General features: G+C 44.3%; 54 protein-coding genes, 1 riboswitch and 1 other annotated feature (1 of these 56 only partly in view). Of the genes, 46 read left to right on the forward strand and 8 right to left on the reverse strand.

Annotation, left to right across the window (positions count from 1 at the left end):
• Positions 1–116 precede the first annotated feature (116 nt).
• On the reverse strand, positions 117–332 hold the full coding sequence (locus ABLT31_RS18540) for a hypothetical protein (RefSeq protein ID WP_367754316.1): 216 nt from the start codon (positions 330–332) through the stop codon (positions 117–119).
• A gap of 265 nt (positions 333–597) precedes the next feature.
• Here ABLT31_RS18540 and ABLT31_RS18545 point away from each other — a divergent pair, with 265 nt between their 5' ends.
• The 14 genes from ABLT31_RS18545 (at position 598) to yihA (ending at position 16,869) form a co-directional block, all read left to right on the forward strand.
• Positions 598–858, forward strand: a complete 261-nt coding sequence (locus ABLT31_RS18545; protein ID WP_367754318.1) for a metal-sensitive transcriptional regulator — start codon at positions 598–600, stop codon at positions 856–858.
• Between the two features lie 57 nt (positions 859–915).
• Positions 916–1,863: a thioredoxin-disulfide reductase gene (trxB, locus tag ABLT31_RS18550; protein WP_367754320.1), complete on the forward strand. Its 948-nt coding sequence runs from the start codon at positions 916–918 to the stop codon at positions 1,861–1,863.
• Between the two features lie 444 nt (positions 1,864–2,307).
• Entirely contained in the window at positions 2,308–3,951 is a 1,644-nt protein-coding gene (locus ABLT31_RS18555) for a putative polysaccharide biosynthesis protein (RefSeq protein ID WP_367754323.1), read from the forward strand.
• Complete coding sequence (racE, locus tag ABLT31_RS18560) at positions 3,920–4,777, forward strand: glutamate racemase (protein WP_367754325.1); 858 nt, start codon at positions 3,920–3,922, stop codon at positions 4,775–4,777. The genes ABLT31_RS18555 and racE overlap by 32 nt, the downstream gene beginning before the upstream one ends.
• 57 nt (positions 4,778–4,834) lie before the next feature.
• On the forward strand, positions 4,835–5,914 hold the full coding sequence (locus ABLT31_RS18565) for a GerMN domain-containing protein (RefSeq protein WP_367754327.1): 1,080 nt from the start codon (positions 4,835–4,837) through the stop codon (positions 5,912–5,914).
• Between the two features lie 142 nt (positions 5,915–6,056).
• Complete coding sequence (gene rph, locus ABLT31_RS18570) at positions 6,057–6,800, forward strand: ribonuclease PH (RefSeq protein ID WP_367754329.1); 744 nt, start codon at positions 6,057–6,059, stop codon at positions 6,798–6,800.
• Between the two features lie 2 nt (positions 6,801–6,802).
• The gene (locus ABLT31_RS18575; protein WP_367754331.1) at positions 6,803–7,405 is read left to right on the forward strand and encodes an XTP/dITP diphosphatase; all 603 of its coding nucleotides are present in this window, start codon (positions 6,803–6,805) and stop codon (positions 7,403–7,405) included.
• A gap of 123 nt (positions 7,406–7,528) precedes the next feature.
• Positions 7,529–8,617, forward strand: a complete 1,089-nt coding sequence (locus tag ABLT31_RS18580) for a tetratricopeptide repeat protein (protein ID WP_367754333.1) — start codon at positions 7,529–7,531, stop codon at positions 8,615–8,617.
• Positions 8,618–8,779: 162 nt separating this feature from the next.
• Positions 8,780–10,072 carry a trigger factor gene (gene tig, locus ABLT31_RS18585; protein WP_367754335.1) on the forward strand — a complete coding sequence of 431 codons (1,293 nt, stop codon included), beginning with the start codon at positions 8,780–8,782 and terminating at the stop codon, positions 10,070–10,072.
• A gap of 92 nt (positions 10,073–10,164) precedes the next feature.
• Entirely contained in the window at positions 10,165–10,755 is a 591-nt protein-coding gene (gene clpP / locus ABLT31_RS18590) for an ATP-dependent Clp endopeptidase proteolytic subunit ClpP (protein ID WP_367754337.1), read from the forward strand.
• An 11-nt stretch (positions 10,756–10,766) separates the two neighbouring features.
• Positions 10,767–12,032 carry an ATP-dependent protease ATP-binding subunit ClpX gene (gene clpX, locus ABLT31_RS18595; protein ID WP_367754339.1) on the forward strand — a complete coding sequence of 422 codons (1,266 nt, stop codon included), beginning with the start codon at positions 10,767–10,769 and terminating at the stop codon, positions 12,030–12,032.
• 139 nt (positions 12,033–12,171) lie between these two features.
• Positions 12,172–13,857, forward strand: a complete 1,686-nt coding sequence (lonB, locus tag ABLT31_RS18600) for an ATP-dependent protease LonB (RefSeq protein ID WP_367754341.1) — start codon at positions 12,172–12,174, stop codon at positions 13,855–13,857.
• A 76-nt stretch (positions 13,858–13,933) separates the two neighbouring features.
• A complete protein-coding gene (lon, locus tag ABLT31_RS18605) occupies positions 13,934–16,267 on the forward strand; it encodes an endopeptidase La (protein WP_367754343.1) in 2,334 nt (777 codons plus the stop codon).
• Positions 16,264–16,869: a ribosome biogenesis GTP-binding protein YihA/YsxC gene (gene yihA, locus ABLT31_RS18610; RefSeq protein WP_367754345.1), complete on the forward strand. Its 606-nt coding sequence runs from the start codon at positions 16,264–16,266 to the stop codon at positions 16,867–16,869. The genes lon and yihA overlap by 4 nt, the downstream gene beginning before the upstream one ends.
• Positions 16,870–16,925: 56 nt before the next feature.
• On the opposite strand, the gene ABLT31_RS18615 is transcribed toward yihA, so the two are convergent.
• Both ABLT31_RS18615 and ABLT31_RS18620 read right to left on the reverse strand, forming a co-directional pair.
• Positions 16,926–17,720: a Cof-type HAD-IIB family hydrolase gene (locus tag ABLT31_RS18615; protein ID WP_367754347.1), complete on the reverse strand. Its 795-nt coding sequence runs from the start codon at positions 17,718–17,720 to the stop codon at positions 16,926–16,928.
• A gap of 16 nt (positions 17,721–17,736) precedes the next feature.
• On the reverse strand, positions 17,737–18,660 hold the full coding sequence (locus ABLT31_RS18620; RefSeq protein ID WP_367754349.1) for a DMT family transporter: 924 nt from the start codon (positions 18,658–18,660) through the stop codon (positions 17,737–17,739).
• Between the two features lie 187 nt (positions 18,661–18,847).
• Here ABLT31_RS18620 and ABLT31_RS18625 point away from each other — a divergent pair, with 187 nt between their 5' ends.
• A complete protein-coding gene (locus ABLT31_RS18625) occupies positions 18,848–20,467 on the forward strand; it encodes a methyl-accepting chemotaxis protein (RefSeq protein ID WP_367754351.1) in 1,620 nt (539 codons plus the stop codon).
• Positions 20,468–20,690: 223 nt separating this feature from the next.
• On the opposite strand, the gene ABLT31_RS18630 is transcribed toward ABLT31_RS18625, so the two are convergent.
• The 4 genes from ABLT31_RS18630 to ABLT31_RS18645 form a co-directional block, all read right to left on the reverse strand.
• Positions 20,691–21,524, reverse strand: a complete 834-nt coding sequence (locus tag ABLT31_RS18630) for an ABC transporter permease (protein WP_367754353.1) — start codon at positions 21,522–21,524, stop codon at positions 20,691–20,693.
• Entirely contained in the window at positions 21,521–22,291 is a 771-nt protein-coding gene (locus ABLT31_RS18635) for an ABC transporter ATP-binding protein (RefSeq protein ID WP_367754355.1), read from the reverse strand. Before ABLT31_RS18635 ends, ABLT31_RS18630 begins: the two co-directional genes overlap by 4 nt.
• Positions 22,292–22,350: 59 nt before the next feature.
• Positions 22,351–23,616, reverse strand: coding sequence for an MFS transporter (locus ABLT31_RS18640; RefSeq protein ID WP_367754357.1), 1,266 nt, complete (start codon positions 23,614–23,616; stop codon positions 22,351–22,353).
• Between the two features lie 173 nt (positions 23,617–23,789).
• Entirely contained in the window at positions 23,790–24,788 is a 999-nt protein-coding gene (locus ABLT31_RS18645) for an ABC transporter substrate-binding protein (protein WP_367754359.1), read from the reverse strand.
• A gap of 295 nt (positions 24,789–25,083) precedes the next feature.
• Here ABLT31_RS18645 and hemA point away from each other — a divergent pair, with 295 nt between their 5' ends.
• The 8 genes from hemA (at position 25,084) to ABLT31_RS18685 (ending at position 33,765) form a co-directional block, all read left to right on the forward strand.
• On the forward strand, positions 25,084–26,451 hold the full coding sequence (hemA, locus tag ABLT31_RS18650) for a glutamyl-tRNA reductase (RefSeq protein ID WP_367754361.1): 1,368 nt from the start codon (positions 25,084–25,086) through the stop codon (positions 26,449–26,451).
• Positions 26,452–26,488: 37 nt separating this feature from the next.
• Complete coding sequence (locus ABLT31_RS18655) at positions 26,489–27,292, forward strand: cytochrome C assembly family protein (protein ID WP_367754477.1); 804 nt, start codon at positions 26,489–26,491, stop codon at positions 27,290–27,292.
• 28 nt (positions 27,293–27,320) lie between these two features.
• A complete protein-coding gene (hemC, locus tag ABLT31_RS18660) occupies positions 27,321–28,250 on the forward strand; it encodes a hydroxymethylbilane synthase (RefSeq protein ID WP_367754363.1) in 930 nt (309 codons plus the stop codon).
• The gene (locus ABLT31_RS18665; protein WP_367754365.1) at positions 28,247–29,029 is read left to right on the forward strand and encodes a uroporphyrinogen-III synthase; all 783 of its coding nucleotides are present in this window, start codon (positions 28,247–28,249) and stop codon (positions 29,027–29,029) included. Before hemC ends, ABLT31_RS18665 begins: the two co-directional genes overlap by 4 nt.
• Before the next feature lie 13 nt (positions 29,030–29,042).
• Complete coding sequence (hemB, locus tag ABLT31_RS18670) at positions 29,043–30,014, forward strand: porphobilinogen synthase (RefSeq protein ID WP_367754367.1); 972 nt, start codon at positions 29,043–29,045, stop codon at positions 30,012–30,014.
• A gap of 52 nt (positions 30,015–30,066) precedes the next feature.
• Positions 30,067–31,356, forward strand: a complete 1,290-nt coding sequence (hemL, locus tag ABLT31_RS18675) for a glutamate-1-semialdehyde 2,1-aminomutase (RefSeq protein ID WP_367754369.1) — start codon at positions 30,067–30,069, stop codon at positions 31,354–31,356.
• A 146-nt stretch (positions 31,357–31,502) separates the two neighbouring features.
• Positions 31,503–32,765 (forward strand): LysM peptidoglycan-binding domain-containing protein, encoded by a 1,263-nt coding sequence (locus ABLT31_RS18680; protein ID WP_367754479.1) that lies wholly within the window; start codon positions 31,503–31,505, stop codon positions 32,763–32,765.
• A 7-nt stretch (positions 32,766–32,772) separates the two neighbouring features.
• Complete coding sequence (locus tag ABLT31_RS18685) at positions 32,773–33,765, forward strand: hypothetical protein (RefSeq protein WP_367754371.1); 993 nt, start codon at positions 32,773–32,775, stop codon at positions 33,763–33,765.
• Between the two features lie 63 nt (positions 33,766–33,828).
• Here the strand turns inward: ABLT31_RS18685 and ABLT31_RS18690 are convergent, their stop codons facing one another.
• Positions 33,829–34,380: a hypothetical protein gene (locus ABLT31_RS18690; protein WP_367754373.1), complete on the reverse strand. Its 552-nt coding sequence runs from the start codon at positions 34,378–34,380 to the stop codon at positions 33,829–33,831.
• 285 nt (positions 34,381–34,665) lie between these two features.
• On the opposite strand from ABLT31_RS18690, the gene wrbA (ABLT31_RS18695) reads away from it, so the two are divergent.
• From wrbA (ABLT31_RS18695) to ABLT31_RS18805, 23 genes are all read left to right on the forward strand, one after another.
• Positions 34,666–35,337, forward strand: coding sequence for an NAD(P)H:quinone oxidoreductase type IV (gene wrbA, locus ABLT31_RS18695; RefSeq protein WP_367754375.1), 672 nt, complete (start codon positions 34,666–34,668; stop codon positions 35,335–35,337).
• 183 nt (positions 35,338–35,520) lie between these two features.
• Positions 35,521–36,129, forward strand: a complete 609-nt coding sequence (gene wrbA, locus ABLT31_RS18700; RefSeq protein WP_367754377.1) for an NAD(P)H:quinone oxidoreductase type IV — start codon at positions 35,521–35,523, stop codon at positions 36,127–36,129.
• A 789-nt stretch (positions 36,130–36,918) separates the two neighbouring features.
• On the forward strand, positions 36,919–38,292 hold the full coding sequence (locus ABLT31_RS18705) for a cbb3-type cytochrome c oxidase subunit I (RefSeq protein ID WP_367754379.1): 1,374 nt from the start codon (positions 36,919–36,921) through the stop codon (positions 38,290–38,292).
• 27 nt (positions 38,293–38,319) lie between these two features.
• Complete coding sequence (locus tag ABLT31_RS18710) at positions 38,320–38,706, forward strand: cbb3-type cytochrome c oxidase subunit II (RefSeq protein ID WP_367754482.1); 387 nt, start codon at positions 38,320–38,322, stop codon at positions 38,704–38,706.
• Between the two features lie 18 nt (positions 38,707–38,724).
• Positions 38,725–38,805, forward strand: coding sequence for a hypothetical protein (locus ABLT31_RS18715; protein ID WP_367754484.1), 81 nt, complete (start codon positions 38,725–38,727; stop codon positions 38,803–38,805).
• 37 nt (positions 38,806–38,842) lie between these two features.
• Positions 38,843–38,983, forward strand: a complete 141-nt coding sequence (locus ABLT31_RS18720) for a cbb3-type cytochrome oxidase assembly protein (protein WP_367754381.1) — start codon at positions 38,843–38,845, stop codon at positions 38,981–38,983.
• 17 nt (positions 38,984–39,000) lie between these two features.
• Positions 39,001–39,408 carry a c-type cytochrome gene (locus ABLT31_RS18725; protein ID WP_367754383.1) on the forward strand — a complete coding sequence of 136 codons (408 nt, stop codon included), beginning with the start codon at positions 39,001–39,003 and terminating at the stop codon, positions 39,406–39,408.
• Positions 39,409–39,720: 312 nt separating this feature from the next.
• Positions 39,721–40,920 (forward strand): ABC transporter permease, encoded by a 1,200-nt coding sequence (locus ABLT31_RS18730; protein ID WP_367754486.1) that lies wholly within the window; start codon positions 39,721–39,723, stop codon positions 40,918–40,920.
• Positions 40,921–40,925: 5 nt separating this feature from the next.
• A complete protein-coding gene (locus tag ABLT31_RS18735; protein ID WP_367754385.1) occupies positions 40,926–41,588 on the forward strand; it encodes an ABC transporter ATP-binding protein in 663 nt (220 codons plus the stop codon).
• A 58-nt stretch (positions 41,589–41,646) separates the two neighbouring features.
• Positions 41,647–41,888 (forward strand) — a binding site (T-box leader).
• 50 nt (positions 41,889–41,938) lie between these two features.
• A complete protein-coding gene (locus tag ABLT31_RS18740) occupies positions 41,939–44,596 on the forward strand; it encodes a valine--tRNA ligase (protein ID WP_367754387.1) in 2,658 nt (885 codons plus the stop codon).
• Positions 44,597–44,699: 103 nt separating this feature from the next.
• On the forward strand, positions 44,700–46,046 hold the full coding sequence (locus ABLT31_RS18745; RefSeq protein WP_367754389.1) for a bifunctional folylpolyglutamate synthase/dihydrofolate synthase: 1,347 nt from the start codon (positions 44,700–44,702) through the stop codon (positions 46,044–46,046).
• A 1-nt stretch (position 46,047) separates the two neighbouring features.
• Positions 46,048–47,421: a UDP-N-acetylmuramate--L-alanine ligase gene (gene murC, locus ABLT31_RS18750; protein WP_367754391.1), complete on the forward strand. Its 1,374-nt coding sequence runs from the start codon at positions 46,048–46,050 to the stop codon at positions 47,419–47,421.
• 384 nt (positions 47,422–47,805) lie between these two features.
• Positions 47,806–48,771 carry a hypothetical protein gene (locus tag ABLT31_RS18755; protein WP_367754393.1) on the forward strand — a complete coding sequence of 322 codons (966 nt, stop codon included), beginning with the start codon at positions 47,806–47,808 and terminating at the stop codon, positions 48,769–48,771.
• An 8-nt stretch (positions 48,772–48,779) separates the two neighbouring features.
• Complete coding sequence (locus ABLT31_RS18760) at positions 48,780–49,220, forward strand: type IV pilus modification PilV family protein (RefSeq protein ID WP_367754395.1); 441 nt, start codon at positions 48,780–48,782, stop codon at positions 49,218–49,220.
• A 14-nt stretch (positions 49,221–49,234) separates the two neighbouring features.
• Positions 49,235–49,669 (forward strand): hypothetical protein, encoded by a 435-nt coding sequence (locus ABLT31_RS18765; protein ID WP_367754397.1) that lies wholly within the window; start codon positions 49,235–49,237, stop codon positions 49,667–49,669.
• Positions 49,670–49,700: 31 nt separating this feature from the next.
• Positions 49,701–51,353 (forward strand): GspE/PulE family protein, encoded by a 1,653-nt coding sequence (locus tag ABLT31_RS18770; RefSeq protein ID WP_367754399.1) that lies wholly within the window; start codon positions 49,701–49,703, stop codon positions 51,351–51,353.
• A 25-nt stretch (positions 51,354–51,378) separates the two neighbouring features.
• Entirely contained in the window at positions 51,379–52,425 is a 1,047-nt protein-coding gene (locus tag ABLT31_RS18775; protein ID WP_367754401.1) for a type IV pilus twitching motility protein PilT, read from the forward strand.
• Between the two features lie 24 nt (positions 52,426–52,449).
• The gene (locus ABLT31_RS18780) at positions 52,450–53,661 is read left to right on the forward strand and encodes a type II secretion system F family protein (protein WP_367754403.1); all 1,212 of its coding nucleotides are present in this window, start codon (positions 52,450–52,452) and stop codon (positions 53,659–53,661) included.
• A gap of 90 nt (positions 53,662–53,751) precedes the next feature.
• A riboswitch (cyclic di-GMP riboswitch) is annotated at positions 53,752–53,836 on the forward strand.
• A gap of 65 nt (positions 53,837–53,901) precedes the next feature.
• On the forward strand, positions 53,902–54,285 hold the full coding sequence (locus tag ABLT31_RS18785) for a type II secretion system protein (RefSeq protein ID WP_367754405.1): 384 nt from the start codon (positions 53,902–53,904) through the stop codon (positions 54,283–54,285).
• A 189-nt stretch (positions 54,286–54,474) separates the two neighbouring features.
• Positions 54,475–55,236, forward strand: a complete 762-nt coding sequence (locus ABLT31_RS18790; RefSeq protein ID WP_367754407.1) for a prepilin peptidase — start codon at positions 54,475–54,477, stop codon at positions 55,234–55,236.
• Between the two features lie 21 nt (positions 55,237–55,257).
• Positions 55,258–56,271, forward strand: a complete 1,014-nt coding sequence (pilM, locus tag ABLT31_RS18795; protein WP_367754409.1) for a type IV pilus biogenesis protein PilM — start codon at positions 55,258–55,260, stop codon at positions 56,269–56,271.
• A 7-nt stretch (positions 56,272–56,278) separates the two neighbouring features.
• Positions 56,279–56,878: a hypothetical protein gene (locus ABLT31_RS18800; protein ID WP_367754411.1), complete on the forward strand. Its 600-nt coding sequence runs from the start codon at positions 56,279–56,281 to the stop codon at positions 56,876–56,878.
• Positions 56,865–57,671, forward strand: the 5' portion of a protein-coding gene (locus tag ABLT31_RS18805; RefSeq protein ID WP_367754413.1) for a hypothetical protein. 294 nt of this gene lie beyond the right edge of the window; only the first 807 of its 1,101 coding nucleotides appear in the window; it begins with the start codon at positions 56,865–56,867; its stop codon lies beyond the right edge, outside the window. The genes ABLT31_RS18800 and ABLT31_RS18805 overlap by 14 nt, the downstream gene beginning before the upstream one ends.

Raw genomic sequence — 57,671 nt, forward strand, 5'->3', positions numbered from 1 at the left:
ATTATTTCCTAAATAGCTGTTCTTTATGAACGAACCAAATAAAAAAGCTTGAACAATCTGTCTTATTACAGAAAAAGGATCTTCCTCATTTATTAGGAGATCCTTTAATTTAAATTCTATGATAGGAAGAAGTCCTGATATTCCATCTCCATCTCATCCCAAATAGGCGAATTGCAGGCGACATCAATATCCAACTCTTCAAATATCTCTATTAGGTTGGTACACAGTAAGTATTTTTGCGATTGATCCTTCTCCATCTTAATCTGATGAAGAAGGAGATCTGCTTCTTCTTTCATTTTCTCTCGGAAAAGGATCTCTCCATTTACATTCACTGAATATTCACTCCTAGCCCCCAATTTGTTTTCATTATATCAGGGATATAGAGCTTCGTCTCTCTGTTATATAACAAATTTCCCGGAAGAAAAGCGATTACAAAGGATGTTTTCTCTTGATCTCATTGTTTTTCTTATTATTTTAAATCATATGTGCAATTTGACGGTATATGGTAATTTTAAATACCTGTAATTTAATTGTTTAAGTTTGATTTATTCGTATATAATGAATACATGTATATGTATAACTTAAGGGGGTTTTAGGGTGGATTACTCAGATGAAATAAAAAACCGATTGAAAAGAATGGAAGGGCAAGTAAGAGGAATCCTTCGCATGATGGAAGAGGAAAAGCATTGCAAAGAGGTTGTAAGCCAACTGTCGGCTGTACGCAATGCTGCAGATAAAGCGATCGCAACCATTGTTGCGGCAAACCTGGAGAAATGTATTCTTGAGGAGCAAGCCAACGGCAGAGAAACGAGCAAGGTCGTTCAAGAAGCCATAGAGCTATTGGTTAAAAGTCGCTAGTCAACAGATAATAACTTTGTCGTACGTTATCCTACAGTGGAAAAAGGAGTGTACAGTATGAACAAAGTTGTGATTATCGGGACGGGCCCTGCAGGACTTACGGCCGCTATCTATTTGGCAAGGGCCAATATGAATCCGCTGGTTATTGAAGGACCCCAACCGGGCGGTCAGTTAACGTTGACCACGGAGGTAGAGAATTTCCCAGGATTCCCCGATGGAATCATGGGTCCTGAGCTGATGGATAATATGAGAAAGCAGGCGGAGCGATTTGGAGCAGAGTTCCGCACGGGTTGGATCAAGGAAGTGGACTTCTCTGGTAAGCCTTTTAAGCTTACAATGGAAGGAATGGGAGAGTTGGAAGCGCAAGCCTTGATCATCTCTACGGGAGCTTCCGCAAAGCTGTTAAATATCCCTGGGGAGAAGGAAAACATGGGCCGAGGGGTAAGTACCTGTGCAACCTGTGATGGATTTTTCTTCCGCGGCAAGAAAATTATCGTAGTCGGCGGCGGTGATTCTGCTATGGAAGAAGCCAATTTTTTAACCAAGTTTGCTAGTGAGGTTCGAATTGTTCATCGTCGTGAAGAGCTGCGGGCTTCGAAGATTATGCAAGATCGGGCAAGAAACAATCCTAAGGTCAGTTGGAGCCTGAATTGTACACCCATTGAAGTGATACCGGGGGAAGCAGGCTTAGCCGGACTAAAGGTCAGGAACAACGAGACAGGGAAAGAGGAAATGATCGAGGCTGAAGGATTATTTGTCGCGATTGGGCATACGCCGAATACAGGGTTTCTGCAAGGTGCTATAGAAGTCGATGAGCTAGGCTATATACAAGTCAAACCGGGGACGACCTTGACGAATATACCCGGGGTCTTCGCTTGCGGTGACGTTCAGGATCACAAATACCGCCAAGCGATTACTGCAGCGGGATCTGGGTGTATGGCAGCCTTAGATTGTGAAAGGTTTTTAGAAGAAAATGCTGTTCATGACTGGAGCCAAAGTTTGTAATAGTAATTAAAAATGGCATTTTTAGGATCCAAGTGATAACGGGAAAATCTCCGCTTATTTAACATCTTTAAATAAAAAAAGTAAAATAAGAGGACTTTTTCCTGTTATGTCTTGGATACCAAGCATATTTTGTGGTTTTGAGAGAACGAACAGGACTTTCTCCTGTTCAGCAAAGCTAACCTCCAGTTAATACCCCCACTTAATCTCCTCTCGCAGCCCGAGTGTTTTTTTTCCTACCATGGCACTAGCACTATCCTTACGCTGGTTGTGCTATAATTGGCGTAGTTTTTTTTAGAAAACTTGGCTGGCGCCAAGCATTAGCGAAGAAACCAAATTGACATGTATTGTCAAGAGGTTGAGCGGCAGCCATAGTTGCACTTATGCAGACGATGAATTCATATATAATATAGGAGTTCCAGTCTGCGAGAGAGAGGATAAACCTGTGTGTCCAATTCATCATTTTTAAAGGGAGCCCTCGCACTCAGTGCGGCTGCTTTCATTTCTAAACTTCTAGGCCTTTTTTATGTGATTCCGTTAAAACACTTTGCAGGCGACGAAGGGCTTGCTTTATATCAGGCTGTTTTTCCTATTTATAATACTCTCTTGATTCTAGCTGTTTCCGGCATCCCCATTGCTTTGTCTAAATTGATTTCAGAAGAGCTTCGACAAGGAAGAATGGCTGAAGTCCACAACATTACACGCAGTGCCATCAGGATGATGATGGTTGTGGCGATCTCTGGTTTTTTCGTCTTCTACCAGGGAGCAGCGCCTATCGCCCGGTGGATTGGCAACGAAGATACTAGGTTGTCTATTCAAGCCTTGGCTTTTGCGATGCTGCTTGTTCCGTTTGTAGCGATTTTAAGAGGATATTTTTATGGATACCAAAGAATGAGGATAGCCGCTGTCTCGCAAGTGGTTGAACAATTAGTCAGAGTAAGCCTAATGATCGGTCTTGTTTATTGGTTTGTCAGGGAAGGCAGAGATATGGCTGCTGTTGCTTCAGGGGCGGCATGGGGAAGCTTTTTTGGACTAATCGTGTCGCTTTTTTTGCTGGTTATTGCCTTTCTTTCCACGAGAAAAAAACTTCAGGCGGTAACTCACAGAAAAGAGGCTATCCAAAGAGGATATGGGTGGAGGATCGTCAAGATCGCAATCCCGGTAAGCTTTAGCACGCTTATGCTTCCTGTTTTGGGGATGGTAGACTCTGTCACGATTATTAATCTCTTGAAATCCTCTGGTATATCTGAAGCTGTGTCTACTATTGAGTTTGGGCTTTATAGCCGAGGGGTCCCAATTGTACAATTTTCGGCTTTTTATGCCACCGGGCTAGCTGTTGCGGTCGTTCCGGCACTGGCTTCGGCCTCATCTTCTGAGGAACGGGGAAAACAAATTTACCAGACGATTAAAATCACCTTCCTTATCGGAGTGCCGGCGAGCATAGGAATGATGGTGATAGCGGAGCCTTTAAATATGCTGTTCTATGGGAATAGTCAGGGAAGCCAAGCCTTGATCGTTCTTTCCGCCTCAACGTTCTTTTTATCTCTGGCTATCACCGCTTCTGGTCTGCTGCAAGGATTAAATAGATCCATATGGCCAGCTGTATTTCTACTAATTGGAGTGCTTGTAAAGCTGGTCGGCAATAGCCTGCTGGTTCCTCGCTATGGAATCATAGGGGCTGCGTATTCTACCTTGTTTACTTATGGGTGTATTTCGCTCCTTTGTTTGCAGGCGGTTGTGCGATTCCATGACCGACCGCTTATACCAGGGAGACAGGTAGGCAGGTGGCTTGCCCCTTCGATTTGTATGGGCTTGGTATTAGCTTGCGCGATGGCAGAATTTTTGAAGGTTGTTCCTGTTTTGGAGAGCAGCCGTCTTTTCTCCTTTTATGAAGTATTTACGTTAATTGTCGTTGGACTTATTAGCTATGGTTTGGCTTTGTTATTTTTTCATGTGGTTACGTGGAGAGAAGTTCTAAGGCTGTTGGAAAAGAGACTTAGGGGAAGAAGAGAACAGAGTGGAGTTTCTTTTCCAAATGAATATGATGTAGCACATGTTCATGAAAAAAAGGATGGGACCAAAGGTGAATAATGGTATCGGAGTGATAGATTCAGGGGTAGGCGGATTAACGGTTGTCAAAGAAATCATGAGGCAGCTGCCGCAAGAGACTGTGTATTATTTTGGGGATACGGCCCGTTGTCCGTATGGTCCTCGTCCTTCAGAAGAGGTGCGAACCTTTACCTTGCAGATGATTGCGTATCTGGCCAGGTTTCAAATCAAAGCCTTGGTAATTGCGTGCAATACAGCGACTGCTGTGGTTCTGCCAGAGGTGATGAAGCTTGCGCCAATTCCTGTCATTGGAGTTATTGATCCTGGTGCAAGAACGGCGATTAAAGAAACGAAGACAGGAATTATAGGCGTAATCGGAACAGTGGGAACCATTCAAAGCGGGGCTTATGAAAAAGCATTAAAACGGATTAATCCTCATGTGGAAGTATATAGCTACGCTTGTCCCAAGCTGGTTCCATTGGTTGAATCAGGAATTAAGGATCGCCAGCTTGCATTGGAAATTGTCCGCGAGTCCTTGGAATCTTTTAAGGGAAAGCCTATCGATACACTTATTTTAGGGTGTACTCATTATCCTCTTTTAGCTGATCTTATTGCAGAAGTTATGGGAGAGGAAGTCAAACTGATCAACTCGGCTGAAGAAACGGCCAGGGAGCTCAGCGTCGTATTGGATTACCGTAAGCAGCTGGCTGAACAAAGAGAAGACAAAAGTTTGCATAAGTTTTTTGTCAGCGGCAGATCTTCGGTTATGAAGGATATTGCGGGGAGCATCCTGCAGATCCCATTTGAAATGCAGCAGGCAGATGTCAGCCAAGAAAAAGTTTGTACCATTTCTTGGACAAAAACTTAGTCTAAAACTTCTCAAGGCTCGTATACATATACTACAAAAGCCTTGAGGAGGGAAACGATGAAGTCACGGAAATGGATTGCCATGCTGTCTTTAACATCGACCGCCATATTATTGTCTGGATGCGGACTGTTCGGACCTGAACAAACGAGTGGGCCACAGCCGATAGACCCGCCCAATATGAGCCAAAATGGTCCAGTCGGAGAAAGTAAAGAAGTAACGCTTAATGTTAATCCTGAACAAGGCCAGTCGGCTGAAAACACCAACGCTGAAGCGGCGCAAAGCATTGCGGCCCCTGTTTATCTGATGGACCCAGACGGTTTAGTAGTGCCGATTACACTTCAGCTTCCCAAATCGGAGGGAGCAGCGAAGCAAGTCTTGAACCATATGATCAAGGGCGGACCGGTAGAGCTGATGAAGCCGGAGGGTTTTACCGCGCTGATTCCAGAAGGAACCAAAATTTTAGGGATGACCATTAAAGATGGGGTCGCCACCATTGATTTTTCACCGGAATTCAAGAATTATGAGGCTAAAGAGGAGCAAAAAATCATTGACGCGATCACCTATGCCCTTACGTCCTTTAATAACATTAAAGAAGTAAACATCTGGATTAACGGTTATCCGCAAGAAGTCATGCCTGTCAATGGCACACCCATTTCCTCGTTGACCCGTGAAAACGGGATCAACCTGGAGTTGGCTGCCAACGCGCAAGTAGGCAATACGACACGGATAACCTTATATTTCCAAGCGGTGACAGCGGACAACTCCCCTTATTTTGTTCCCGTTACCCGCCTGATTCCTCGTACGGATGATATAGCGCTGGCTACAGTTGAACAACTCATCCAGGGGCCAAAAGATGGGACAAATCTATTTTCATCCATATTACCTACTACCAAAGTGCTTGATGTGAAGATTGAAAAAGGTGTGGCTATCGTTAATTTTGATGAAAAATTGTTAAGCTATAGTGATGGAAAAGCGAGTCCAGAAGCCTTAGAATCTATCTTGCTTGCTTTAACTGAAAATGCCGAGGTTGGACAGGTTCAATTTATGGTGGATGGCCAAATGAATGTGATGGCTGGAGATAAGGATTTCAGTAAGCCGGTATCAAGACCTTCTGAATTGAATCCGCGAAAATTGTAAGAGGTGATGAGAACACCTCTTTTCTTTTTTTCGTTCCGTGCGAAGGAGGCAAGGCGGATTTCCGGCAAGCTTTTTGGGGATGCTAAACCACATGACAGATATGCTATAATTAACCAATATTTAGTTAGGAGGGATTCCATTCATGCGCAAGGATGAACGCAGAACCGATCAATTGAGAACAATCAAGATCACCAAGGATTACATAAAGCATGCAGAAGGTTCCGTATTGATTGAAGTGGGAGACACTAAGGTGATCTGTACAGCCACAATTGAGGATAAGGTCCCTCCCTTTATGAGGGGACAAGGCAAGGGATGGATTACAGCGGAATATTCCATGCTGCCGAGGGCGACTGAAACGAGAAATATTAGGGAGTCCAGCAAAGGAAAGCTAAGCGGACGGACTATGGAGATTCAAAGACTTATCGGGAGAGCGCTTCGATCTGTTGTTGATCTGGAGAAGCTAGGGGAGAAAACCGTTTGGCTTGACTGTGACGTCATTCAGGCTGATGGCGGAACGAGAACGGCTTCCATTACAGGAGCATTCGTAGCGATGGCCGATGCTTTAGGTAAACTAAAGGACAAAAACGGCTGGAACCGTCTTCCTGTACGTGATTTTCTCGCAGCCACAAGTGTGGGAATTATGAACGATGAATTAATCCTTGACTTGAACTATGTGGAGGATTCGAGCGCTGAGGTCGATATGAACATTGTCATGACCGGAAAAGGGCAGTTTGTAGAGGTTCAGGGAACAGGAGAAGAAAATCCTTTCTCTTATGAGCAGCTGCAAGGTTTGCTGGAGCTTGGAAAAAAAGGCGTGGATGATTTAATCCGATATCAAAAAGAGGCTTTGGGGGAAATTGCGGCTTATATTGGGACGGAGGAGTAAGCGTGCGCAGATTAATACTGGCTACGCGCAATCAAGGAAAAGTTCAGGAATTGAAAAAGATGCTTGCAGACTATAATGTTGAAGTGGTTGGATTGGACCAATACCCAGATTGTCCAGAGGTGGAGGAAGATCGAGAAACCTTTGAGGGAAATGCCATAAAAAAGGCCCAAACGATCTGTGATTTTCTGCAAATCCCGGCCTTAGCAGATGATTCCGGACTTGAGGTTGACGCGATGGGAGGGCAGCCTGGTGTTTATTCCGCTAGATTTGCCGGCCCTAATGCGACGGATAAAGAGAATAATGACAAGCTTTTAAAAATGCTGGAAGATATCCCTACAGGTAATCGGAAAGCCCGCTTTCGATGTGTGCTGGCTTTAGCTGTTCCGCATCGACCTGTCTTAACATGGGAAGGGTCTTGTGAAGGAGAAATCGGCTCGAACCCAAAGGGTACAGGTGGCTTTGGGTATGATCCGCTGTTTGTTCTTCCCGATCAAGGCAAGACAATGGCGGAGTTAACGAAAGAGGAAAAAAGCCAGATCAGCCATCGGGGCAACGCGATGAAAAAAATGTTAGCTGATATGAAGGAACTCATTTTGGAATCATAAAAAAATTTACTGGAGAGGCCGGATATTATTGGCCTTTTCTTTTTTGTTTTATCTCAACTTTTTGTTATAATGATCGGAAATACACAATGAGGAGCTTAGGAAGCTCCACGAAGAGGAGATGCTATGACCAACAAGAAACAGGGAAGCATCGTCCTGTTTCCCCGTCTTTTTGAAAGGCATCTGGAATTAGCGATGGAAGCGAGGGACCAGGGCAACTTGCAGAAAGCCCGGGAGCATCTGGAGCAAGCTGTACAGCTGGAGAAGGATGATCCATCCGTAACGTTTGGGCTGATGGTGACCTACTTTGAGCTAGGCATGTTTGGGGAATCCCAGCAACTAGCTGAAAAGATGCTGCACTCCCGAACAGGTGAGATGCATGAAGTGATGCATCTGTATCTCATCACTTTAATTCAGCAGGAGAAGTATGATCAGGTGTGCGAATTCCTTCTGCCTATCTTGGATGATCCGGAGCTGCCAGACCCAATTAGGACAGAATTTGCCGAGATTTTGCACTCATGTCAACTTCTCAGTCAATCGGAATACGATCAGGATGGTCGGTCTAATCCCCTATTGAGAAAAGTCGTCCATGAAAAGCTGCAGGCTGATCCCGGCTACTTGGCCCTTCTTCTTGGTCACCTTCGAACAGGTGAGGCAGAAAAGCAATGGCAAGCGATCCAACAGCTGAAGTATACGTATCAGCCTGAAGCTTCAGAAGCTATCCATCAGCTGATCTCTCAAACGGAAACAGACTCGGCTATTAAGACATTTGGTTTATATGCCCTGAAGGAATTAGGATGGTCTGATAAAGTAGACATATGCAAGTTCGGAAAAACATGGACGGTGGACTTGGAGCTGTTGCCTGATGAAGACTTCTTTGTCAGCGGTGACCATAAGATCGTGCTTTTATTGGCCGAGAAGATGGGGTACAAGGATCCGAGCTTCATTTCTTTTGCCTTTCATTTATGGGGTGCGTTTTTATATGCCTGTTACCCGGAAACCCCGGTTACACGAAAGGAAGAAGCATGGTCCGCCTCCTTACACTTTGCTACCAAGGTTCTGTTGGCCCAGCCTGCGAAAAAGCAGGAAATAGCAAATTTGTATCACTTATCTGTCGCTACCCTCTCCAAAAATTATAAAATATTGAAAGACGTCTTGAAATTAGAAAGCGGAAAGGATAGCGTATTACATTATTTACCTCCAGGCAGGCAGTAAATGAGCGGTTGAACTGCTGTAAGTTTATGATATATAATGTAGTGGTTATAATCATAATGATTGCGGTCCAACAAATAATTCTTTAGGAAATTATTTTGGAAGTACATAAGATCTATCCATGAGCGAGGATCCGTACCAAAAATCAGGAGGAGAAAGCATAAAATGAAAGCTAATTGGGAAAAACTTGAAAATAACCAAGGTGTTTTAACCATCGAGGTAGAGCAAGCACAAGTAGATGAAGCAGTAGATCAAGCTTTTAAGAAAGTGGTAAAGCAGGTTAACCTGCCAGGATTCCGTAAGGGGAAAGTCCCTCGCAAGATTTTCGAATCCCGTTTTGGTGTTGAATCCTTATACCAAGATGCTCTTGAAATCCTTTTCCCTACCGTTTACGGACAAGCTGTACTTGAGACAGGAATTAGCCCTGTTGATCGTCCAGAAGTCGATGTAGACCAATTGGGAAAAGATCAAAACTGGATCATTAAGGCTACAGTAACTGTAAAGCCTGAAGTTCAGCTTGGCGATTACAAGGGAATTGCGATCGAAGCGAAAGAGTTCCCTGTAACGGACGAAGAAATTGATGCAGAATTAACGAAAATGCAAGAAAGAAGTGCGGAGTTGAATGTGGTCGAAGACGGAGAAGTCGTAAGCGGAGACTATGCAATTATCGATTTTGAAGGATTTGTAGATGGCGTTGCTTTCGAAGGCGGAAAAGGCGAGAACTACAACCTTGAAATTGGTTCCAACAGCTTTATTCCTGGCTTCGAAGACCAGATTATCGGCATGAAAAAAGATGAAGAAAAAGATGTTGTTGTAACTTTCCCAGAAGACTATCATTCTGCTGACCTTGCTGGAAAAGAAGCTACCTTCAAGGTAAAGGTGAATGAAGTGAAACGCAAATCTCTTCCTGCTCTTGATGATGAGTTTGCTAAAGATGTCAGCGAGTTTGAAACTTTGGACGAATTGAAAGCAGACATCAAGAATAAACTGGAAAAGAAAGCAGAAGAAGATAAAGAAAACCACGAGCGCCAAGCTGTAATTGAGAAGGTAGCAGAAAATGCAACCATCGAAATCCCAGAAATCATGATTGAGTCTGAAGTCGACCACATGATGAGAGATTTTGAGCAACGCTTGAGCTATCAAGGCATCAACCTTGACTTGTATTATCAGTTCTCTGGTTTGGATGAAGAGAAGCTTAGAGAGCAGATGAAGGAAGAGGCTTCGAAGCGTGTTCGCAATTCCCTTACTCTTGAAGCGATCTCCAAAGCGGAAAATGTGGAAGTAACAGATGAAGAAGTAGAAGAAGAAATCAACAGCCTGGCTGATATGTATAAGCGTCCTGTTGAAGAAATCCGTCAATTCTTCGCTGGTAGAGACCAATTGGAAGGCATCAAGAACGATATTCGCATTCGCAAGACAATCGATTTGCTCGTGGAAATGAATAAGCAGACAGCTTAGTCTTTTGGATAACAAACAAGGCACGAAGATTCTCGTGCCTTGTTTTTCCAAAAATGGTATAATAGAAAGAAAAGGGAAGGGGGAATATCCTTATGCCTTTTATACCTATGGTTATTGAGACGACGAACCGGGGAGAGCGAGCTTACGATATCTATTCCCGATTGCTGAAGGATCGAATCATCTTCTTGGGAAGCGAGATTGATGATGATGTGGCCAATGCCGTTGTCGCTCAGTTACTGTTTCTTGCAGCCGAAGATCCAGATAAAGATATCCACTTATACATAAACTCACCAGGCGGTTCTGTAACTGCCGGCATGGCGATCTATGATACCATGCAATTCATAAAGCCTAATGTGTCAACGATTTGCATAGGACTAGCGGCAAGCATGGGGGCCTTTCTTCTTGCAGCAGGCGAAAAGGGTAAGCGTTATTCCCTTCCTAATAGTGAAATCATGATTCATCAGCCATTAGGCGGTGTAAGGGGCCAAGCAAGTGATATCAAAATCCACGCCGAATGGATCTTAAAGACAAAGAAGCAGCTAAATGAGATTTTAGCTGAGAAAACTGGTCAGCCATTGGAAAAAGTGGAGCGAGATACCGATCGAGATAACTTTATGGGTGCACTGGAAGCGAAAGAGTATGGAATCATCGACGAAGTGATCACCCGTAAAGACCAAGCCTAAGGGGTGATTTCATGTTTAAATTTAACGATGAAAAAGGTCAACTGAAGTGCTCGTTTTGCGGGAAGTCCCAGGATCAAGTGCGAAAGCTGGTTGCAGGTCCGGGCGTATATATTTGCGATGAGTGTATTGAGCTATGTACGGAAATCGTTGAAGAGGAGCTCGGGACAGAAGAGGAAATTGACCTTAAAGAAATTCCGAAGCCAAATGAGATTAAGAAATTCCTTGACGATTACGTCATTGGTCAAGACGAGGCAAAAAAGACAATGGCTGTTGCTGTGTATAACCACTATAAGCGGATTAACACCGGAGCTAAAATTGATGATGTTGAGCTATCGAAGAGCAATATTCTCATGCTGGGTCCTACAGGTAGCGGGAAAACTCTTATTGCTCAGACGCTCGCTCGGATCTTGAATGTGCCGTTCGCGATTGCGGATGCCACTTCATTAACCGAAGCAGGGTATGTAGGTGAGGATGTAGAGAATATTCTCCTTAAGCTCATTCAAGCGGCAGATTATGATGTAGAAAAAGCTGAGCGCGGAATCATTTATATTGATGAAATCGATAAGGTAGCTCGCAAATCCGAGAATCCTTCGATTACGAGGGACGTATCGGGTGAAGGGGTTCAACAGGCTTTATTGAAGATCCTTGAGGGAACTGTAGCAAGCGTTCCGCCACAAGGGGGACGTAAGCATCCGCATCAGGAGTTCATTCAAATCGATACATCGAACATCCTGTTTATCTGCGGAGGAGCTTTTGACGGCATCGAACAGATCATCAAGCGCCGCGTCGGTAAGAAAGTCATCGGTTTTGGTGCGGAAGGAATTGACGGGAAGCGTGATCTGAAGCCAGGAGAATACTTGAAGATGGCTCTTCCAGAGGATTTGCTCAAGTTCGGATTGATTCCTGAATTTGTAGGCCGTCTGCCGGTTATGTCTTCTCTTGAACCTTTAGATGAAGCGGCACTCATTCAAATCCTGACTGAACCGAAGAATGCGCTTGTCAAGCAGTACCAAAAGCTGCTGGAAATGGATGGGGTGGAACTCGAGTTTACAGAAGGAGCCCTCAAGCAAATTTCCAAAGAAGCGATTAAGCGAAATACCGGTGCTCGCGGACTTCGTTCGATTATTGAAGGGATCATGCTAAATGTCATGTATGACCTTCCTTCCCGTGATGATATTGTTAAGTGTGTCATTACAGAAGAAACTGTTCGTGACAAGTCTGAGCCTAACATGTATTCGGAGCAGGGCTTAATTGAAAAACCGAAGGAAAGTGCATAACAAAATAGGTAAAAGGCATAAGGGAATTGTCCCTTATGCCTTTTTTCGTCTCATGATTCAAGCTGTGACTGCCCCATAGGACTATTTTTTTCTTCCAAAGGCAATAATAGACCATATATTGACTTACGGGAGGGATCGTATGAATTGGTCGATGTTGCTTATGGTAGTACAGGTGTTTTTTGCCGTTGTTATTGGTATCTATTTTTGGAACTTGCTGCGCAACCAACGTACAAGTAAAACGGCCGTGGATCGCGAATCGCGCAAGGAAATGGAGTCCTTGCGAAAACTGAGAGCCATTTCCTTGACAGAGCCTATAGCAGAAAAGACAAGACCAGCTCACTTAAGTGACATTATCGGTCAGCAGGATGGGATTAAGACGTTGAAAGCAGCCTTATGTGGTCCCAATCCGCAACACGTGATTATATATGGGCCACCAGGGGTGGGTAAGACCGCAGCAGCTAGAGTGGTACTGGAAGAGGCAAAGAAAAGCTCTCAATCGCCATTTAATGCGAATTCAAAATTTATTGAATTGGATGCAACAACCGCAAGATTTGATGAAAGAGGAATTGCAGATCCGCTCATCGGTTCGGTGCATGACCCGATCTATCAAGGAGCGGGTGCAATGGGCCAAGCAGGAATTCCCCAGCCTAAGCCCGGTGCTGTAACTAAAGCCCATGGGGGAATGTTATTTATTGATGAGATCGGTGAATTACATCCTATTCAAATGAACAAACTTCTAAAGGTACTGGAAGATCGCAAAGTGTTTTTGGAAAGTGCTTATTACAGTGAGGAAAACCCATCCATTCCTAGCCATATTCATGATATTTTCCAAAACGGTCTTCCTGCAGATTTTCGTTTAGTTGGCGCTACGACAAGAACGCCAGATGAAATTCCGCCAGCCATTCGGTCTCGCTGTCTGGAGATTTTCTTCCGCCCACTCTTGTACAGCGAGATCGAAAAGATCGCAGAAAATGCGGTAAAGAAGATTAATTTCGAAGCAGAGCCAGGAGCCATTGATGTGATTGCCAGATATGCGACCAACGGCAGGGAGGCAGTTAATACCGTTCAAATCGCAGCGGGTCTTGCGATTACGGAAGATCGCAAGACGATTACCCGTGCAGATGTAGAATGGGTGGTTCATAGCAGCCAAAAGTCTCCGCGAGCAGAAAGAAAGGTGCATGATAAGCCTCAGGTAGGCCTAGTAAATGGATTAGCGGTGTTTGGTCCCAATATGGGAATGATGCTGGAAATTGAAGTGACGGCAAGCAAAGCTGAGAATCCAGGTCACGGGAAGGTCACCATTACAGGTGTCGTAGAAGAAGAAGAAATGGGAAGTCGCCAAAGAACCATCCGCCGCAAATCCATGGCGAAAGGATCCGTAGATAATGTGCTGACGGTACTCAAGAACCAAGGGTTGAGAACAGAGGATTTCGATTTGCATATTAACTTCCCTGGAGGGACGCCGATTGATGGACCATCTGCAGGCGTGACGATGGCTACAGCCATCTATTCAGCGATCCGCGATCTTCCTATTGATAACTATACGGCAATGACCGGGGAAGTTAGTATACATGGAAGAGTTAAGCCCATTGGCGGCGTGGTAGCTAAGGTGGAAGCAGCGAAGCAAGCAGGATGCAAACAAGTGATTATCCCTAGGGATAATTGGCAAGCTATTTTTGAAACCATGGAAGATATTCGCGTTATTCCAGTGGACCGAGTCGAGGAAGTGTTCCGCCATGCGATTATCAAGGAAGAGACCGACACCGAATCGGTAATTGTTCCAGCTCCAGGGGAGGTCCTTTCCGCATCCTCGATTTCTATTTAAAGTCGGCGGAAGAATTAGACAACTGAAGGCAGTTACGTTACAATTATGTCCATAGTAGAGCCATGGAGGTGTCAAGATGGGAACAACAGATAGGGAAAGAGAGATACCTTTGCTTCCTCTCAGAGGTTTGCTGGTTTTCCCAAGTATGGTTCTTCACCTAGATGTAGGCCGGGAAAAGTCCGTAAAGGCACTTGAAAAGGCAATGGTAGAAGATAATTTGATCCTTCTTGCAACGCAAGAGGAAGTCCATTTGGAAGAACCGACAAAGGAGCAGATTTACAAAGTTGGTACATTAGCCCGCATTAAACAGATGCTTAAGCTTCCCAACGGCACTATCCGCGTACTGGTCGAAGGACTCAAGCGAGCTCAGGTGAATCAGTTTGTCAAGGAAGACGAGTTCTTTGAAGTACATATTACGATTCTTGATGAAATCGTTGATGATTTAACGGAAGTGGAAGCCCTGATGAGATCTGTGCTCAAAGCGTTTGAACAGTACATCAAGCTTTCTAAAAAGGTTACACCGGAAACGCTGGCTTCTGTCTCCGATATTGATGAGCCTGGACGTTTAGCTGACGTGATCACATCCCATTTAGTCCTGAAAATGAAGGATAAGCAAGAAATCTTGGAAATGGTGAACGTCAAAGAGCGTTTGGAAAGACTTCTTGATCTTCTGAACAATGAGCGGGAAGTTTTGGAACTGGAACGGAAAATCGGCCAACGCGTTAAGAAGCAAATGGAGAAGACCCAGAAGGAGTATTACCTCCGCGAGCAAATGAAGGCGATCCAAAAAGAGCTTGGCGATAAGGAAGGCCGTGCAGGTGAGGTTGATGAGCTTCGCAAGCAACTGAAGGAATCGGCTGCTCCAGAACGGGTAAAGGAAAAGATAGAGAAGGAAATCGAGCGTTTGGAAAAAACCCCTCCTACTTCAGCCGAGGGAAATGTCATTCGGACGTATATCGATTGGTTGCTCTCTCTTCCTTGGGATAGGAAAACTGAGGACAATCTGGACATCAAACATGCGGAAAAAGTGTTGGATGAGGATCATTATGGTTTAGAGAAGGCAAAGGAAAGGGTGCTGGAATACTTAGCGGTACAAAAGCTAGTTGACCGCCTGAAGGGTCCTATTCTCTGTCTTGTCGGGCCTCCCGGGGTGGGGAAAACCTCTCTGGCTAGATCTGTAGCACGCGCTTTAGGGCGTGAATTCGTCCGGATTTCCTTAGGCGGGGTTCGAGATGAAGCTGAAATTAGAGGACATAGAAGAACGTATGTAGGGGCTATGCCAGGACGTATCATTCAGGGCATGAAAACAGCCGGTACGGTGAATCCGGTTTTCCTGCTGGATGAAATCGATAAAATGGCCAATGATTTCCGCGGAGATCCTGCGGCTGCTTTATTAGAAGTTCTCGATCCGAATCAAAATGATACATTCAGCGACCATTATATTGAAGAGCCTTATAATCTTTCTTCTGTCATGTTTATTACAACGGCCAATGCCGTGCATACGATCCCTCGCCCTTTGCTGGATCGGATGGAAATGCTCTATATCCCAGGATATACGGAAATTGAGAAGCTCAAGATTTGTGAGCAATACTTGTTGCCGAAGCAACGGGAAGAGCATGGTCTTAGTGAAGAGCAGCTCATCGTCAGCGAAGAAGCGCTGTTGAAGGTTGTTCGGATGTATACGCGCGAAGCTGGGGTTCGTAACCTCAACCGTATGATGGAAACCATTTGCCGCAAAGCTGCGAAGCTGATTGTCGCTGGCGACAAGGAAAAGGTGGAAATGACGGTCGAAACGATGGAGGAACTGATCGGAAAGCCGAAGTACCGCTATGGCTTGGCGGAAACAGAAGATCAGGTTGGGGCATGTACTGGACTTGCGTGGACGGAGACGGGAGGAGATACGCTAACGATTGAAGTGGCTGTTCTTCCTGGAAAAGGCAAGCTGACCTTGACCGGAAAGCTTGGGGATGTCATGAAGGAATCCGCCCAAGCTGCCTTTAGCTATATTCGTTCACGGGCCACCGAGTGGAATATCGATCCTGAGTTCCACGAGAAAAATGATATTCATATCCATGTTCCGGAAGGAGCTATACCGAAGGACGGACCTTCGGCAGGGATTACAATGGCAACGGCCTTGATCTCGGCTCTGACAGGAATCCCCGTATCGAGGGAAGTGGGGATGACAGGAGAGATTACTTTGCGAGGCAGGGTGCTTCCGATCGGAGGACTAAAAGAGAAATCTCTTGCAGCCCACCGGGCTGGATTGAAGACCATCATCATGCCAAAGGATAATGAAAAGGATATTGATGATATTCCAGAAACCGTTCGCCAGGATCTCACCTTTATTCCAGTAGAACACCTGGATCAGGTGCTTGAGCGAGCTTTAGTGAAAAAGAGGGTTCCCGTATGAAAGTAACAAGCGCAGATTTTATTATTAGCGCTGTTGGACCTAAGCAATACCCGCAAGAGGCCCAGCCAGAGATTGCTCTGGCCGGGCGTTCTAATGTGGGCAAATCTTCGTTCATCAACAAAATGCTAAACCGGAAGAATTTAGCCCGAACCTCTTCTAAGCCGGGAAAAACCCAAACCTTGAATTTTTTTAAGATCAATGGCGAGTTTTATTTCGTGGATGTACCAGGGTACGGTTTTGCCAAGGTTTCCAAAACGGAAAAAGAAAAATGGGGAAAGATGATTGAAGAATATTTTATCGGGCGTCAGGAGCTGAAGGCAGTTGTTCAGCTCGTGGACCTGAGGCACCCGCCAACGCGCGATGATCAAGACATGTATACCTTTCTGAAGCATTATGATATACCTGTCATCATCGTAGCCACGAAGGCCGATAAGATATCGAAGGGACAATGGCAAAAACATATAAAAGTCGTTAAAGAAACCTTAGACGTTGAAAAAGGCGATACCATTATTCTGTTTTCATCCGAAACAGGCCAAGGGAAAGACGAGGCTTGGAAGGAAATATGGAATCGGATTAATGCGGAAGTCCCTGCGGAAGGATAAAGAATGGTCTCAGCTAGACCGCGAAAGCGGTTTGTCTGAGACCATTTTTTGGTTGCTTATGTCTGTAATATAAACTTATCAATGACGTGCTTAACACCGTCTTCATTATTCGTCTTCGTAACAAAGTCAGCAATTTGCTTGAGGGAATCGACGGCATTTCCCATGGCTACCCCAAGTCCGGCTACCTCCAGCATTTCATGGTCATTCCAGCTGTCCCCAATGGCGATGACCTCCGATAGATCACATCCGAAATGTTGGGCGAGAAAACGGACGGCATCTCCTTTTGTGCCTTCTTTATGCAGGACTTCTAGGAAGTAGGGCTTGGATCTCGTGATATGAACCTCTTGACCAATTAAGCCTTTCAGCTGCTCCTCGTGATAAACCAATACCTCCGGCTCTTCATAAAATAAAAGTTTGGTCAGTGGCTTGGACAATAGCTGCTCCACGGATTCAATGGAGTAGGGTACTTTAGCCATGTGAGAATATTTTTTGATTTTTTCATTATCCTCTAAGCTGACGAGCTTATCATTGTAGTATCCTTGTAAATGCAGCTTATGCTTGTCCGCGTACTCAAAAAGGAATTGAGCAATGGCAGGAGGAACGGATCTTTCATAGAGCACCTTTTCGTCGACTAGGTTCTTGATGAGCGAACCTTGATAGGTGATGAGGGGAACGTTCAAATTCGTCTGGGCTGCAATTTGCTTCGCAGAAGCATACATTCTTCCTGTGGCTAAGGTGACGGTCACACCCTGATCCATTGCTTGGGCCAGGGCGTTTTTCGTCGCTTCCGTTACCTTCCAATCATCATTGAGAAGGGTATCATCCACATCAATCGTCAGTAATTTATACATGCTATCACTCCTTGTATTATTGTGGGACAGATTTTTTCTTTCTAAAAGCACCAAGCAATTGCTCGGGTTGAAGCTCGGAAAGAATCATGCCAATAAAGATCAGCAAGCATCCGCTTAAGGCTTTTATGCCTAACACCTCTTCGGTCCAAATGAACGCCGCTAAGGCCGCGAACACAGGCTCCATGGCAAAGATTAAAGCCACGCGCGTGGGCGTTGTAAACCGCTGGCATATGGTCTGTGCCAAGAAGGCAAGGGCGGTAGCTGGACCTGCCGTAATGAAAAGGGCCCAAAGAACATGATTTTGGAATAGGACTTCCGCATTTAAAAATGTTTGCCCATTTTCAAATAATAATGAAGCTCCGGCACTCAAAACCGATACCGTAAAAATCTGAATCAGTGCCAGGGCCATGGCAGGATAGGATGGAGCGTATTTTCCAGTAAAAATAATCTGCAAGGCAAAACATATGGCACAGAAAAAAACAAGGACGTCCCCTTTGTTTAAGCTCAGCGAATCACTGAGAGTAAGAAGGTAAAGGCCGACCGTAGCGACAAGCACTCCCGTCACCGCAGGCCACTTCGGACGCTGCTTTAACAGCAAAAGGGAAAAAAGCGGCACTAAGACAATGGACAGTCCCGTAATGAAGCCGGCCTTAGAGGATGTGGTATAAAGCAGGCCGACGGTTTGAAAAGCATATCCGCCAAACAGCCAAACCCCTATAATGATTCCGCTTGCGAGCATCCTTTTGGATAAGGCCTGCAGCTGCTCTCGAAAAAACAACAGGAGCAACACAAATAATAGCCCGGAAGCCAAAAAGAAGCGGATCGCATTAAAGGCATGGGGGGGCAGCGTTGAAATCGCATTTTGAACAATAACAAAGGTTGTTCCCCAAACGAAAGCAACCACCAGCAGGCTAAGGTCAGCAAGGACGGATTTTTTCACGATAAGTTCCTCCGATAAATCATCAAATCGATATCATTATACAGCAATTGGAAGCAAAGAAAAATGAAACAATACTTATTCTTAATTTTCGCGCAGCAATTTAGTCGAAGAAGCAGGAAAAAAGGCGGATGAGAGGGAATAAAGTATCATTCAATATCTATTCCTACGTAGAAAAGAGGTAATAGAAGTGAGTGACACAGGAATGAAGTCTCGGCAAGCAAGAAGAGCTTTAGATAAGGTGACACAAACTGCAGCGAAAATCCAGCCGCTTGTAAGGAATATGACCTCTATAGAAGAGGCAGCTCCGCAAATCCGCCAGCTTCTGGATGAGGAATTGAAGCAAGATGAGTATTATGTATTGGTGGATCAGACGGGAAAAGCATGGGTGCATACCAATCGCATGAGAGAAGGCGGATTGTTTAATGATGCAGTTGGAGTCAAGGCAGCCAGAACAAGCAGTCCTCTCGCCCAATTATATCACCGCGACACGGGGGAGGTCCTTATTGATACTGCCGTTCCGGTGATCAGGGAAGGAGACAAGCATTTTAATTTACGGATGGGTCGCATCGCCTTAAAACCGATCCTTAAACCATTCATATTTGGATTAGGCATCACACCTAGCCTAGTTACTGCCTTGGTTGGCTATACACTCGGATTGCCTGCCATAGAAACGAGTTTCATCGCTGCGATCGGATTATTGGTGGGTTTAAGCGGCTCCTGGTATTTGCAAAGAAAACTCCAAATGCGCCTGCATGAATGGTTTTCTTTGACGCGAAGCATCTCCGCTGGGAATCTGACGAAGCTTACGAAACAGGAAGGCCGTGATGAACTGAGTCAAATGGGATTCGAGCTAAATAAGGTTGTACTAGGAATGAAGAGTATTGTGGAGGAATTAGCAGCGGCCGCCCATACAACGCAGAAGATCAGCAAATCACAAGCTGAAGAAGCTAGCTCCCAGGCTCAAGCCTTTGAAGAACTGACTCGGGTGATGCAATCGTTTCGCGAGGGTACGGAGCAGCAGTTGTCCGGATTACAGAACTCTCATGCAATGATCCAGGAGATGGTTTCGGCTTCTTCAGAAATGCTTAGGGGCATAGAGGAAACCGTAAAGTGGAGTGACAATGCTTTTGAAATCGCTTCTACTGGGATGCAAGCGGTCACACAGTCCGGCGAGCAGATGACTGCCATTGAGAATATCGTTGAAAAATCCTCAGGCATGATCCAGCAAGTAGCTGACGAATCCGATCAGATTGGGCAAAAGATATCTGCTATTACCCATATCGCACGACAAACCAATATGCTTGCGCTTAATGCTTCCATTGAAGCTGCACGAGCGGGGGAAAGCGGAAGAGGATTTGCTGTCGTAGCGAGCGAAGTGCGCAAACTAGCAGAGGAAACCTCCCGTTTCGCGGAAGACATCATGATGCATCTCTCTAAAAATCGCAAGGATGCCCTAGAGGCCGTGAAAAATGTAACGGAGGGAGTAACCGCCATCTCCGAAGGCGTACAAATCGTCCACCAGGCAGGTCTATCAATCAACCAATTAAACGATACGATTAAGAGGATGAGAGACCAAGTCTTAAGCAATAAGGAGCACTCGCATTTATTGCTCCAAGACAGCCGTGAAGTCCAAGACATCATGGATGGCGTAACCACCATCGCAGAACAGTTTACCGACTCCATGGTATCTGCAGCAGCCTCCATGGACCAGCAATCAAGCGGGGTTCAGCAGCTGGCAAACGAAGCGAATAGCCTGTCCGAGCAATCGGAGAAATTGGCCCAGATCGTGAAGCGGTTTAGGGTGTAGTGGAGATATTGTAGAAGGCGGATTTCAGATAACAGGAGAAAGTATTTTAAAATAAGGAACTATAAATGAAAATAAGCGGAGTCCGGCTATTCCTCTAAAACACTGAAAAAATCATGTTTTGGGAGGTTTATCCGGAAAAAGTCCGCTTATTTTTACGTTTTGAGTCTAAACAGTTGATTAGTCTTAAAAATTCCCGTTATTCTCAGACCTCGAAATTAAAATACTAATCCCGATTCCTGAGCAGCAGCTTCTCCGTAAATTGGACCAAGTGGTACATGATCGTCGCGCAGATCGCAATGATGAACAAGCTGACAAAGACAAGCGTCAGATTGAAAACTTGGAAACCGTAGATGATCAAATAACCGAGCCCGAGCTTGGAAACGAGAAACTCACCGACAATAACCCCAACCCACGCCAAACCTACGTTGACTTTTAGGGTTGAAATAATAGCAGGAAAGGATGCAGGAAGGATGATCTTGGAGAAGATTTGGGCTTTTTTCGCTCCAAAAGTTTGAACCAGTTTCACATAGTTGGCATCCACCTCTCGGAAGCTGCCGTAGACAACTATGGTCGTAACAATGACAGAGATTGCCACGGCCATAGCTACGATCGCAGTAAATCCTCCCCCAAAGGCTACAATGAAAAGAGGACCCAGAGCTACCTTCGGCATCCCATTTAAGACAACGAGATAGGGATCGAGGACTCGGGATAGAAATTTGGACCACCAGATCGCAATGGCAATTACGGTTCCAATTACCGTACCCGCAATAAATCCCACAACCGTTTCCCATACAGTCGCTAAGGTGTGATGATGTAGCTCCCCTCTTATAAGCATATCCCAAAAGGTATTCCAAATCCTTGACGGGCTGCTGAATAACAGAGGGTCAATCCATCCATACCGAGATGAAATTTCCCAAAGAGCCACAAATAGGAATAAGATGGCCAGCTGGGTCATGCCAACGATAAACGTATAGAATCTTTCTTTCTTTAGAAAATTTCCATGTTCCGGTGATTTTTCTCCACGTCTTAACCATTCATCAAGCCAATTCGTTTTCATTTCGTATTCAACTCCTTCCATACCATCTGGAAGTAGTTTTGGAACTCTGGTTTTTCTCTGGCTTCGAAGGGCAGTGGGATCCTTAGACTATCAGGAATATCAATGATTTTTTTGATCCTTCCTGGACGTGAAGCGAGGATGACAATCCGGTCAGACATAGCAATGGCTTCAGAGATGTCATGAGTTACCAGAATGGCTGTTTTTTTCTTTCTGCGCAATGTATCAATGACCAAGTCTTCCAGCTTCAACTTGGCTTGAAAGTCTAGAGCAGAGAACGGTTCATCCAATAGGAGAATGCCGGGATTCGTAGCGAGTGTCCGCACCAGGGCAACCCGTTGCCTCATCCCTCCGGACAGCTGATTAGGCAGGTGATCTTTAAACGAGATAAGCCCCATTTCTGCGAGGAGCTTGAGTGCCCGTTTCTCATTTTCTTCATTCAGGGCACCTTGGATTTCGAGGCCAAGCAAAATGTTTTGCTTTATCGTCCGCCAGCCGAGCAAGTAATCCTGCTGCAGCATATATCCAATTTCTTTGGAAGGCCCCTTAACCTCTTCTTCTTTAATGAAGATCTTGCCTTTTGAAGGAGGAAATAAGCCGGAGAGCATGGAAAGCAGCGTACTTTTCCCGCAGCCGCTGGGACCCAAGATGCTCAAAAACTCCCCATTGCCTACAGTAAAATCAATATCCTCAACCGCATGAGTTTCCCCGTCCCGCGTAATAAAAGTTTTGGTCACGTGGTCAAAGCGAATAACAGGACTGGACCACATACGCCCACCTCCTTGTTGTATCGTATGCAAGGAGGTGGGATGGGTGAGATGATTTTATATTAGATTTTTATCTTCCTCATATACCCCCAAGTAATCAACTGCGCTAAACTTACGCCCAGCAATAAGCTGCTCAAAACAAGAGGGTCTTCTCTCCATGTTACAAGGGCGATAAAGATGCCAAGCGAAATGATCCTGCCGATATTTAGCCCGGTTTCGCGGATAATGATATATTCCACTTTCCATTGAGCCGTTTCTTGGCTTTTTCCAATGGAGTCAAAGATGGTAGACACAGCAGGAATGTAGAATAAAGGACTAAACAAGCTGATTCCGATACCCATGATCAAAAGGGTGGTGTAGTTCACCTCATAAAAAAGAGGGAGAACGGATGCGGACATGAGCAGGGTTCCCCAGAATAAAGCTTTGCTGCGCCAGACTGGTTTAATGAGCCTGCCGACGATATAAAAGGAGACAAAAGCTACTCCTGAGGTGATAAAGGTGTAAACCCCGACTTTCCACTCGTTGCTGGTAGCAACAAACACCAGGATCCCGATTAGAAAATTAAATACCGATTCATTTATCCCTTGCCCGATCATGGCCCTAAGAATTCGTTTCCAGGTCCGGCTTTTCTTATACACACTATAGGTGGTTGCCAGCGAAAATTGACCACCTGATTTTCTTCTTTTGAAGAAAAAGCTGAGGATAACTCCACTGATATAGATGCCTAGGGAAACGGCAAAGATCGTGTAATAGCCCTTCATGCCAGTCATTTTAGCGATGAAGTAACCTGCTGCCAGCGGTGCGACCATCCCGACAAAGGACCCGAATACGCCAGCTAAGCCATTGAATTTATCACGATTTTCCTTGTTGGTAATCTCAAACAAGACGATATTGAAGGCGAACCAAAAAAAGCCATGTCCAATGCCTTGTACAAATCCCAACGGGAAAATGTAAGACACAGCTTTTTCTCCGAGTAATAACACACCTAAATAGAAGGCGGAGGCTACCGCAATCCCCATCCTCAAGCAAGACATTTTATTATACACTTTGACCCACTTGCCAGAGAGCATGAAGGTGATTTGCATGCCAATAAAGAAGGAAATGTTATACCAGCCGATCAGGCCGTAGTCATTTTTTTCCTTCCATAAATAAACGTTCACAAAGGTGCCGGATAAGGCTTCCGCTAATAAAAATAGAGTATAGACGAGGAGCAAAAGCCTTCCTTGGGAGCCAATTTCAGTATCGGTCAGCTTTTTTTCTTCTTCGGTCGCATCCTTCAGGTCTACTCCCCAGTGGTAGAACAGTCCGTGCTTTGATTTAACGGCCATACATTTCTCCCCTGTCCACCGTGTGTTTTGTATATAGGCGCAAGCCAAGTTTTCTTTTGAGGTTTTGAGTCTAGGTTGTCCAGGAAGAACGTAAAATATGAGGGAGATCGGGGAATCTAGGGCACCGCGCAACGCAAAACAGGCGGTCTCTTCAGAAACCGCCTTTCTTCCACTTATTCCATCGCTTTCTTTGCAAACTCTGTATTCACAATGTCGCTGTAGTTGACTTTTTGTTGGAGCTCACCGGCGTTTTCCATGACGGCTTCGAGGTTAGCGTACTCTTCTTCGTCTAGGATGGGGTCAGTAGCCCAAGAGCCTTGAGACTTATAGCGGTCTAAGACCTTGAGCAAGGTATCGCGGTTCATTTCGGCAAAGTGAGGGGAAATGGCATCGGCAATTTCTTCAATGGAATGTGTGGCTACCCATTGCTGGGCTTTGTAGACGGCATTCGTAAACTTCTGAACAATCTCGGGGTTTTCATTAATAAAGCTTTGTCTGGTGATATAAACGGTGTAGGGCAGCTTTCCGCTATCCGCACCAAAGGAGGCTACCACATGGCCCTTTCCTTCAAGCTCAAGAGTAGAAGCGATGGGTTCAAATAACTGAACGAAATCGCCTGTTCCAGAAGCAAAGGCACTTCCCAGATTAGCAAAGTCGATATTTTGAATAATCTCTACGTCCTTAAACGGAGTAATGCCATTCTTCACCTGAACATACTCGCTGACCATTTGCGGCATACCGCCCTTGCGCTGGCCAATGAGCGTTTTTCCTTTCAGCATATCCCAACTGAAATTCTCGATGGGTTCCCGGGAGACTAGGAATGAACCATCGGTTTGAGTCAATTGGGCAAAGTTGATGGCTGGGTCGGTTGCTCCTTGGTTTTTTACATAAATAGTAGCTTCGGTTCCCATCAAAATCATTTCGGCATTGCCGCTTAATAAAGCGGTCATGGCCTTGTCGCCGCCATTGGCATTGGTCAGTTCTACTTCCAGCCCTTCTTCTTCAAAAAATCCTTGTGTCAGGGCGACATATTGGGGGGCGTAAAAGATGGAGTGGGTCACTTCAAATAAACGAATTTTTTGCGGCTGCGAGGATCCGCTTCCGCATGCTGACAATACGGTCAATGAGAGAATGAGCGCCATGATCGCTAGGTAGCGAAGCCGGTGTTTCATTTCTTTCAACCTCCTCATTTGATTGGGCTTCAGTCTATCTTATGTGGGGAGGCACGAAGTGTGTAAGAATTTTTTGGGCTTATCCCTTGACACGAAAGGCTTGTCTTGGTAAGGTCACAAAGATATCACAAATTGTCAAACCATGTAGATTAAATTCATGTTATAATGATCAGCATGAAGGGATAGGACTATCTTAGTCTATCGTGTGATGCATTGTGATTTTTATCACGTCTAGTTATCCTGATATAGGTTAGACTATATCTTATAATTTATAGAGAGATGGGGGTGGATTGAAATGCACATCCTAGTAATCGGACTGAACTATAGAACAGCACCTGTGGAAATTCGTGAACGGTTCGCCTTTAGAGAGGAAGACAAAGAAAGAGCAATCAAAACGTTACGGGGAACCAAGGACATTCAGGAATGCGTAATTGTAGGAACCTGCAACCGTACGGAGATTTATGCCGTTGTGGACCAGCTGCACACAGGACGTCATTACGGGAAAGTATTTCTTTCCAATTGGTTCGGAATCGAAAAAGAAGAGTTCGTGGATTATTTATATATTAAAGAAGATGATGAGGCTATCCGCCACCTGTTCCGCGTCGTTTGCGGCCTGGATTCCATGGTGTTGGGAGAAACTCAAATATTGGGGCAAGTGCGTGCTGCTTTCTTGCAAAGCCAGGAAGTGAAGGCAACCGGAACGGTTTTCAATACCTTATTCAAGCAAGCTGTTACATTGGCGAAGCGCGCACACTCTGAGACGGATATCGGAAAAAATGCGGTCTCTGTTAGCTATGCCGCTGTGGAGCTAGGGAAAAAGATTTTCGGATACTTTGATAAGAAGACAGTCGTTATCCTAGGAGCAGGGAAGATGGGCGAGTTGACCGGAAAGCATCTTCTCTCAAATGGCGTAAACAAGGTGATCGTGGTTAACCGGACCTATGAGCGCGCTCAAGGTCTTGCGGATAAGTTTAACGGAGAGGCCTGTACTTTTGCTGACCTTTCTTCCGCTTTAACCCAAGCGGATATTGTCATCAGCTCTACTGGAGCAGATGGATATGTCGTGACGAAACAAGATATCCAAGCGATCTCCCGCAAGCGAAACCACCGCCCGCTTTTTATGATTGATATCGCTGTGCCAAGAGATTTGGATCCGGCTATCAATGAATTGGATAACGTATTTTTATATGATATTGATGATTTGGAAGGCATAGTAGAAGCTAATCGTCAGGAGCGTGTGCGGGAAGCGGAGAAAATCGGCTATATGATTGGGGAAGAGATTGCTTCTTTCAATGCATGGCTGAACACACTTGGAACCGTTCCTGTCATAACGGCCTTGCGCGAGAAGTCCCTGCAAATCCAAGCCGAGGCTATGCGTCAAATTGAAAATAAGCTTCCAGACCTTACGGAGAAGGAGCTGCGCATCATTCGAAAATATTCGAAGACGATTGTCAACCAGATGCTTCATGACCCGCTAGTCCGAATGAAAGAAATGGCGGCACAATCCAAAGGGGATGAGGCATTGGATCTTTTCATAAAGATCTTTGCTTTGGAAGAAGAATTGGAAAAGCAAAACCGAATAAAACAACTTAGACAAGAAACAGAGTCAGCAGATGCATGCTTACCGACTCTCAACGTCAGCGAGGCAGTAATCCGCCCCTAAAGAAGGGAGTCATGATCCATTGACCATTCAAAGCTGGATGTATGATGTAACCATTTATATCTATGCCCTCAGCGTGCTCATGTATTTTTCAGATTTTCTCCAAAGCAACCGGAAGGTCAACCAAAGAGCCTTCTGGTTGCTTGCGATTGTATGGATTTTGCAATCTATCTTTTTTATTTCTCAAATGATGACCAAGGAATATTTTCCTGTCCTTACCCTTTTTGAAACGTTATTTTTTTATTCGTGGATTATGGTAAGTCTTTCCTTAGCAATCAATTATTTTTTTAAAATGGATTTTTTGGTTTTCTTCACAAATATCATTGGATTTGCTGTAATGGCGGTGACGCTGTTCGCTAACCCAGCAGCGACTCCAGCGTTGTCGGAGCAATTGATTTCCGAGCTTTTATTTATACATATCAGTTTGGCTTTCCTCAGCTATGGCGCTTTTTCCGTCTCGTTCATTCTGTCCTTGATGTATTTGGTGCAGAATAAGATGCTGAAGCAAAAAAAATGGACACCCTTGTTTCGAAGATTACCAAGTCTCGGTCAGCTGGACGTGTATACCTACCGACTCACCATGATAGGGGTACCGACTTTGCTCCTAGCGGTTATTTTAGGTGTGATTTGGGCCCATGTGGTCGGCCAACGGGTATGGCTGGACCCGAAGGTGCTGATGTCCTTACTGGTTATCGTGGCTTATAGCATGTATTTGTATCGAAGAATTACTTTTGACTGGCAAGGGAAAAAACTTGCCATGCTAAATGTATTCGCATTTGCCATGGTATTACTCAATTATTTCGTATCGGGCTCACTCTCATCGTTTCATCAGTGGTTGAGATAGTTCATAGAAAGAAGATGGAGGTCTTTTAATGAGAAAAGTTATCGTCGGCTCAAGACAAAGTGCATTGGCTCTCACTCAAACCCAGTGGGTGATACGGCAACTGGAGGCTTTAGGGCTTCCTTTCGAGTTTGAAATCAAGAAGATTGTAACCAAAGGAGATCAAATTGTTGACGTAACCCTTTCCAAAGTTGGCGGAAAAGGGTTGTTTGTTAAGGAAATCGAACAGGCCTTAATGGATAAAGAAATCGATATGGCGGTACACAGCATGAAAGATATGCCTGCCCTTTTGCCTGAAGGGCTTATGATTGGTGCCGTACCGGCAAGGGTCGATGTGCGGGATGTTCTGATCAGCAAGGATGGAAAAACATTGGATGAGCTTGCCTCTGGGGCAACGGTAGGGACAAGCAGCCTTAGAAGAAGCGCGCAATTGCTAGCTCATCGCGGTGATTTGAATATCAAATGGATTCGCGGTAACATCGATACAAGAATGAGAAAACTGCAAGAAGAGGATTATGACGCCATCATTCTCGCTGCAGCTGGATTAGAGCGCATGGAATGGAAGGGGAAAGTGACCCAATATTTGCCTGTTGAGATTAGCCTTCCTGCTGTGGGACAAGGGGCTCTTGGAATCGAATGCCGGGAAGCAGACAAGGAGCTACGGGATTTATTAGCGAAATTTAATCATCCGGAAACCGATGAAGCGGTCAAGGCAGAGAGAGCCTTCCTAAATACCCTCGAAGGAGGATGCCAGGTTCCTATCGGTGCGTATGCCCAAATAATGGAGGGTGGACATTGTTTCTTGACTGGTCTCGTAGCTGACCCGGATGGAACCATCGTGCTGAAGGAATCGATGAAAGGAACGGATCCTGTTGAAATCGGCCGAAACCTGGGCAAACATCTCATAGAAAAGGGAGCATCCGAGATTTTAGATAAGGTACGCAAGGAAAATCATATATGATGGAGCAGCCTAAGCCGCTTCAGGGAAAAACCGTTCTGGTTACTCGATCACGAGCCCAGGCGAGCGACCTTTCCGCAAAGATTGAGCAGTATGGCGGAAAGGTTATAGAGCTTCCGGTCATAAAGTTTATTCAGCCGAAAGATCCGCAACCCTTGGAACAAGCTATTTCAAATATCCGGCAGTTTGATTGGATTCTCCTAACGAGTACAAATGGAGTGCAGTTTTTTGGAGAAAAGCTGAAGCAGTTCGATCTCACCTATAGCCAATTGCCATCTAAGATAGGGGTGGTTGGGCCGCGAACAGCGGAGGTGTTGAAGGAGTGGGGAAGGGAAGCCGATTTGGTTGCCCTAGATTTTAAAGCGGAGGGACTGCTTGCCGCATTAGAGGGGATCTTAAAGCCAGGGGAATCGTTCTTGCTTCCCCGCGCGAACATTGCCCGTGCTCTTCTTGCCGAGGAGTTGGCTGCGAGAGGGATGCGGGTAACCGATGTGACGGCGTACGAAACCGTAATTAGCACGGAAGGCGCAGAAGCGGTGATCAATGGTTTCAAGGCGAAGCAGATAGATATTGTGACGTTTACGAGTTCTTCTACTGTGAGGAATTTCTGTCAGGTGCTTCAACAGGAAGCAAAGGATAAGCTGCTTGCTAACGTAAAGATTGCCTGCATAGGGCCGATTACAGCTAAAACAGCCGTTGATTTGGGGTTGGAAGTCGATATTGTCGCTAAAGAGTATACCATTGAAGGTTTAGTTCAAGCTTTAACCCAATTGGTAAGCTAAAGGAGGAGAAATTATGTTATTCGATCGCCATCGTCGCTTGCGCTCCAGCGCAGCGATGCGCAATATGATTCGAGAAAATCATCTTCAAGCGAGTGATTTCATTTACCCCCTTTTCGTTGTTGAAGGGGAAGGGAAGAAAGAAGAAATTCCTTCCATGAAGGGAGTATACCATTTCAGCTTAGATACACTAAAAGATGAGATTGAAGAAGTAGTTTCTTTAGGCATTCAGTCTGTCATTTTATTCGGTGTGCCTCAGCATAAAGATGCCGTTGGAACGGAAGCGTACAACGATTGCGCCATTACCCAGCAAGCCATTAGAAAAGTCAAGGAATGGGCGCCAGGCCTGGTTGTGATTGCAGATACTTGTTTATGCCAATATACGGACCACGGACATTGCGGGGTAGTTCAAGATGGGGTCGTGGAAAATGACCTTAGCCTAGAGCTATTGGTGAAGACAGCCGTCTCTCAGGCCAAGGCAGGAGCAGATATCATTGCTCCATCGAATATGATGGATGGATTTGTCGCTGCGATTCGTGCAGGTTTAGATGAGGCTGGATTTGCCCATATTCCGATCATGTCTTATGCGGTGAAGTTTGCTTCATCTTTCTACGGTCCGTTTAGGGATGCAGCTCACTCAACGCCACAGTTTGGCGATCGCAAAACCTATCAGATGGATCCGGCAAACATGCGGGAAGCTCTAAGGGAAGCTGCTTCCGATGTACAGGAAGGTGCCGATTTCTTGATGGTGAAGCCAGCGATGGCCTACATGGACATCATTCGACTGGTGCGTGATAACTTTAATTTGCCTGTGGTGGCTTATAACGTAAGTGGTGAATATTCCATGATTAAAGCAGCGGCAGCCAATGGGTGGATCGATGAAAAAGCGATCACACTTGAATTGCTCACAGGATTTAAACGGGCTGGAGCCGATTTAATCTTAACCTATGCAGCAAAGGAGGCCATTCGTTGGCTTCAGGAGAAGTAAATGAAGGTGGGGGAGGGAACTCCCCCATTTCAGTATATTTGGAGGTGGTATGATGGCGAAGAAGCATGATCGTTCTCAGGTTTTATTTGAAGAAGCAAAGAAATACATACCTGGCGGTGTAAATAGCCCCGTACGAGCATTCCGGTCAGTAGGGATGTCTCCGCTTTACATGGAATATGGCAAAGGTTCGAAAGTTTATGATGTAGATGGCAGTGAATATGTGGACTATGTTGCCTCCTGGGGGCCGCTTATTCTAGGTCACGCCCATCCCGAAGTAGTGGAAGCCATCAAGAGCATTGCGGAAAAAGGAACGAGTTTTGGCGCCCCGACAAAGCTTGAGACGGAGATGGCCAAACTGGTTACTGAAATCGTTCCGTCCATCGAAGTTGTCAGGATGGTCAATTCGGGAACGGAAGCAACCATGAGTGCCCTTCGCTTGGCACGCGGGTATACCAAACGAAACAAGATTTTGAAATTCGAAGGCTGCTATCATGGCCATGCGGACAGCCTTTTAATTAAAGCTGGATCAGGAGTAGCTACGCTTGCCCTTCCCGACAGCCCCGGTGTGCCAAGTGAAGTAGCTGGACATACCATCACCGTGCCATATAATGATCTCGAAAGCGTAAAGCTCGCTTTTGAAAAGTATGGCGAAGAATTGGCAGCTGTAATTGTCGAACCGGTAGCTGGGAATATGGGCGTTGTACCCCCTCTGCCTGGCTTCTTAGAAGGGCTTCGGGAAATTACGGAGCGCTATGGCACGCTTCTTATCCTGGATGAGGTCATGACCGGTTTCCGTGTAGATTACCATTGTGCTCAAGGGAGATTTGGGATTAAGCCTGACTTGACCACTCTTGGCAAGGTCATCGGCGGAGGCCTTCCTGTAGGGGCTTATGGGGGAAGACGGGAGATTATGGAACAAATTGCTCCGGCAGGACCCATTTATCAGGCGGGTACCCTTTCGGGGAATCCACTGGCTATGACAGCAGGTTATACGACGCTGAAGGAGCTAGGGAAGCCTGGAGTCTATGAAGAACTCGAACGGAAATCGGCCCGACTTGAAGCAGGCATACGTGCCAATTGTGAACAAGCAGGCATTCCTCACTACATCTCTCGCGTAGGCTCCATGGTTTGCTTATTCTTTACTGATCAACAAGTGGTGAATTATGATGTGGCGAAGACGAGCGATTTAGACCGATTTGCAAAATACTTCCGCAATATGGTCGAAGAAGGGGTATCTCTGCCGCCTTCCCAATTTGAAGGAATGTTTGTTTCGGCGGTTCACTCAGATGAAGATATTGAATTTACAATCGAAGCGAATCGTAAGGCTTTAGAAAATTTATAGTGAAAGATAAAAGAAACCCTCTTTTTGGCTCATTAATCAAAGCTGAAAGGGGGTTTCTTTTGTTTTTCTCTAGTTCTATCCCTTGTCAAAGGACAATATATTATTTTAGGAGAAGGTGACATACGGGAAGGGGGAAATATGTGAACATGGAAAGACATGGACTGGGATCATATAAAATCGACATTAAGGAATTCGTTCATCTGTCACACGAGCAATTGCCCATCGAAGAAATCGAGGAAATGGAAATTGTTCCTCAGATCTCTATCGAAGAAAATGGGGACGAAATAGAGATAACCGGGGCGTTGGTTCTCTATGGGGAGTACAAGGGAAATCAAGAGGCAGGTAAGCTGGATCCGGCAGATGATTTGCCGGAATCCTATGAGGAATCGGTCCAATTTGAGCCGTTGTCAGCAGAAAGGGGACCTTTCTCCCCGTTAGCTAAACAGGATCGCTTTGAATATCGCATTCCAGTGAAAATTTCGATGCCTCGCAACAAGGTGGACGATGTGGAGGATGTGTATGCCTATATCAATTCTTTTGATTATGACCTGAAAACGCCCTATCAAGTGGAAGTTGCTGCGAGTCTTATGATCAGCGGATTTACCGAAAAGGAAGAAGATAAACCGGAAGCCGAAGAAGTGCAATGGGATGCTCCTTTTGAATTTGTCCATTCCGCAGGTGATCAATCAGGACAGGACTTTCAAGGGATCTCTAACTCTAATTCCTTTACGGAGCGACTTGAAGCCATCGAACAGAATTTTAAAGCCTTTGAGAAAGAAGAGGTAAAACCTGAACTCCCATTCTTAGAGGCGGAATCTGAAACTCTGAAACCAACAGCGGCTTCTCGGGAAGAGGAGGTTGAGCAGACCGAAAGGGAGACTGCTGCTCAGCCAGAGGAAAGCCCAAGAGTCGAAGTTGTACAAGAGGAAGAAGTAGTTGAGGAAATAGAGAAACCTGCAGAACAGGAAGAGTTGGATAACGTCGTTCCGTTGCCGGGTTTAAAAGATACCAACCAGCCTGAGGAAATGGAAGAAGATGTTCGTGTAGCGATTACGAATAAAGGCACAAAGAAAGATCAAGAACCGATCTCTTCTTTGTCATCCGTATTCTCTATGAAGTCTAGAATGGAACAGAAAAAGATGGAGGAAGCGGAAGCCCGCTCTTCAGAGGAAACAAAAGCAGCAACAGAGGAACAGGCCGATAACGATGCTCTATACTTAACGAACTTTATGGGCAGCCAGTCCGAGCAGTTTACCAAGCTGCGAATCTGCATTCTTCAAAAAAATGAAACCATTGAAGAGATTGCGGAGCGTTATCAATTGACGGTGGACTCTATTTTGCGTGCTAACGGTGCTGCACGAAATCAAGTGGCAGCAGGGCAATTGTTGTACATTCCCGTAAAGAGGTGATCCCAAGTTGAAAGTCACCTTGGAGCAACTGAAAAGAATGCTTGCCACCTATAAGCTCAGAGTATTGCGATCCCAGCCATTAGATGATGGTTATTTAATAGAAACCAGCAAAGGGAAAAAATTCGTTTCCGTGTGGCAGAACGCTGAACTTTTAAAATGGTCCAATGGCTGGCGAGAACAGCTTTTTAGGCAAGGAAATGAAGCAGTGGAACGATTTCTGCCGAACGGGAACAAGAAAAAATATATTCGTTTTCAGGGAAAGTATTTTGTTTTGACTGAAGCTCCGGATGGACGCATTCCGGATCCTTTGGTGGCAGATGACTGCATGAATATGGGGGAAGTTTATGCCGATTACCATCGAGCATTAGATCGCATTGATCTAGGTATCTCCTTAGCGAAATCATCGGCTTTTGAAGAGAATTTCTTTTCCGACGGAAGCACGACGATTAAGAAGGCCATGCAGAACATAGAACAAAAAAAAGATCCCTCATTGGTAGATGAGGTCATTTATTCCAACCTTCCTTTGCTATATAAGCGAATCCGCAGAGCGTCGCAGCTCTGGGAAGGGATAAAGGAAGCTGTAGCTTATTTTCCCTTGTCTGTAGAAACGTTCCGGCTGGATCAAGTGATTCAAACAGAAAATGGCTGGCAAATTCGCGGGGGGTATGACCTGGGCTTAGCCCCCTTACATCAAGATACAGTTTGTCTAATTAGGCAGATTTATGAACGGAGTGACTGGAGCGTATCATCGGTTTTGAATTTCCTAAGGGGGTATGAAGGAAAAAGAGAGCTTTCGGACAATGAGCTTGTTTATATTCTCGTTCAACTTGCCGTTCCATTAGAGGTGTGGAAGCACATTAGTCATTACCTAACGGTTCAAGAACTGAATGAAGAACAAATCAACGAACTTGCGGAAGCCCTCCGATTACAACGGTATTGGGATGAATTGGCTCTTCAAGTAGGCCGGTACATTGACCAGAGAAGAAAGGCTTCAGCATAATTGTTGCGTAAATAGACTTCATCTCATCTATTTTCCATAGACTAGGTGAAGTCTTTTTCTTTTTTAACAACTTAACGAAGGTTCCCCATTATTAGAGAAGAGGAATTTAGTTTTTTGGGCAATAAGGCAGCCGATTTTAGGAATGAGATCGTGGAAACGTCCAAATCCCTGACGGTGCACCAGATCTGTCCCTCTTTGTTTGCCAAGCCCGATGACCAAGCCGGGTTCAACTTCCCCGATCACCTCCACATCCATTGACGCATCAATAGGAACTCCCATCGTCTCTGGGGTGATTCCGTATGCCGCCAGGACATCTGCTTGTCCTTCTGGGGTTGCCCCTCCATGACTGCCCATGACCGGGATAATAAAAGGAATCGCACCGGCTTGCTTCAAATTGTCAATTACGCATTTGGCTATTTCCGCTATACGGTTGATCCCTCGACTTCCCAGGCCAAGTGCAATTCGTTTTCCAGCCACATTGTGCAGGTATGGGGCCATATTTTTTTGAATCTCTCCAGTGATGTCCTCTAAGCGTTCTCGGCTAAAATTTTGTTGGATCTTAAGAAACCTGGGCAAATGTATTTCAGGGTATAAGCTTAGGTCAAGCGATTCCATCGGGAATGCTCTCCTCCTTTATAATCGACCTCAAATAAGCCTTCTTTACTTAGGTTCTTCATTAGGATTACCATATCCCTCTAATTAGAATATCTTTGTATAATTTTTAAAAGTAACTTGACAATAGTAAGTTAAGGGAAGTATGATAATAACATAAAGTTAGTTACCTGTTAATAATATAGTTAATGAACACAGTTTAAGATGAAATAAGCTTCTTGATTGATTTATTTAAGGAAGAAAATTCCTATGCATACTTAAGGCATGTGATAGAGGGGAGTTATTATTATGGGTTTCTTTAAAAAACTGTTCGGTTTTGAGAAGGAAGAAGAATCGAAACCAGCTATTCCGAAGACTAAGCTTGCCATTGTGTTTTACAGCTCGACAGGTACGAACTATCAACTTGCCCAATGGGCTGCAGAAGCTGGAGTGGAAGACGGTGCTGAGGTGAGGCTCTTAAAGGTTCCTGAGCTTGCTCCGGCATCAGTAATTGATGGGAATCCCGCCTGGAAAACCCATGTAGAAGCTACAAAAAATATTCCTATTATTACACCTGAGGATATTGTTTGGGCAGATGCCATCATTTTTAGCGCCCCTACACGTTTCGGCAATATTGCTTCCCAAATGAAGCAGTTTTTAGATACCACAGGAGGAATCTGGTTTAATGGGGGTACCGTCAATAAGGTTGTGAGTGCGATGACTTCCGCTCAAAATGTCAATGGAGGCCAAGAAGCAACGATTCTATCGATATATACATCGATGCATCATTGGGGTGCCATTGTTGTCCCTCCAGGCTATACAGATCCATCAATCTTCGCTGCTGGCGGAAATCCTTACGGTACAAGCGTAAGTGTTGATCAGGATGGCAATATGAAAGAGGACGTTCGGAATGCTGTTATTCACCAAACCAAAAGAGTCCTGAACGTGGCTGAAAGTATTAAAGTTGGGATGCAAGCTTAATTCTAGCTTTGAAAAAGCGCGATTCCCTCGAATTGCTGCAGCTGCGACGCAAAATTTATGCTGTTTGACCTTCCATGATTTAAGGTTTCACTCCCTTGAGTTTCTATTCATAGTTTACTAGGCCACTAATAGGGAAACTATAGGGTTTATAAATATAACAAACAATTTAAGGAGGCATAAGCCATGTCCGTCAAACTTGCTATTGTTTATTACAGTTCAACAGGAACTAACTATCAGATGGCTCAATGGGCTGCTGAAGGGGCAAAGGAAGCAGGAGCAGAAGTAAAAATCTTTAAAGTGCAGGAGCTTGCTCCACAATCGGTTATTGAAGGGAATCCAGCTTGGAAGGCGCATGTTGAAGCCACAAAGGATATTCCCGTAGTTACACCTGACGATATCGTAGAAGCAGATGCCATTATTTTCAGTACGCCTACTCGCTTCGGGAATATGGCGGCCCAAATGAAGCAATTTTTAGATACAACGGGCGGAATTTGGTTCCAAGGGCAAACCGTCAATAAGGTGGTCAGTGCCATGACTTCCGCACAGAATGCAAATGGCGGTCAAGAAGCAACGATCTTGTCCCTTTACACCACCATGTATCATTGGGGAGCGATTGTAGTTGCTCCTGGATATACAGACCAGTCCATTTTCGCAGCTGGAGGAAATCCTTATGGAACCAGCGTCTCCGTTGACCAAGATGGAAAGATGAAAGAAGATGTTCAGGCAGCCGTTAAGCATCAGGCAAAACGTGTGGTAACCGTCGCGGATTGGGTGAAAAAAGGAAGTCAATAAACGATAGTGAATGAAGAGGCTGACTCGAAGGGTGGGTAAAACCAACCTTTTGAGACAGCCTCTTTTTCGGGTTCACCAGCCTGTTTTGACAAGTTTAAAACCAATCAAACTCAATTCCTACATACAAAAGGACAAGAAGAATGAGCAATATGACGTCGAAGGAAGTTGGCAAAAGAAGGGTACGGATAAGTTGAAAAATGCCCAAGGGCAAGGATATTTGTTGTATTCCCGCTCTAATTTTCAAATATGTGGGGTTATACCTCAAGCGATTCATTGTATTCTCCTTCCCGCGGTACTTTTACGAAATAAGAAAGGATAAACTTCTTCGATTTATCATCCTTATTTCGCATAAATTTTCCTAGCTTTACATCAAGGGGTAAACCCTCAAATTTGATAAAATTATTTTATCAAATTTACCCCGTAGGGTTGATGTAAAGCTAGGGAAAAGCTTCCTCTAAAGGTGGTCTGGCTTCCCTGAAATGCTTCAATGAAGCTCTTTTTATCAATATTTTATGTAGACGATGGTCTAGATGTTCAACGACGAGAGTGACTTCTGTCACAATTTAGTAGTATTGCCCTCACAACTTATTCACATTTCTCGAATTGACTGTTTCCCATTTTGTAATAAGATAAATATAGATAAAGTTTGTGAAAAAATGCACATTCTAATATTAACACCTTAACTATAGTGTTAATGGTTGGAGGGATGATTTCAGGAAGAAATATTCTAAGAGTGAGAATGGGTTGGTGCTGGTGGAGAGGTTTAACTGAAATTAGGGAGGTAATAAGATGTTTAGTAATGCGGAACATAGTGCAGCTAAAAATTTTTGGTACACTGCCATATTCTGGCTGCTCATTTCCATGTTGGCAGGTCTTGTCGTAGCAATTAAACAAATGTCGCCAAATTTCTTAGGGGGAACAAGTTGGCTGACATATGGGCGGGTTCGTCCGATCCATACCAACGGGGTATTATTGGCATGGCTGTCTATGGTGAACGTAGGCTGTATGTTTTATATCGTTCCTAAATTGCTTCGTACGAAGCTTTGGAGTGAAAAGCTTGGTAATATCACGTGTGTATTATGGAACATTGGAATTGTTGCAGCGGTTTTAGCTCTAGCCAGCGGTAATAGTACAGGGGTAGAGTATGCAGAATTGCCTTTATGGCTGGATCTTACGGTTGCGTTTGTAGTTGTGCTAGTTATGATTAACGTTTATATGACAATAAAAAATCGTAAAGAAAAGCAATTATATGTTAGTATTTGGTATTTCGTAGGGTCGTTGATTTGGCTTCCAGGGGTTTGGATCGTTGGGAATGTTCCTGCGCCTTTAGTAGGTGGAGCAATCCAGGCTAATATGAACTGGTTCTATGGACATAACGTTTTGGGTCTTTGGTTTACAACAGTGGGTATTGGTACGATGTATTATTTATTGCCGAAATTGACAGGAAAGCCGTTATACAGCCATAAGCTTTCTTTGATTGGATTCTGGACGATCGGTACGTTTTATGTTTGGAATGGACCGCATCACTTAGTCAACAGTCCGATTCCTCTTTGGTTAATGAAAGCCGGGATTATTCCTTCTATTCTATTGATTATTCCAGTATGGACCGTTTTGGCTAACGTAATCGGAACGATGAAAGGTCAATGGCATCAAGTACAGGATAACGTGAGTTTGAAGTTTTTAATTACAGCAATGATCTTCTATTTAATGGCTTGTTTGCAGGGTCCTTTCCAAGCGCTTATGTCCGTAAGTGCAGTAGTTAAATATACCCATTGGGTTCCGGGTCATGCCCATATGGCACCTTTCGGGGCGTTTTCTTTCATTGGATTTATCATGATTTACTATGCTATTCCTCGTATTACAGGGAGAGAAATTTACAGCAAAGCACTGATGAGCTGGCATTATTATTTGTCGGTTTTAGGCTTCCTGATTTTCGCTTTTAGCATGTGGATCGCCGGGGTAATGCAAGGCTTTGCTTGGATGGAGGCTACTCCATTTATTGAGACCGTCAGAATGGCTGCTCCGTTTGTTGCTGTTCGTGCCGTGGGCGGTACATTAATGATTCTTGCGCAGTTTTTCTTTGCTTACAACATTTATAAAACCGTTAGGGTCGGTAAGGCATTTAAGGCTGACCACTCTGACGAGGCAACAGCAATAGCTTAATGCGTAAAGGGGGAATTTGCAGTGGATATGGAAAAAAGCGCGCTAGGGATATTTATAGCAGCGGTCGTCTTATTCATGATGGGGACGTTTGCGACGATTATCCTTCCTTTCTATGATGATCAAATGATGGAAACGACTAAAAATGCAGAAGCAAGAGCTTATGCGGAAGGATCTGCAGAAGCATCCGGCCGCGAGATTTATATTCGTGAAGGATGTAACACTTGTCATACTCAGGTCGTTCGACCAGTTAAAGCGGACTTGGCAATGAATATCGGGCCAGTTACTGTACCAGGAGACTATCAAAATGATGAACCGCACTTATGGGGTTCCAACCGGGTAGGTCCGGATCTGATGTGGGTAGGGGCGCGTACAAGTGCTGAATGGAACTTGGCTCACTTGAAAAACCCTCAATAAATTGTTCCGGGCTCGATAATGCCCAAGTATGACTACTTAAGTGATGAAGATTTAAATGATCTCGTTTCCTATTTAATGAGTTTAAAGCCTGCACAATAAGAAATCGCAGGAATTTCAGCGAGAAGGAGGAAAAAATATGAGTTTGAGTTCGTTGCTGCTCATCACGGTTATGGCGACCTTTTCGTTTTCTGCCATTCTCATGTATTTTGGAGCCAAAAGAATGGGCCAGTTTGAGGATGTAGAAGGGATTAAATACAGAATGCTTGAAGACGAATAGTAAGGGGAGGAACTGTCATGGCTAACAACCATCATAAAGATGAACATGTAGATGTGGTTAACGGGATGAAGCAAGGGCACGGAAAAATCCCGAAAGTACTCATTTTTGTATATACGGCATTAGGTGTATGGGCGGTCATGTATGCTTTATTGGCCGGTCCGCTCGATGAGCGGGATACGATGGCAGCACCTGCCGGAGTTAGTGCCGAAGCTGGCAAAGCACAAGCCGGCCAATGCTTGGCCTGTCATGGTGCAGACTTGACTGGCGGTATCGGACCGTCTCTTGTAGGTGTTATTGATAGGCTTGGCGAAGATGAATTCAAAAATGTAATGAAGAATGGCCGGAATTCCATGCCAGCTCTTGGAGCGGCATGGACGGATGACCAGATGGGTTCTATGATCGAATACTTGAAAACTGTAAAGTAGGAAGAAGGGGACAGTTTTGTCCCCCCTTGCCTATCCATTAGTCATTTACACAGATGTCAAAATAAAATGTTGGGCATCTGTTTGAGGGGCTAAACACAAGGAATGGTGGCGAGATCATGCTAAGCAATGTTCAGATTATTTATCATATCCTATGGACTATTGTAGTCATCTGGATTATCTCCATCACCGTTTACACGATTAATAGAAGAGACCTGTAAGGGGCTTGGCAGAAATTACTTTGTCGAGTTTCCTCTATATTTATCTTTGTAATCCTAGAGATGGTGTTTAAGGGGTGAGGAAAAGTTGAATCGAATGCTGGTCATAGCTTGGAGGAATCTAAAGCGAAAAATATCGCGGACATTACTTTTGGCGGGAAGTGCAGGCTTAACAGCCTTTATTTTATTTGCAAGCTATTTTTTTGTGCATTCCATGGAACGAAGCATTGAAGCGAGCTCCAGTCGTTTAGGAGCGGACCTGCTGGTTGTACCGAAAGGCTTTGGAAATCAGGCGGGGGATTTGATTATTTCCGGAAACGCGACGCCATTTTATATGGATAAGCAAGTCTTAGATCGTATCGAATCCATACCTGAAGTCGAAAAAGCAACAGCCCAAATTTACTTGGAGACCGTTTCGACGGTTTGCTGCCGTACCCAAGGGGACTTTCCGATTGTTGCTTTTGATCCCATAACCGATTTTACGCTGAGACATTGGATGGCTAATAAAAAGGAATTAGGTAAATATGATATCCTGATTGGTTCTGCCGCAGGCGGTGAGAACTTTTTATTCCACTATGACAATGAATATGTGGAAGAGTGGGTAACCTTGTTTGGGAAAGATTTTTCTGTAAAAGGGGTCATGTTCCCAACGGGAATGGGAACAGATAATACGATTTTCATGCACATGGATGCCGCGCACGAGCTGAATGGAAAAGAGGGCTCCGGTCTGAAATTTCCCCAAGGCCAAATTTCCATTGTCTTAGTCAAAACGGACCCAGGGATGGAAAGCTTCGTCAAGAGAGAAATTGAAAAGTTAAATGCGGAAGTGGACGTGGCGCAAGGAAAAGGCCTGCAAGAATTAATCAGCACGCAAATCTTTCCTGTGAAATTATTAAGCTATTTGATGATTGTACTGGTTTTAGTGATGAGCTCGCTTCAGGTTGCCACGATGTTTACGGCATTAATCAGTGAAAGGCGCAAGGAAATTGGCATGCTGCGAGCGATGGGAGCAACAAGGGGCGCAACCTATCGGTTGCTGCTGCTGGAGGCAGGGATGGCCTCGTTGATGGGGGCCAGCATCGGTTCCCTGATGTCCGCGGCTGGTCTGTACGATAATCGAATCCTAATCATGCAGGTATTGCAGCTGCCTCTGTTGTTCCCTGACTGGGCTTCCGGTTTGGTGATTGGCTTAGGTACGACTGCGGTAACGGTTGGAATATCGGTATTGGCCGCGTTTTTTCCTATTCGAAGCACGATTAAAATGGAACCATATGAAGCGATACGGGAAGGGGAGTAGCCCTTATGATCCGACTGGAAAAAGTGAAAAAAAGCTATCGTTTAGACCGTGATAGATGGATTCATGCTTTAGAAGACATCACGGTAGAGATAGAAAAGGGAGAGTTCCTTTCCATTGTGGGGCCTTCCGGCAGCGGGAAATCAACTTTTTTAGCGATAGCTGGCTTGATTGACCGACCATCGGAAGGGAAGGTATGGTTTGATGGCCGGGACGTTACGACGTTATCTGATGCTCAAAGAGCAGGGATTCGTTCGCAAAAATGCGGCTTTGTTTTTCAGTTTCCCAGCTTGATTCCTACCTTAACTTCTTTGGAAAATGTGATGTTGCCTAAGACCATTGCGGGTCGCTATGAAGCAGCGGATGAGGGGCAAGCGTCAGCTCTATTAGAAAAGGTAGGTCTAGCGGACAAGGCTGAGCATTTACCTTTTCAATTGAGCGGCGGGGAACAGCGGAGAGTGGCTATGGCCAGAGCTTTAATGAACGATCCCGAAGTCGTGTTGGCCGATGAGCCCACGGGGGCACTGGATCAGGAAAATGCCATGATTATTTTAGACGTCTTTAAACAGCTAAACAAAGAAGGTAAAACCATCCTTATGGTGACTCATGATCGGGAGCTTGCTCTGCAGGGACAGCGAATGATTCGAATTGAAAAAGGCAAAGTGGTTTAATTCATCCTGCTCTTGTCTAAGCTGATAGTAATTTGGTAAAATAGGTTCAGTTTTATAGCAGATGACGCTGAGTGGGAAGATTAGGCAGTGAAGCCATCAAGAGAGAGGAGTCCTTGGCTGGGAGACTTCTTTGGATTGTAGCTGCTGAAGGTAGCCCAGGAGTTTTCCTTCTGAAAGTATGCACGATTAGGAAGGAACGGTTCCCAACCGTTAACAGGGTTAAGGGAGCATTGCTTCATGGCCTGGATGGCATGAGCATTGCTAACAAAGGTGGTACCGCGAGCTTCTTTCGTCCTTTGGATGGGAGAGGTTTTTTCATTTTTATACAGGTGTGCAGGAGGGATTTTAAGATGTCGGAGCATCAAACAAAGGAAATGCCAACCAAATACGACCCGAAGGAAACCGAGGGAAAATGGTATACTTATTGGCTTGAAGGAGATTACTTCAAAGCCGAGCGAAATGCGGAGAAAACACCTTTTACAATTGTGATTCCACCTCCGAACGTAACAGGGAACTTACATATCGGTCATGCTCTAAACAATACATTGCAGGATATTTTGATTCGTGCCAAACGCATGCAGGGATTCGATGCGCTGTGGCTGCCGGGGATGGACCATGCAGGGATTGCCACTCAAGCTCGCGTAGAAGCTATGCTTCGAGAAGAAGGAACATCCCGTTATGACCTTGGTCGGGAGAAGTTTGTTGAAAAGGTTTGGGAATGGAAAGAGAAGTATGCAGGAGTTATTCGTCAGCAATGGTCTAAGATGGGCTTGTCCCTGGATTACTCCCGCGAGCGTTTCACCCTCGACGAAGGCTTGTCCAATGCGGTCCGCGAGGTATTTGTTCGTCTCTATGAGAAGGGTCTGATTTACCGCGGGGCCTATATTATTAACTGGGATCCGCAAACGCGGACAGCCCTTTCGGATATCGAAGTGGAATATAAAGAGGTTAAAGGTGCTCTTTATCACCTTCGTTACCCTCTTAAAGATGGAACTGGACACATCGAAGTGGCTACTACCCGTCCGGAAACGATGCTCGGGGATACGGCTGTTGCTGTCCATCCTGAGGATGAGCGCTATCAGCATCTCATTGGGAAAACGGTCATTTTGCCGATCGTCGGTCGGGAAATTCCGATTGTAGCGGATGATTATGTAGATAAAGAATTCGGTAGCGGAGCCGTAAAAATTACACCTGCACATGACCCGAATGACTTTGAATTAGGGAACCGCCATCAGTTGGAGCAAATTCTAGTGATGGATGAAACGGGGACAATGAATGACAATGCAGGCCCATACCAAGGACTGGACCGATTCGCTTGCCGCAAGAAAATCGTTGCTGATCTTCAGGAGCAAGGGATTTGCTTCAAGATTGAAGAACATATTCACCAAGTGGGTCATAGCGAACGCAGCGGAGCGGTAGTTGAGCCGTATCTTTCGACTCAATGGTTTGTAAAAATGGGACCGTTGGCAGAAGAGGCGATCAAACGTCAAAAGGAGGAACAGAAGGTTCAATTTGTTCCGGATCGTTTTGAAAAAATTTACTTGCACTGGATTGAGAATATCCGCGACTGGTGTATTTCTCGTCAGCTGTGGTGGGGACATCGAATCCCTGCGTGGTACTGTGGGGATTGTGGAGAGATGACGGTGTCTCGTGAAGATATTCATGCTTGTCCCAAGTGTGAAAGCAAAAGTCTTCAACAGGACAACGACGTCTTGGATACCTGGTTCAGTTCGGCTCTTTGGCCTTTCTCTACCCTAGGCTGGCCGGATCAAACCGAAGATATGAAGCATTTCTACCCAACCGATGTGCTGGTTACGGGTTACGATATCATTTTCTTCTGGGTTGCTCGAATGATGTTCACTGCCCATGAATTTACCGATCAAAATCCGTTCAAAAACGTTTTAATTACCGGATTGGTTCGCGATGCAGAAGGACGGAAGATGTCCAAATCGCTTGGAAACGGCGTGGATCCAATGGAAGTCATTGAACAATATGGTGCGGATGCGATGCGTTTTATGCTGGCAACAGGGAATACGCCAGGGAATGACCAGCGTTTCCGTTGGGAGCGCGTAGAGGCAGCCCGTAACTTTGCCAATAAAATATGGAATGCATCTCGATTCGCGTTAATGAATCTTGAGGGAATTACAGTGGAGGATATTGACTTGTCTGGCCCATTAGGAACAACAGATAAGTGGATTCTTACACGTTTGAACGAAACGGTTGAAGGGGTTACAAGGCTGTTAGAGCAGTTTGAATTTGGTGAAGCAGGACGTACGCTGTATAACTTTATTTGGGATGATCTTTGCGATTGGTATATTGAGATGGCAAAGCCTCATTTATACGGAGAAGATGCGGCAGCCAAGAAAACTACCCAATCGGTTCTTTCCCATGTACTGGAGCAAACGTTGCGCTTATTGCATCCGTTTATGCCGTTTATTACGGAAGAGATCTGGCAGCATTTGCCTCATCAAGGGACAAGCATTACAGTTGCACAATGGCCTACAGTGAATGAGCAGTTGCATTATCCGGATTCTGTGAAGCAAATGAGCTTGCTCATGGACGTCATTCGGAATGTGAGAAACATCCGTGCAGAAATGAATGTTCCTTTAAGCAAAAAAATCGAGCTAATGATCAAGCCGACCAATGAGGAGGCACTGTCTCTTCTGCAGCAAGGAGAGGGATACATTCGCCGTTTCTGTAATCCTGAGAAGCTCGAAATCTCCTTGAACTTGTCTACTCCTGAAAAAGTTGTTTCGGCGGTGGTAACGGGTGCCGAAATTTACTTGCCGCTTGCAGGCTTGATTGATCTAGATAAGGAAATTGCTCGTCTAGAAAAAGAGGCAGAGAATTTGCAAAAAGAAGTAGAGCGTGTAGAAAAGAAATTGAGCAACCAAGGCTTCTTAGCCAAAGCGCCGGAGCAAGTAGTCGAAGAGGAGCGGGCGAAAGGCCGGGATTACCAAGAAAAGCTTGAGACTGTGAAGTCTCGCATTGCCGAGTTAAAGAGCTAAAGAAAAAGGGCGAAGATGACAGAGGGATCAGGTTGTCTCTCTGTCATCGCTTGGATTAGAAGAACATATAATTAATAGGACTGGGTTGAAATGAGGGTGGACGATGAGGCAATTTGAAGAGGCGGTTGCCTGGATCAAGGGATTGCAAAAATTTGGAATCAGGCCAGGTCTGGAAAGAATGCAATGGGCGCTGGAAAAATTGAACCATCCGCAGCACCGCTTAAAATTTGTGCACATTGCCGGAACCAACGGAAAGGGTTCAACGGTACAATATATTGCTCATGTTTTACAGGAAGCAGGGTACAGGACGGGGACGTTTACGTCACCCGCTATGGGGACCATAAATACACATATTGGCTGCGATGGGAAGCCTATGCCGATGGAGGATTTTGTCGCTCTAGTGGAGCGCATTAAGCCTATTGTGATAGAATCGGAATCCACGGAATGGGGAACGCTGACTGAATTTGAAGTATTGACACTGCTAGCTATATTATATTTTGCCAACATGGAATACCCTGATTTTGTGATATGGGAGACAGGGCTTGGAGGACGCTTGGATTCAACGAATGTAGTGACTCCACTGGTCTCCGTCATTACGAATATAGGGTTCGACCATGTTAACATTTTAGGAGACAGTCTGGAGCAGATTGCTGCGGAAAAAGCGGGCATCATTAAGCGAGGATTTCCTGCAGTTACGACGGAAACGAATTCGGATGCCCTGAAGGTCATTGAAGAAACGGCCAGGAATAGGAAGTCTCGTTTATATCGCTTCGAGAAGGACTTTTTCCTTTCCCGAGGACCTGTAGTGGCTGGTACGGAGCAATTTGACTTTCATGGTCCTTTTCGTTCCTATTCAAGTCTGTCCATTTCCATGCTAGGGGAGCACCAGGTTAGGAATGCAGGACTTTCGGTCATGGTACTGGAAATATTACGACAATATTATGCCGTGCACTTTGAACAGGAAGATCTGGCAAATGGTTTAAAGAAAGCGAAGTGGCCAGGCAGGTTTGAAATTGTTCAAAAAAATCCATACCTCATTTTGGATGGGGCACATAATATGGAAGGGATGAAGTCGCTTCTTGCCACTTTGCAAGAGCGTTTTCCCGGACAGAAGTTTAAGGTGCTTTTCTCTGCCCTTCAGGATAAAGAGGTTGAAGGAATGATTCATGAATTAGCTCAAGTCTGCAAAGAAGTGATAGTAACCGACACCGACCATCCGAGGGCGGCGGCTTCACGGGACTTGGAAATGTGGTTTCACGATGAGGATCCTACACTTCAAGTAAAAAGGATTTCTCCATGGAACGAAGCATTCGAATCATGGTTTGAAATGGTAGATTCAGGTGAACCTATGCTTGCAACAGGCTCATTGTATTTTATTTCTGATATACTGAAGGCACTGGGCAAAGCGCAAGTTTCCTGCTCCGACTCTAAGGAAAAGGCTGGTGAATGAGATGTCAACAAAAACCGAGCACGTTCATTTCATTGGAATTGGCGGTTACGGAATGAGCGCTATTGCCAGAGTATTGGTAGATATGGGCTATAAGGTCAGCGGCTCTGACATGGCAAGAAAGGAATTGACAGATAAGCTCGAATCCCGCGGTGCGCAAGTTTTCATTGGACACGAAGCGAAAAACGTAACAGGAGCTAATGTCGTCGTGTATTCAACGGACATTCCCAAAGACAATGTCGAGCTGCAAGAAGCGGAGAGCCGCAAGATTCCGCTGATCCATCGTTCCGAGATGCTCGCCCGCATTCTAAATGAGCGTTCAGGTATAGCTGTATCAGGTGCCCATGGAAAAACAACGACTTCTTCCATGATTTCATTGGTTATGGAAAAAGCGGGTGCTGATCCCACTTACATTATTGGCGGTGAAATTGTCGATATTGGCAGCAATGCGAGAGCGGGAAAAGGGCCTTTTGTTGTGGCTGAAGCGGATGAAAGCGATGGGTCTTTCCTCCAGTACCATCCGGAAATCGCTGTAGTGACCAATATTGAGCCAGATCACTTGGAGAATTATGAGGGTGATTTCGAAAACTTAAAGAAGGCCTACCGTAAGTTTCTCGCAAATGTAAGAGAAAAGGGCACCGCGATTGTTTGCCTAGACGATGAGTATATCCGGGAAATGCTGCCTGATGTAAAGTGCAATTATATTACTTATGGTTTGGAAACTCAGGCAGACTTTACGGCAGACGACATTGTTTATGGCGACCGTACGGTCTCCTTTAACGTGAAAAAAGGAAATCAGCCATTAGGGCAAGTGAAGCTGTCTGTTCCTGGGAGGCACAATGTATTGAATGCTTTGGCGACTATTGTTGTTTGCTTGCAGGCAGGAATAGCCTTTCCTGCGATTGCGGAAGCGATCAAGGCCTTCCGTGGTGCCAAGCGTCGTTTCCAAGTCATTGGAGAAGCGAAGGATATCCTGGTGGTAGATGACTATGCCCACCATCCAACTGAAATCGAAGCGACTATCCAAGCCGCGAAGTCGACGAACCGCCGGATTTGGGCTGTATTCCAGCCTCAGCGCTACACGCGAACCTTTTTCCTGCTGGATGCATTTAGCCGGGCATTTGCTGAGGCGGATCGAGTGGTCATTGCAGACATCTACTCTCCCGCGAATGACACGAAAATGGAAGTTACCGCACAGGCATTGGTTGATTTAATCAAGCAAAACTCCAATGAGAATGTGGTATTTATGCCAACCAAAGACGATGTCTTCAATTATCTTATTGAAGCAGTGCAGCCGGGCGACCTTGTAATCACGATGGGAGCAGGGGACATATGGAAAGTGGCTGATCAGTTGGCGGAGGCGTTGGAGAGGGAGTAGGAGCAGGTACAGGTTTTTGCTCGTTCTTGAGTTGATCGACGCAATAAATGTGAAATAGACGCAATAATTAAGGAAAGTGATGCAATTAATAAGGAAATAGACGCAATTGTTAGGTGAAGTGGCGCAATAAGCAGGAAGATTGCACTGAGATTAAAGGAATAAATTTGCAAGTGTCTATATAGTTAAGTCTCCATTAAGAGTTATTCTAAATGGAGATTTTTTTTTTGATCTATTTTAAGTAATTTTGAACGATTTGTAACAATTAGGCTCGCAACACAAATTACCACCTCACTTGTCCTTTTGTTTTTAATTCTTTTATCTATAATTCGTGTATAATTTTATTAGATTGGCGAAATTTGTTGAGTTGTGGAAAGGACAGAAATTATGAGGAGTTACCTATCCGATCAGAGGGGGAATATATTCCTGTTAACCCTCTTTATTGTCCTTGTTATTGCCGTTTTTACGCCTGTAGTTTTACAGACTAGTTTGCAAGGATACAAAAATGTTTTGAGATCAGGTGAAGAGGCTCAAGCGCTTAGTTTAGCTGAAGGGGCTTTGGAAATAGGATATCGTGTTTTATTGACTCGTCATGAAAAGGACGCTTTTTTACTATATGAATCAAATGATGTCGATAGATTAATTAATCAAGCAAAGTGGGCGGTATCTAATGAATCTAGCCAATTGAAACTAGAGACATCACCGATTGTGTCCTCCAATGGTGTTTATCGGTTTACTTTAACAGGTAAGGCTACCGTTGGGGAAGTTACAAGATCAGTGAATTCCAATGTCATAATAACAACAGCCAATATCGGGGGATCATTGGTTATCCACAAGAATGCCGAACCATCCTTTGTTTCATTGAGAAATAAAAATCTTCAACCAAATCTAGTAAATGGTGCTTCCATGCCGCCTCCTATAGGTGATACTAGTCCTTTAATGAGGATTAAACCTGCTAATGATAACAGCTGGGTATTGTTAGACTTGAAAAATTCAATACCCACATCTTGTAGCTCCGCCATTTGTTCGGGGTCGGCTGCATCTATAGATGGAAAAGTAATTAAAGCCGATACGGTTTATCTGCTAATTAACCAGAACTCAAATATTCCAGTAAACCAGTTCATTATTTGTAACACTTTACACTTCGCTATGACTAATAATGGTAACCCCCAAACGTTAGCCAGTCTTAATAATGGGTTGATAGTTTTTAAAGAGTTTGTTAATCAAGAGATACCTGTAAATATTGCTAAGCCTACGTGGGTTGTTCCTGATCAGCGCGGCATCTCAATTACGATTAGCTCTACAAATGTAAATACAGACAGTAATGTATCTAATCTAAAAATACAATACTGAGGTGAAATGTGAAATTATTTAGTGAGAAAGGGTTAACGCTCGTTGAAGTATTAGCGGCTGTATCGATATTAAGCCTAGTGATCATGCTTCTTCCAAACATATTTACGAAAAATGTAGAACGAATTCAAGTGGATGATGAAAACATGACCATGATTAACATCGCCCAAAATGAAATGCAAATGATCAGACAAAAGGCACAGGCGGAATGGTCTCTAAGTATGGCAAATAGATTAACCAGCGAAAAGGTGGTCTCAGTAAACGGAGCTGAATATAAAGTAACAATCCGTCCGAACCTTCTTGATGCTGTATATAATCCAAATCCTATTAGTAATGAGGAAAAAACGCTTCTGGCTAACACCGATGTTTTAAAGATAAAAATTAGTGTGCAAAAAGACTCAAATAATACTTATGAACTAGTTGGGTACCTGGGAAAAAGAAAGAATCCATAATTGGAGTGCATAGCATGAAGGGAAATCAAAAGGGTATTACGTATATTGAGTTGCTTGCAGCACTTACAATCGCCACGTTCATATTGTCGGCCATTTTGTATGTAAATCATGCTGTTTTTAGGGACTTTAATACCATCGTTCACAAGACCAATTCTAGACAAATCGCTGATTTAGCGATGGACCAAGTACTCCAAAGATTACGAAATGAAGATTATGCAAATCTTGAAGTAAAATCTGACAGGATTATAAGAAGGGATACCGGAGCTACTGTTTTGCATGTAACCGAAACGGACTTATTAATAGATGGGTACAGTATAAAAATGTATGGGGAAAGCTATAGAAATACACGTTTTGTTATCAACCCCCGTTTAATAGAAATAGATTTGAATGTTGAGTTAGATGGGAAACAGTTTAATATTAAGAACTCCGTTTATTATAGGATTCCCTAATCATTCTACATACGAAGGAGGAAAGATGCTAATGATCCAACGCAAACGCCTAGGAGACTTACTGGTTGACTCCGGACTCATCACAGGGCAACAACTTCAACAAGTCCTAGAGGAACAAAAAGGCACCGGGATGAAGCTAGGTGACTTATTAATCGCTCGAGGATATATCACAGAGCAACAAAAGATAGAACTATTGGAATTTCAATTAGGAATCCCCCACGTTCAGCTTCATCGGCAACAGATCGATGAGAAAGCGGTTCGTCTGATTCCTGTTAATATGGCGAAGAAGCATCAAGCGTTACCGTTATGGATTGAGAATGGGAAGCTGATTGTTGCGATGTCGGATCCCCTTGATTATTATGCAATAGATGATTTGCGAATGAGTACGGACATGCCCATTCAGACTGTAATAGCTACGAAAGAAGAGTTGAATCGGGCTATTTCAAGATCTTATCAGGTTCAGCAGTCGATGACTGAAGTATTCGATGATATAGAAGATGAAACGGAAGAAGCTGAACTAATTGATGAGTCCTCACCTGTTGTCAATCTGCTAAATCAAACGATTGTTCAGGCAGTTTCAGCAATGGCATCTGACGTGCATTTTGAACCGCAAGAGAACTCTATCAAAATTCGGTTCCGTGTAGATGGGGTATTAAGAACAGAGAGTGAATTCCCTGGTAATATGCTCGGTGTGGTAACGGGCAGGTTAAAAGTTCTAGGTGGTTTGAATATTACAGAAAAGAGAATTCCTCAGGACGGTCGGTTTGAATTTGACGCGGGGATGAAGAAAGTTGACATTCGTATGTCTACCCTGCCGACCATTCATGGAGAAAAAATAGTTTTACGGCTTCTTGACCCTAGCAATGCTAAAAGGGATCTCGATAAGATCGGATTTTCTAATCGAAGCTTAGAATCATTCAAAAAAATCATAGCGGCTCCATATGGTCTTGTACTCATTACAGGTCCAACTGGAAGCGGAAAAACAACAACATTATATTCTGCGCTGAGATACTTGAATAAAGATGACGTCAATATCGTAACTGTAGAAGATCCAGTGGAATATCAGTTAAGCGGGGTAAATCAAGTACAAGTCAATTCAGCGGCAGGGCTAACCTTCTCCATGGGACTTCGCTCTATTCTCCGTCAGGATCCCGATATTGTGATGGTTGGAGAGGTTCGTGATAACGAAACAGCAGAGATGGTTATTCGTTCATCGATGACTGGGCATCTTGTGCTGAGCACTATTCATACAAATAACGCGGTTAGTACATTTAATCGACTTATGGATATGGGGATCGAGCCTTATCTAGTGGCTTCCTCCCTGCGAGGAATAGTGGCTCAACGTTTGGTAAGAACCATCTGTCCTTCATGTAAGGTAGCGATCGAGATTCCGCATGAACATAGGCAATTGTTTGATAGCTACAATATTACACCTGAGAAATACCATGCTGGGAAAGGGTGCCCACGTTGTAATCAAACGGGCTATCAGGGAAGAATGGCGATACATGAGGTGTTACCTGTTAACTCTGAAATGAAGAGTCTAATCCTAGAGAAAAAAACGGATACCATGTATAAGGCTTGTGCGCTTAACCAAGGCTATACTCCAATGTTTGTAGACGGGCTTTATAAGGTAGCAGCGGGCTATACCACATTAAGTGAAATTGAGAGAGTCACGATTGACTAATTGAAATAATAGCGGGAGGCGCTTCATGGATATCATTCAATTACTTCAAGAAGCTCACAGGAGAGGGGCTTCTGATTTGCACATAACCATTGGATCAGCACCTGTTTTAAGGATTCATGGGCAATTAGTTCCTCTGGCTATGACTGTTTGTACCCCTGATTTGACCGAGGAGATGGCCAAGGTTCTAATGAATGCTGAACAATTTGAGCAGTTTCAAAAAAAAGGAGAGCTGGACTTCTCATACGGATTGGCTAGTATCTCTCGATTTCGAATTAATGTGTTTCGGCAAAGAGGGTCAATTAGCCTGGCCATTCGAACGGTTGCAACGGAAATTCCTCCTATGGAGAAATTGGGGATTCATTCAATCGTTACTCAATTGGCAGAGAGGCACAATGGTCTTTTACTTGTAACAGGTCCAACGGGAAGCGGGAAATCTACGACATTAGCAGCGATCATAGATTATATTAATCGTAATTTCGCAAAGCACATTATTACTTTAGAGGATCCCATTGAGTATTTGCACCGTCATAAGAAAAGTATCGTAGATCAACGAGAAGTGGGGGCAGATACGACATCGTTTTTTACCGGTCTTCGAGCGGCTCTGCGCCAGGATCCGGATGTGATATTGGTAGGAGAGATGCGGGATTTAGAAACGATTAGTACAGCTATTAGTGCTGCGGAAACGGGTCACCTTGTATTAGCTACCTTACACACGTCAGATGCTCCGCAAACCATTGACCGGATTATTGACGTATTCCCTCCAAGCCAGCAACAGCAAATTCGCGTCCAGTTGGCAGGAAACCTAGCCGCTGTTTTATCCCAACGTCTCTTGCCGACTACTGACGGTGTGGGTCGGACAGCTGCCTTTGAAGTAATGATAAACAATACGGCGATTGCAAATCTAATTCGACAAGAAAAAGTGCATCAGATCAAATCCATGATGCAAACGGGGATTGCACAAGGGATGATTACGATGGAGCAATCGCTGCGTATGCTTTTGAATCAAGGTGTCATCTCCATGGAATTAGTCAAACAAATGATCCCTGATTTCAACAGATCGTTCGAGCACTAATGCAGGAAGGAAGGGGGTTAGGCTATGCCTCAGTTTGAATATGCCGGTTATAATAGCCAAAGGAAAAAAGTGAAAGGAAAAATTGAGGCTAGGGATAAACAAGTGGCGTATCATCTGCTAAAGGAACGAGGGTTGTTTATTACTAGCATTAAACAATTTAAACAGAGCATTTTAACGAAAGACATTGAACTGTTCGAAAAAAAGGTAAACAAACGAGATATTGCAGTGTTTTGCCGTCAATTCTCCACTTTATTGCAAGCGAGTGTAGGAATGGTAGAATCGTTGCAAGTACTTGCTCAGCAAACCGTAAATAAACCTTTGAAAAAAGCGCTCTTAGCCGTATTGGAAGATGTCCGAACAGGAACAGCCTTTTCGAAAGCATGTCAGAATCATCCTAAGATCTTCCCGGAGATGTTTATAAGTATGGTTCGTGCGGGAGAAGCCAGTGGAACATTGGATGATGTATTGGATCGGTTGGCTACTTTTTTTGAAAAGGAAAATATGATAGCGGGAAAAATTAGATCTGCGCTAATTTATCCTGCTACTGTTAGTATGCTTTCTCTAACTGTCGGATTTTTTATGATGTGGAAGATTGTTCCTAATTACGTCTCGATGTTTCAAAATATGGGTTTGGAACTACCGCTTGTCACCCGCATCGTGATGAAGCTCAGTACGTTCATAACGTCTTTCTGGTACTTGTTTTTAATGATACCCATAGTGCTCCTACTAGTAATTAGAACGGTTAAGAAAACGAAGGCAGGACGGTATCGTGTAGATTATCTCAAGTTAAAAATCCCGATCTTCGGTTTACTGTTCTTAAAATCTTCCCTGGCACGCTTCAGTCGAACGTTCTCCACATTATTTGCGGCAGCCGTTCCCATTGTTCAGATTATCGGTATTGTTTCTCATGTTGTCGGCAATGAAGTCGTTTCTCGATCTTTGGAACAAGCCAAGGAGAATGTTAAAAACGGCCAACCCCTAGTTAACCCGTTTCGGAACAATGCCATCTTTCCTCCAATGCTAGTGCAAATGATTGCTGTAGGAGAAAAAACAGGAAAGCTAGATTCCATGCTGGAAAAAGTAGCAGACTTCTATGAAGACGAAGTAGAGCGAATGGCTGGCAATTTAAGGTCGTTAATTGAACCCCTCATGCTGATTGTTGTCTCCGGTGTTGTAGGTTTTATCGTACTTGCCGTTTTGCTGCCTATATTCTCCATGTATAAAGGCCTACAATAAACTTTAGAAAAACTTAATAAAAAAGTCACAGGTTGTATCTATTCAGCCTGACAAATTTTATATATAATGTAACAAGAATTCATATTTAAGTAGTTTTTGGGAAGCATTGATCTCCATTCTGCACTTTGGGCACTTGGAATGGAAGGAGCTAGTAGTGCAACCGACCCGTCCCGGAATACCCGAGGGCGGTTTTTTAGTGCCAAAATCATGCAACAGAGGAAAAAAGGGGAGGAATGCAGCATGGTATCGAAATTGAAGAAGTTATGGAGTAATCAGCGTGGGGTAACGTTGATCGAGTTGCTGGCGGTTGTTGTTATTTTAGGGATTATCGCGGCGATTGCAGCTCCGAGTGTGATTACGAATTTTGATGATGCAAAGAAGAACTCGGATAGTCAAACAGAAAAGATTGTTATTGATGCAGCTCAAAGATATCTTCTGGACGGAAAAGCATTAACTAATGATTCTGTTGCAATTGATAAACTTATAGAGGAAGGTTACTTAACGACTGAACCAAAGTGGTCAGATGGAACTGAAGTTAGTGGTGTTGGTGTAACTATGGATACAGGAACGAAAAAAGTAAAAGGTTATACATTATCTCCAGTTAACCCAACGGATTCAGAGTAATTAACCAATCTCCCAGACAACCCCTTGCGGTGGTTGTCTCTTTTTTTATACTGTCAGAATTATAACTCCGTTACATTATATGGACAGTACGAGGAAAACTTGTAGCTTTTTCCTAACTCGACATTATGGGGTCAAGTTAGGAAATTTGTGCGAGCCAAGTTTTCTTGCCCATCATGAAAGGAGGCACTCATGGAATTTTCAATCTCTCTCTTTTTCATCACATTCTTTCTTTTCATATCTTCTTTTCTCAATGTCGTTGCGATCCGAATCCCCAAAGGAGAGTCCATTGCTTTTCCGCCCTCTCATTGTGTGAAGTGTAACCATCGCCTGGGGCCTTTGGATTTAGTTCCGATTCTGAGCTATGTCTTCCTGAAAGGGAAATGCCGATACTGCAAGGCTCGAATTTCCCCAGTCTATCCATTAGGGGAAATGTTCACCACTATCTTGCTAGTATTTACTTATTATAAAATTGGATTTAGTAAAGAATTGCTTGTAGCTATCCCGTTGATGATGCTGCTAGCGACGATAACAATTAGTGATTTGTTATATAAGATTATTCCTAATAAAGTGAATTTGTTTTTTTTCGTTTACTTTGCTTTGCTCCATCTCTACTATTCCCCGCTATCCTATATTGACTATCTAATGGGTATCTTAGCAGGCGGAGGGCTTCTATTCCTGATTGCTATCGTTAGCCGAGGAGGAATGGGGGGAGGAGACATTAAACTAATGGCTGTCGTGGGGATGGCGATAGGTTGGAAACTTACTTTGTTGTCTTTCTTTCTTGCTTCCTTAATCGGTGGAGTGATCGGTGTTCTACTATTAGTAACGAAAAAAGTGAAACGCAAGGAGCCGATTCCTTTTGGCCCGTTTTTGGCCATAGGGATTATGCTTTCTTACTTTTGGGGCGGCGATATTGTGCAGGCCTACTTACACTATATTCTCCGATTATAAAAAAAAGGGAGAAACCAGGAAATGAATTGGAAATTTTGGAGACGAACCGCAAATCTAATAGGAATGGAAATAAAAGATTCAATTATTAAGTTAGTTGAGTTGCAAAAAAACAATAATGAAATGTTGTTGCTTTCCTACTATATTGATCAAGTCCCCGAGGGCTTGATCACCGAAGGCAAGATTCAAAACCATGAGGATTTTTCGGACTTTTTATATTCAGTTCTTAACAAGGCTGGGATTCAAGGGAAGAACATTCATCTCACGATCAGCTCTCATAATATTTTACTTAGATCCATTAGGATTCCCAATTTGCCTAAGAGAGAGCTGAAAAAGGCGGTGGAAATGGAGATCCAAAACAGTATCCAGTTGCCCTTTGACGAGTATGTTTCAGACTTTGCTGTGATCACAGAACAAGTCAAGGGCAAGGAGACGAAAGAATTAGACCTGATGCTAGTCATAGCCCCTAAATCCTATGTGCTTTCCTATGTTGAAGCGTTTCAGGAGTCGGATTTACTTCCCCAAAGTGTCGATCTTGCGCCCCTGGCTGTTCAGCGGGTGATTCAAAAAGAAAGAAACATTGGGGAGACTTACATGATTGTCAATATCGGTGAGAAAAGTACAGAGGTGAGCCTATTTCACAAACAGGTTTTGCGGCTGGTAAGAACTTTTAATCTTGATCTTCGTTCTTATCTGGCGAACATGCCTTTTTACGATGCGCAAAGTGTACTAGAAGACAGGGCAGGAGAGAACATCCTTCAGTCCTTTGCGGCAGATATGGGCAACGAAATCGAGAGGGTAATGAATTTCTATCTTTACACCCTAAACAATAGAGACCAATCTTTGGCTGAGATCATTTTGGTTGGCGATATTCAAAATCTGGAACAGGTTTCCCGATATTTATCCACTCGATTAAATGTTGAATCTCATGTAGCGAAAGCAGGGGGAGTTATATTATCTCCAGAGCTTGTTGAAAGTAGTTTCAGAGAAGTAGAGGCTTCGCTTGTAGTACCATTAGGGATGGCTTTAAAGGAGTGAATTCTTAGTGAACATCAACTTATTGCCTAAAGAGCCGTTCGTAGTTAAATACTTTAACAAGCTGTTGGTGCTTTTGCTTTTGAGTCTGCTTTTTATTGCTGTCCTGCTAATGCAGTATGTGCTGCACCAAGAGGCCTACCTGAAGACGATGCAAGATGATATCGCCCAACTGGAGATCAAGAAATCCCAACTAGAAGAAAACAAGAAATGGAATCAGGAAGTAATGGAACGGGAGCAGGAATTAAAAAGCTTTTTGAAATATAAGGCGCTTATTGAGGGGATTGAAGCGAGTCGGGGATCAAGCTGGAGAAATCTCTTGATGGATTTGGAGCTGGCCCTACCGGAGTATGGGCAAGTTCTTGAACTGAACGGGGAAGGGAATCAGGTAAAGGGCAAAGCAGTCCTTTACTCTCTTGTAGATACGGCTTATTTTCTTGATAGATTAGAAAACTCATCGAACGTGGGAAAGGTGTTTTTGCAAGTACTGAACGATCCGGCAGTGTATGAGCAATATTATTTTGATCCCCAGAAGGTAAAAATCATTGAGTTTACTTTCTATAAAAAGGATTTAAACGAAATGAGGGAAGAACCAAGTGGAAACAGTTAAAAGGTATCTTTCCCAATGGAATAGAAATAAATTTCCAAACGACTTTGCATGGAAATCTTATCAGAGCTTAATTGCTTTGTTTATTCTCGGCGTCCTTCTGATTCTTGGGGTGTTTTATTTCTTGTATGAGTTTAAAGTTCATCAGTTTGCAAGTCTGGACAGTCAATTGGAAGAATATGAAAGCTATCTGTCTGAGAATGCGGCCCATAATGAAAAGCTTGAAAAACCGTTCCCTCCCAATCCGGCGGAGGCCATCGGCTTGGGACGAAAGGTTCCTCTGGAAAGACATGTACCTGAGTTTTTGATTCAACTGGATAATATTTCAAAGCTAACGGGGGTTGAGTTAACAAAGCTTGAAATAGAAGAAGCCCAACCCGAACAAAAAGATATGGTAACGATTTTTCTTAAAGAGTTAGCTACTCTTGCAAAAGATGTCAATGAGGAAGATGCAGCCCAAGATAATAAAAAACAAGAACAGCCCGCTCCTGCAAATCCACTTGATCTATCTGGAGTGCAACAGAGGGAAAGAGTGTTTGTGACTGAACCGGAGAAAATTCTGGATGGCTACTTTCAACAGGCTGAACAGGAACAGGCAAAAAAACAAACATCAGATAAAGTGACAGACATTCCGCAGGAGCTGGTGGATTACCTCCCTTTTGGCATGATTCGATTTCATATCGAGTTTGACGGAACCTATCGCCAGCTAACGGAGTTTCTTGGACACCTAAGAAGTGCGGACCGACTTGTGCATGTGGAGAAATGGGAGTATCTATATGCGAGTGCTACCGAAGAC

The organism is Ammoniphilus soli, assembly GCF_040813775.1.

What these genes read in the sequence shown, in the direction of transcription:
- trxB (WP_367754320.1), top strand. Translation starts at nt 916, where the DNA reads ATGAACAAAGTTGTGATTATCGGGACGGGCCCTGCAGGACTTACGGCC.
- racE (WP_367754325.1), top strand. Translation starts at nt 3,920, where the DNA reads ATGAAAAAAAGGATGGGACCAAAGGTGAATAATGGTATCGGAGTGATA.
- ABLT31_RS18565 (WP_367754327.1), top strand. Translation starts at nt 4,835, where the DNA reads ATGAAGTCACGGAAATGGATTGCCATGCTGTCTTTAACATCGACCGCC.
- rph (WP_367754329.1), top strand. Translation starts at nt 6,057, where the DNA reads ATGCGCAAGGATGAACGCAGAACCGATCAATTGAGAACAATCAAGATC.
- ABLT31_RS18580 (WP_367754333.1), top strand. Translation starts at nt 7,529, where the DNA reads ATGACCAACAAGAAACAGGGAAGCATCGTCCTGTTTCCCCGTCTTTTT.
- tig (WP_367754335.1), top strand. Translation starts at nt 8,780, where the DNA reads ATGAAAGCTAATTGGGAAAAACTTGAAAATAACCAAGGTGTTTTAACC.
- clpP (WP_367754337.1), top strand. Translation starts at nt 10,165, where the DNA reads ATGCCTTTTATACCTATGGTTATTGAGACGACGAACCGGGGAGAGCGA.
- clpX (WP_367754339.1), top strand. Translation starts at nt 10,767, where the DNA reads ATGTTTAAATTTAACGATGAAAAAGGTCAACTGAAGTGCTCGTTTTGC.
- lonB (WP_367754341.1), top strand. Translation starts at nt 12,172, where the DNA reads ATGAATTGGTCGATGTTGCTTATGGTAGTACAGGTGTTTTTTGCCGTT.
- lon (WP_367754343.1), top strand. Translation starts at nt 13,934, where the DNA reads ATGGGAACAACAGATAGGGAAAGAGAGATACCTTTGCTTCCTCTCAGA.
- yihA (WP_367754345.1), top strand. Translation starts at nt 16,264, where the DNA reads ATGAAAGTAACAAGCGCAGATTTTATTATTAGCGCTGTTGGACCTAAG.
- ABLT31_RS18615 (WP_367754347.1), bottom strand. Translation starts at nt 17,720, where the DNA reads ATGTATAAATTACTGACGATTGATGTGGATGATACCCTTCTCAATGAT.
- ABLT31_RS18630 (WP_367754353.1), bottom strand. Translation starts at nt 21,524, where the DNA reads ATGAAAACGAATTGGCTTGATGAATGGTTAAGACGTGGAGAAAAATCA.
- ABLT31_RS18635 (WP_367754355.1), bottom strand. Translation starts at nt 22,291, where the DNA reads ATGTGGTCCAGTCCTGTTATTCGCTTTGACCACGTGACCAAAACTTTT.
- ABLT31_RS18640 (WP_367754357.1), bottom strand. Translation starts at nt 23,616, where the DNA reads ATGGCCGTTAAATCAAAGCACGGACTGTTCTACCACTGGGGAGTAGAC.
- ABLT31_RS18645 (WP_367754359.1), bottom strand. Translation starts at nt 24,788, where the DNA reads ATGAAACACCGGCTTCGCTACCTAGCGATCATGGCGCTCATTCTCTCA.
- hemA (WP_367754361.1), top strand. Translation starts at nt 25,084, where the DNA reads ATGCACATCCTAGTAATCGGACTGAACTATAGAACAGCACCTGTGGAA.
- ABLT31_RS18655 (WP_367754477.1), top strand. Translation starts at nt 26,489, where the DNA reads ATGTATGATGTAACCATTTATATCTATGCCCTCAGCGTGCTCATGTAT.
- hemC (WP_367754363.1), top strand. Translation starts at nt 27,321, where the DNA reads ATGAGAAAAGTTATCGTCGGCTCAAGACAAAGTGCATTGGCTCTCACT.
- ABLT31_RS18665 (WP_367754365.1), top strand. Translation starts at nt 28,247, where the DNA reads ATGATGGAGCAGCCTAAGCCGCTTCAGGGAAAAACCGTTCTGGTTACT.
- hemB (WP_367754367.1), top strand. Translation starts at nt 29,043, where the DNA reads ATGTTATTCGATCGCCATCGTCGCTTGCGCTCCAGCGCAGCGATGCGC.
- hemL (WP_367754369.1), top strand. Translation starts at nt 30,067, where the DNA reads ATGGCGAAGAAGCATGATCGTTCTCAGGTTTTATTTGAAGAAGCAAAG.
- ABLT31_RS18680 (WP_367754479.1), top strand. Translation starts at nt 31,503, where the DNA reads ATGGAAAGACATGGACTGGGATCATATAAAATCGACATTAAGGAATTC.
- ABLT31_RS18690 (WP_367754373.1), bottom strand. Translation starts at nt 34,380, where the DNA reads ATGGAATCGCTTGACCTAAGCTTATACCCTGAAATACATTTGCCCAGG.
- wrbA (WP_367754375.1), top strand. Translation starts at nt 34,666, where the DNA reads ATGGGTTTCTTTAAAAAACTGTTCGGTTTTGAGAAGGAAGAAGAATCG.
- wrbA (WP_367754377.1), top strand. Translation starts at nt 35,521, where the DNA reads ATGTCCGTCAAACTTGCTATTGTTTATTACAGTTCAACAGGAACTAAC.
- ABLT31_RS18705 (WP_367754379.1), top strand. Translation starts at nt 36,919, where the DNA reads ATGTTTAGTAATGCGGAACATAGTGCAGCTAAAAATTTTTGGTACACT.
- ABLT31_RS18710 (WP_367754482.1), top strand. Translation starts at nt 38,320, where the DNA reads ATGGAAAAAAGCGCGCTAGGGATATTTATAGCAGCGGTCGTCTTATTC.
- ABLT31_RS18715 (WP_367754484.1), top strand. Translation starts at nt 38,725, where the DNA reads ATGCCCAAGTATGACTACTTAAGTGATGAAGATTTAAATGATCTCGTT.
- ABLT31_RS18720 (WP_367754381.1), top strand. Translation starts at nt 38,843, where the DNA reads ATGAGTTTGAGTTCGTTGCTGCTCATCACGGTTATGGCGACCTTTTCG.
- ABLT31_RS18725 (WP_367754383.1), top strand. Translation starts at nt 39,001, where the DNA reads ATGGCTAACAACCATCATAAAGATGAACATGTAGATGTGGTTAACGGG.
- ABLT31_RS18730 (WP_367754486.1), top strand. Translation starts at nt 39,721, where the DNA reads ATGCTGGTCATAGCTTGGAGGAATCTAAAGCGAAAAATATCGCGGACA.
- ABLT31_RS18735 (WP_367754385.1), top strand. Translation starts at nt 40,926, where the DNA reads ATGATCCGACTGGAAAAAGTGAAAAAAAGCTATCGTTTAGACCGTGAT.
- ABLT31_RS18740 (WP_367754387.1), top strand. Translation starts at nt 41,939, where the DNA reads ATGTCGGAGCATCAAACAAAGGAAATGCCAACCAAATACGACCCGAAG.
- ABLT31_RS18745 (WP_367754389.1), top strand. Translation starts at nt 44,700, where the DNA reads ATGAGGCAATTTGAAGAGGCGGTTGCCTGGATCAAGGGATTGCAAAAA.
- murC (WP_367754391.1), top strand. Translation starts at nt 46,048, where the DNA reads ATGTCAACAAAAACCGAGCACGTTCATTTCATTGGAATTGGCGGTTAC.
- ABLT31_RS18755 (WP_367754393.1), top strand. Translation starts at nt 47,806, where the DNA reads ATGAGGAGTTACCTATCCGATCAGAGGGGGAATATATTCCTGTTAACC.
- ABLT31_RS18765 (WP_367754397.1), top strand. Translation starts at nt 49,235, where the DNA reads ATGAAGGGAAATCAAAAGGGTATTACGTATATTGAGTTGCTTGCAGCA.
- ABLT31_RS18770 (WP_367754399.1), top strand. Translation starts at nt 49,701, where the DNA reads ATGATCCAACGCAAACGCCTAGGAGACTTACTGGTTGACTCCGGACTC.
- ABLT31_RS18775 (WP_367754401.1), top strand. Translation starts at nt 51,379, where the DNA reads ATGGATATCATTCAATTACTTCAAGAAGCTCACAGGAGAGGGGCTTCT.
- ABLT31_RS18780 (WP_367754403.1), top strand. Translation starts at nt 52,450, where the DNA reads ATGCCTCAGTTTGAATATGCCGGTTATAATAGCCAAAGGAAAAAAGTG.
- ABLT31_RS18785 (WP_367754405.1), top strand. Translation starts at nt 53,902, where the DNA reads ATGGTATCGAAATTGAAGAAGTTATGGAGTAATCAGCGTGGGGTAACG.
- ABLT31_RS18790 (WP_367754407.1), top strand. Translation starts at nt 54,475, where the DNA reads ATGGAATTTTCAATCTCTCTCTTTTTCATCACATTCTTTCTTTTCATA.
- pilM (WP_367754409.1), top strand. Translation starts at nt 55,258, where the DNA reads ATGAATTGGAAATTTTGGAGACGAACCGCAAATCTAATAGGAATGGAA.